This is a genomic window from Streptomyces sp. NPDC001568, from assembly GCF_042893755.1.
Taxonomy (GTDB): Bacteria; Actinomycetota; Actinomycetes; order Streptomycetales; family Streptomycetaceae; genus Streptomyces.
This window is the reverse complement of record NZ_JBIAVF010000022.1, coordinates 1-55924: the sequence shown is the minus strand read 5'-3', so window position 1 is coordinate 55924 and position 55924 is coordinate 1. Positions and strand designations below refer to the sequence as shown.

52 protein-coding genes are annotated in these 55924 nt (G+C 71.3%); 29 read left to right on the top strand and 23 right to left on the bottom strand.

Annotation, left to right across the window (positions count from 1 at the left end; genetic code table 11):
* Nucleotides 1-31: 31 nt before the first annotated feature.
* Together ACFY0I_RS33100 and ACFY0I_RS33095 are read right to left on the bottom strand one after the other, a co-directional pair.
* Nucleotides 32-724 carry an ABC transporter ATP-binding protein gene (locus tag ACFY0I_RS33100; protein WP_388902660.1) on the bottom strand — a complete coding sequence of 231 codons (693 nt, stop codon included), beginning with the start codon at nt 722-724 and terminating at the stop codon, nt 32-34.
* Nucleotides 721-1809 (bottom strand): ABC transporter permease, encoded by a 1089-nt coding sequence (locus ACFY0I_RS33095; protein ID WP_388902657.1) that lies wholly within the window; start codon nt 1807-1809, stop codon nt 721-723. Before ACFY0I_RS33095 ends, ACFY0I_RS33100 begins: the two co-directional genes overlap by 4 nt.
* 133 nt (nt 1810-1942) lie before the next feature.
* Between ACFY0I_RS33095 and ACFY0I_RS33090 the strand changes: the two genes are divergently transcribed.
* From ACFY0I_RS33090 to ACFY0I_RS33080, 3 genes are all read left to right on the top strand, one after another.
* The gene (locus ACFY0I_RS33090; RefSeq protein WP_388902654.1) at nt 1943-3136 is read left to right on the top strand and encodes a sensor histidine kinase; all 1194 of its coding nucleotides are present in this window, start codon (nt 1943-1945) and stop codon (nt 3134-3136) included.
* Nucleotides 3136-3768, top strand: coding sequence for a response regulator (locus tag ACFY0I_RS33085; RefSeq protein WP_388902652.1), 633 nt, complete (start codon nt 3136-3138; stop codon nt 3766-3768). Before ACFY0I_RS33090 ends, ACFY0I_RS33085 begins: the two co-directional genes overlap by 1 nt.
* 117 nt (nt 3769-3885) lie before the next feature.
* Complete coding sequence (locus ACFY0I_RS33080) at nt 3886-4386, top strand: hypothetical protein (RefSeq protein WP_388902649.1); 501 nt, start codon at nt 3886-3888, stop codon at nt 4384-4386.
* A gap of 9 nt (nt 4387-4395) precedes the next feature.
* Here the strand turns inward: ACFY0I_RS33080 and ACFY0I_RS33075 are convergent, their stop codons facing one another.
* A complete protein-coding gene (locus tag ACFY0I_RS33075) occupies nt 4396-5886 on the bottom strand; it encodes a PLP-dependent aminotransferase family protein (protein ID WP_388902647.1) in 1491 nt (496 codons plus the stop codon).
* Nucleotides 5887-6135: 249 nt separating this feature from the next.
* Here ACFY0I_RS33075 and ACFY0I_RS33070 point away from each other — a divergent pair, with 249 nt between their 5' ends.
* The 3 genes from ACFY0I_RS33070 to ACFY0I_RS33060 all read left to right on the top strand — a co-directional run bounded on the left by ACFY0I_RS33070 (nt 6136) and on the right by ACFY0I_RS33060 (nt 10238).
* Nucleotides 6136-6858 (top strand): NTP transferase domain-containing protein, encoded by a 723-nt coding sequence (locus ACFY0I_RS33070; RefSeq protein WP_388902646.1) that lies wholly within the window; start codon nt 6136-6138, stop codon nt 6856-6858.
* Between the two features lie 241 nt (nt 6859-7099).
* On the top strand, nt 7100-8719 hold the full coding sequence (aceB, locus tag ACFY0I_RS33065) for a malate synthase A (RefSeq protein WP_388902645.1): 1620 nt from the start codon (nt 7100-7102) through the stop codon (nt 8717-8719).
* A 316-nt stretch (nt 8720-9035) separates the two neighbouring features.
* Nucleotides 9036-10238, top strand: coding sequence for a GDSL-type esterase/lipase family protein (locus ACFY0I_RS33060; RefSeq protein ID WP_388902643.1), 1203 nt, complete (start codon nt 9036-9038; stop codon nt 10236-10238).
* Between the two features lie 112 nt (nt 10239-10350).
* Here ACFY0I_RS33060 and ACFY0I_RS33055 read toward each other — a convergent pair whose 3' ends face one another.
* The 9 genes from ACFY0I_RS33055 to ACFY0I_RS33015 all read right to left on the bottom strand — a co-directional run bounded on the left by ACFY0I_RS33055 (nt 10351) and on the right by ACFY0I_RS33015 (nt 18463).
* Nucleotides 10351-10839: a CAP domain-containing protein gene (locus ACFY0I_RS33055; RefSeq protein WP_388902640.1), complete on the bottom strand. Its 489-nt coding sequence runs from the start codon at nt 10837-10839 to the stop codon at nt 10351-10353.
* A gap of 249 nt (nt 10840-11088) precedes the next feature.
* Complete coding sequence (locus ACFY0I_RS33050; RefSeq protein ID WP_388902638.1) at nt 11089-12183, bottom strand: saccharopine dehydrogenase; 1095 nt, start codon at nt 12181-12183, stop codon at nt 11089-11091.
* Between the two features lie 319 nt (nt 12184-12502).
* Complete coding sequence (locus ACFY0I_RS33045) at nt 12503-13894, bottom strand: nucleobase:cation symporter-2 family protein (protein WP_388902636.1); 1392 nt, start codon at nt 13892-13894, stop codon at nt 12503-12505.
* A 351-nt stretch (nt 13895-14245) separates the two neighbouring features.
* Nucleotides 14246-15649, bottom strand: a complete 1404-nt coding sequence (locus tag ACFY0I_RS33040; protein ID WP_388902634.1) for an 8-oxoguanine deaminase — start codon at nt 15647-15649, stop codon at nt 14246-14248.
* 192 nt (nt 15650-15841) lie between these two features.
* Nucleotides 15842-16765 carry a factor-independent urate hydroxylase gene (gene pucL, locus ACFY0I_RS33035; RefSeq protein ID WP_388902632.1) on the bottom strand — a complete coding sequence of 308 codons (924 nt, stop codon included), beginning with the start codon at nt 16763-16765 and terminating at the stop codon, nt 15842-15844.
* A gap of 1 nt (nt 16766) precedes the next feature.
* On the bottom strand, nt 16767-17156 hold the full coding sequence (gene uraH, locus ACFY0I_RS33030) for a hydroxyisourate hydrolase (protein ID WP_281204049.1): 390 nt from the start codon (nt 17154-17156) through the stop codon (nt 16767-16769).
* Between the two features lie 2 nt (nt 17157-17158).
* Entirely contained in the window at nt 17159-17665 is a 507-nt protein-coding gene (uraD, locus tag ACFY0I_RS33025) for a 2-oxo-4-hydroxy-4-carboxy-5-ureidoimidazoline decarboxylase (protein ID WP_385582062.1), read from the bottom strand.
* 154 nt (nt 17666-17819) lie between these two features.
* Nucleotides 17820-18215: a helix-turn-helix domain-containing protein gene (locus ACFY0I_RS33020; protein ID WP_388902630.1), complete on the bottom strand. Its 396-nt coding sequence runs from the start codon at nt 18213-18215 to the stop codon at nt 17820-17822.
* Entirely contained in the window at nt 18212-18463 is a 252-nt protein-coding gene (locus ACFY0I_RS33015; protein ID WP_388902628.1) for a thiamine-binding protein, read from the bottom strand. The genes ACFY0I_RS33020 and ACFY0I_RS33015 overlap by 4 nt, the downstream gene beginning before the upstream one ends.
* 126 nt (nt 18464-18589) lie before the next feature.
* Between ACFY0I_RS33015 and ACFY0I_RS33010 the strand changes: the two genes are divergently transcribed.
* From ACFY0I_RS33010 to ACFY0I_RS33000, 3 genes are all read left to right on the top strand, one after another.
* On the top strand, nt 18590-19423 hold the full coding sequence (locus tag ACFY0I_RS33010; protein WP_362876380.1) for a TIM barrel protein: 834 nt from the start codon (nt 18590-18592) through the stop codon (nt 19421-19423).
* A 75-nt stretch (nt 19424-19498) separates the two neighbouring features.
* Complete coding sequence (locus ACFY0I_RS33005; protein WP_388902625.1) at nt 19499-20389, top strand: 2-hydroxy-3-oxopropionate reductase; 891 nt, start codon at nt 19499-19501, stop codon at nt 20387-20389.
* 232 nt (nt 20390-20621) lie between these two features.
* Nucleotides 20622-22079 (top strand): catalase, encoded by a 1458-nt coding sequence (locus ACFY0I_RS33000; protein ID WP_388902776.1) that lies wholly within the window; start codon nt 20622-20624, stop codon nt 22077-22079.
* Nucleotides 22080-22565: 486 nt separating this feature from the next.
* Here ACFY0I_RS33000 and ACFY0I_RS32995 read toward each other — a convergent pair whose 3' ends face one another.
* Nucleotides 22566-24065, bottom strand: coding sequence for an APC family permease (locus ACFY0I_RS32995; protein ID WP_388902623.1), 1500 nt, complete (start codon nt 24063-24065; stop codon nt 22566-22568).
* Nucleotides 24066-24345: 280 nt separating this feature from the next.
* On the bottom strand, nt 24346-26133 hold the full coding sequence (gene gcl, locus ACFY0I_RS32990; protein WP_388902620.1) for a glyoxylate carboligase: 1788 nt from the start codon (nt 26131-26133) through the stop codon (nt 24346-24348).
* A 266-nt stretch (nt 26134-26399) separates the two neighbouring features.
* Between gcl and ACFY0I_RS32985 the strand changes: the two genes are divergently transcribed.
* Both ACFY0I_RS32985 and ACFY0I_RS32980 read left to right on the top strand, forming a co-directional pair.
* A complete protein-coding gene (locus ACFY0I_RS32985; protein WP_388902618.1) occupies nt 26400-27206 on the top strand; it encodes a hypothetical protein in 807 nt (268 codons plus the stop codon).
* Nucleotides 27207-27253: 47 nt separating this feature from the next.
* On the top strand, nt 27254-27742 hold the full coding sequence (locus tag ACFY0I_RS32980; protein WP_388902615.1) for a glutathione peroxidase: 489 nt from the start codon (nt 27254-27256) through the stop codon (nt 27740-27742).
* A 67-nt stretch (nt 27743-27809) separates the two neighbouring features.
* On the opposite strand, the gene ACFY0I_RS32975 is transcribed toward ACFY0I_RS32980, so the two are convergent.
* Both ACFY0I_RS32975 and ACFY0I_RS32970 read right to left on the bottom strand, forming a co-directional pair.
* Nucleotides 27810-29489 carry an AMP-binding protein gene (locus ACFY0I_RS32975; RefSeq protein WP_388902613.1) on the bottom strand — a complete coding sequence of 560 codons (1680 nt, stop codon included), beginning with the start codon at nt 29487-29489 and terminating at the stop codon, nt 27810-27812.
* A gap of 45 nt (nt 29490-29534) precedes the next feature.
* The gene (locus ACFY0I_RS32970) at nt 29535-30743 is read right to left on the bottom strand and encodes a winged helix DNA-binding domain-containing protein (protein ID WP_388902611.1); all 1209 of its coding nucleotides are present in this window, start codon (nt 30741-30743) and stop codon (nt 29535-29537) included.
* Between the two features lie 137 nt (nt 30744-30880).
* Here ACFY0I_RS32970 and ACFY0I_RS32965 point away from each other — a divergent pair, with 137 nt between their 5' ends.
* The 8 genes from ACFY0I_RS32965 (at nt 30881) to ACFY0I_RS32930 (ending at nt 39373) form a co-directional block, all read left to right on the top strand.
* Complete coding sequence (locus tag ACFY0I_RS32965) at nt 30881-32050, top strand: magnesium and cobalt transport protein CorA (RefSeq protein ID WP_388902608.1); 1170 nt, start codon at nt 30881-30883, stop codon at nt 32048-32050.
* 760 nt (nt 32051-32810) lie between these two features.
* A complete protein-coding gene (locus tag ACFY0I_RS32960) occupies nt 32811-33998 on the top strand; it encodes an ATP-binding protein (protein ID WP_388902774.1) in 1188 nt (395 codons plus the stop codon).
* Complete coding sequence (locus ACFY0I_RS32955) at nt 33995-34837, top strand: roadblock/LC7 domain-containing protein (RefSeq protein ID WP_388902607.1); 843 nt, start codon at nt 33995-33997, stop codon at nt 34835-34837. The genes ACFY0I_RS32960 and ACFY0I_RS32955 overlap by 4 nt, the downstream gene beginning before the upstream one ends.
* Nucleotides 34830-35225, top strand: a complete 396-nt coding sequence (locus ACFY0I_RS32950) for a DUF742 domain-containing protein (protein WP_388902605.1) — start codon at nt 34830-34832, stop codon at nt 35223-35225. Before ACFY0I_RS32955 ends, ACFY0I_RS32950 begins: the two co-directional genes overlap by 8 nt.
* A 3-nt stretch (nt 35226-35228) precedes the next feature.
* Nucleotides 35229-35789, top strand: coding sequence for an ATP/GTP-binding protein (locus ACFY0I_RS32945; protein ID WP_388902603.1), 561 nt, complete (start codon nt 35229-35231; stop codon nt 35787-35789).
* A 10-nt stretch (nt 35790-35799) separates the two neighbouring features.
* A complete protein-coding gene (locus ACFY0I_RS32940) occupies nt 35800-37188 on the top strand; it encodes a cytochrome P450 (protein ID WP_388902601.1) in 1389 nt (462 codons plus the stop codon).
* Between the two features lie 149 nt (nt 37189-37337).
* Nucleotides 37338-38585, top strand: coding sequence for a cytochrome P450 (locus ACFY0I_RS32935; RefSeq protein WP_388902600.1), 1248 nt, complete (start codon nt 37338-37340; stop codon nt 38583-38585).
* Nucleotides 38582-39373, top strand: a complete 792-nt coding sequence (locus tag ACFY0I_RS32930; protein ID WP_388902598.1) for an enoyl-CoA hydratase/isomerase family protein — start codon at nt 38582-38584, stop codon at nt 39371-39373. Before ACFY0I_RS32935 ends, ACFY0I_RS32930 begins: the two co-directional genes overlap by 4 nt.
* 66 nt (nt 39374-39439) lie before the next feature.
* Here the strand turns inward: ACFY0I_RS32930 and ACFY0I_RS32925 are convergent, their stop codons facing one another.
* Nucleotides 39440-39727, bottom strand: a complete 288-nt coding sequence (locus ACFY0I_RS32925) for a metal-sensitive transcriptional regulator (protein WP_388902772.1) — start codon at nt 39725-39727, stop codon at nt 39440-39442.
* A 65-nt stretch (nt 39728-39792) separates the two neighbouring features.
* On the bottom strand, nt 39793-40773 hold the full coding sequence (locus ACFY0I_RS32920) for a hypothetical protein (protein WP_388902595.1): 981 nt from the start codon (nt 40771-40773) through the stop codon (nt 39793-39795).
* A 187-nt stretch (nt 40774-40960) separates the two neighbouring features.
* Here ACFY0I_RS32920 and ACFY0I_RS32915 point away from each other — a divergent pair, with 187 nt between their 5' ends.
* The 3 genes from ACFY0I_RS32915 to ACFY0I_RS32905 all read left to right on the top strand — a co-directional run bounded on the left by ACFY0I_RS32915 (nt 40961) and on the right by ACFY0I_RS32905 (nt 43907).
* Entirely contained in the window at nt 40961-41251 is a 291-nt protein-coding gene (locus ACFY0I_RS32915; protein WP_388902592.1) for a heavy-metal-associated domain-containing protein, read from the top strand.
* 94 nt (nt 41252-41345) lie between these two features.
* Nucleotides 41346-43616, top strand: coding sequence for a heavy metal translocating P-type ATPase (locus tag ACFY0I_RS32910; protein WP_388902589.1), 2271 nt, complete (start codon nt 41346-41348; stop codon nt 43614-43616).
* Between the two features lie 9 nt (nt 43617-43625).
* Nucleotides 43626-43907, top strand: a complete 282-nt coding sequence (locus ACFY0I_RS32905; protein WP_388902588.1) for a metal-sensitive transcriptional regulator — start codon at nt 43626-43628, stop codon at nt 43905-43907.
* Between the two features lie 136 nt (nt 43908-44043).
* Here ACFY0I_RS32905 and ACFY0I_RS32900 read toward each other — a convergent pair whose 3' ends face one another.
* Nucleotides 44044-45159: an NADAR family protein gene (locus ACFY0I_RS32900; protein ID WP_388902585.1), complete on the bottom strand. Its 1116-nt coding sequence runs from the start codon at nt 45157-45159 to the stop codon at nt 44044-44046.
* A gap of 171 nt (nt 45160-45330) precedes the next feature.
* On the opposite strand from ACFY0I_RS32900, the gene ACFY0I_RS32895 reads away from it, so the two are divergent.
* The 6 genes from ACFY0I_RS32895 (at nt 45331) to ACFY0I_RS32870 (ending at nt 50207) form a co-directional block, all read left to right on the top strand.
* Nucleotides 45331-45726 (top strand): BlaI/MecI/CopY family transcriptional regulator, encoded by a 396-nt coding sequence (locus tag ACFY0I_RS32895; RefSeq protein ID WP_362876433.1) that lies wholly within the window; start codon nt 45331-45333, stop codon nt 45724-45726.
* Nucleotides 45723-46631 (top strand): M56 family metallopeptidase, encoded by a 909-nt coding sequence (locus ACFY0I_RS32890; RefSeq protein ID WP_388902582.1) that lies wholly within the window; start codon nt 45723-45725, stop codon nt 46629-46631. Before ACFY0I_RS32895 ends, ACFY0I_RS32890 begins: the two co-directional genes overlap by 4 nt.
* A gap of 155 nt (nt 46632-46786) precedes the next feature.
* A complete protein-coding gene (locus ACFY0I_RS32885; RefSeq protein WP_388902579.1) occupies nt 46787-47266 on the top strand; it encodes a GNAT family N-acetyltransferase in 480 nt (159 codons plus the stop codon).
* A gap of 194 nt (nt 47267-47460) precedes the next feature.
* Entirely contained in the window at nt 47461-48390 is a 930-nt protein-coding gene (locus ACFY0I_RS32880; protein WP_388902577.1) for a class I SAM-dependent methyltransferase, read from the top strand.
* A gap of 70 nt (nt 48391-48460) precedes the next feature.
* Nucleotides 48461-48919: a Fur family transcriptional regulator gene (locus ACFY0I_RS32875; protein WP_388902770.1), complete on the top strand. Its 459-nt coding sequence runs from the start codon at nt 48461-48463 to the stop codon at nt 48917-48919.
* 235 nt (nt 48920-49154) lie between these two features.
* Nucleotides 49155-50207: a LuxR C-terminal-related transcriptional regulator gene (locus tag ACFY0I_RS32870; protein ID WP_388902575.1), complete on the top strand. Its 1053-nt coding sequence runs from the start codon at nt 49155-49157 to the stop codon at nt 50205-50207.
* 506 nt (nt 50208-50713) lie between these two features.
* On the opposite strand, the gene mshA is transcribed toward ACFY0I_RS32870, so the two are convergent.
* Entirely contained in the window at nt 50714-52030 is a 1317-nt protein-coding gene (gene mshA / locus ACFY0I_RS32865) for a D-inositol-3-phosphate glycosyltransferase (protein ID WP_388902768.1), read from the bottom strand.
* A 205-nt stretch (nt 52031-52235) separates the two neighbouring features.
* Nucleotides 52236-53810 carry a class I tRNA ligase family protein gene (locus ACFY0I_RS32860; RefSeq protein WP_388902573.1) on the bottom strand — a complete coding sequence of 525 codons (1575 nt, stop codon included), beginning with the start codon at nt 53808-53810 and terminating at the stop codon, nt 52236-52238.
* Nucleotides 53811-54137: 327 nt separating this feature from the next.
* Here ACFY0I_RS32860 and ACFY0I_RS32855 point away from each other — a divergent pair, with 327 nt between their 5' ends.
* Complete coding sequence (locus ACFY0I_RS32855) at nt 54138-54884, top strand: PIG-L deacetylase family protein (RefSeq protein ID WP_388902571.1); 747 nt, start codon at nt 54138-54140, stop codon at nt 54882-54884.
* A 115-nt stretch (nt 54885-54999) separates the two neighbouring features.
* Here the strand turns inward: ACFY0I_RS32855 and ACFY0I_RS32850 are convergent, their stop codons facing one another.
* Nucleotides 55000-55674, bottom strand: coding sequence for a maleylpyruvate isomerase family mycothiol-dependent enzyme (locus ACFY0I_RS32850; protein WP_388902570.1), 675 nt, complete (start codon nt 55672-55674; stop codon nt 55000-55002).
* 5 nt (nt 55675-55679) lie between these two features.
* Nucleotides 55680-55924: adenosylhomocysteinase (locus tag ACFY0I_RS32845; protein ID WP_388902568.1), on the bottom strand; the 245-nt coding region annotated here is incomplete at its 5' end.

Genomic DNA, 55924 nt, shown 5'->3' with positions numbered 1-55924 from the left:
CTTCGTGCGTCGGCGGGACGGGCGACGGCGCTCAGGCCGCCGGGAGGGACGGCGCCGTCGCGGTGAGGCGACCGTCGGCCATCGTCGCCGTGCGGTCGGTGCGCTCGAGGTGGGCGTGGTCGTGGGTGACCAGCACCGTGGCCGTGGAGCGCTCGCGCGTGAGGGCGACCAGCAGGTCGAGCACGGCCGCGCCCCGCTCGTGGTCCAGGGCGCTGGTGGGTTCGTCGACGAGCAGCACGGACGGCTCGTTCATCAGGGCGCGGGCGATGTTCACGCGCTGGCGCTGACCGCCGGACAGCTCGTGCGGACGCTTGTCCGCCTTGTCGGCCAGGCCCACCGCCTCCAGCAGTTCCACCGCGCGCCGACGCAGCAGCCGCGCGGGCCGGCCCGAGATGTGGCTCATGACCTGGAGCTGCTCCAGCGCGGTCAGCGAAGCCAGCAGGTTCGGCTGCTGGAAGACGATGCCGATCTCCTGCCTGCGCAGGGCCGACTTCTCGGCGGCGCCGAGCGTCGCGGTGTCGCGGCCCGCGACGACGACCCGACCGGAGTCGGGGGTGACCAGGGTGGCGGCGACGGCCAGCAGGCTGGACTTGCCCGAGCCGGACGGCCCGATGACCGCGGTCATGGTGCCCGCCGGCACCTCCAGGGACACCGCGTCCAGGGCGGTGAGCCGGCCGTCCCCGTCGGGGTAGGTGAGCGTGACGTCGTGGACGAGCAGGGTCATCGGGCGCTCCCGAGGGCGGTCAGCGGGTCGACGGCGGTGATCCGCCGGATGGACAGGGCGGCGCCCAGCACGCCCAGCGCGATCATGATCGCCGCCGGGACCAGCACGGTGGCCGCGTCGAGGACGAAGGGCACGTCACCCCCGCCGATCAGCGCGCCGGCGCCGACGGCCAGGGCCGTCCCCGCCCCGGTGCCGATCGCGAGCATCACCACGGCCTGGCCGAGGGCGTCCTTCAGCAGGTACGGGGTGGAGGCGCCGAGCGCCTTCAGCACGGCGATGTCGCCGCTGCGCTGGATCGTCCACACCGTGAAGAAGGCCCCTATGACCAGGGCCGAGATGGCGAAGAGGAAGCCGCGCATCAGCTGGAGCGAGCCGTTCTCCGCCTGGTAGGACCCTATGGCTTCGAGGGCGTCCTCCACGGTGAGGGCGCTGGTCGAGGCGGCCTCGTCGCCCGCGGCCCAGTCCACCGACGCGCCGCCCTCGACGGCCAGCACGGTGGCGAGGGACTCCAGGGAGGTCCCGGGGTTCCCGATGCGCTGCCAGTCGTTGATGTCCATCCACACCACCGGGGTGTGGCTGTAGGAGGCCGCGCCGGCGACGGCGGCCACCGTCAGCTCCAGCGGGCCCGCCTTCAGCCTGCCGCCCGCCGTGAGCCCCCCGAGCTCCGCAGCGGCCTTCCGGCTGAGGACCACCTGCCCCTGCGTGAGGCCGGCCCCGGCCGGGGCCAAGCGGCCCGCCGACTCGACGCCGAAGAGGGTCACGGCCGCGGTGCGCTCACCGGAGACGGCGTTGGTGGTGCGGATCCCGAGCGGCTCCGCCGACTTCACCCCCGGCCGCTCGCGCCAGGCCCGCCACGCCGCCTCGGGCACCTGCGAGCTGGTGAAGGACACCTTCTGGTCCCCGGCGGGCGCGGCGAACGCCAGCCGGGTCGCGGGCAGCCCCGTGATGGCCGAGATGTTCTCCCGGGCCAGTCCCGAGGTGAGTCCCGACAGCAGGCCGACCAGCAGTGTGATCAGTAGGACCACCGAGCCCATGAGGGCGAACCGGCCCTTGGCGAACCGTAGATCTCTCCATGCGACGAACATGCCCCCACCTTGGTCTTCCGTGTGGGCACGGGACATCGCGCCACAGTAGGGATCCTCGTATCGAAGGAGGGCTCCTGACATCGAACTTTTGGTTGACCGGTGCCCGCGGCCGGCGACTTACGCTGGTCGGGTCATGCCCGATTCCCCGCGCCCGCGCCCCCTCACCCCCGTCTCCCGCGTCCTGCGGCTGTGCCTGCACGCCCTGCTCTTCGGGCTGCTCGCGCTGGCCGCCGGCCGGGCCGTCGCCGGATCCGCCCCGCACGCCGGGGCGGCGGTCGCGGCGTGCGCGCTGCTGGCCGCCGTCTACGTGGCCGGCGCACTGGCCCCCGTCGTGCGGAGCTCCGCACGCGCCGCGGCCGGTTGGCTGGCCTGCGTCGGAGCGGCCTGGGCCGCGCTGCTGGTGGTCTCCCCCGACGGGCTGTGGATCGCCTTCCCCCTGTACTTCCTGGAACTGCACCTGCTGCGGCTGCGCTGGGGCGTCGCCGCCGTCGCCGTCACCGCGTGCGCGGCGATCGGCGGGTTCCTCGCCCACAGCGGCGCGGTGACCCCCGGGGCCTTCCTCGGCCCGGTGTTGGGCGGGGCCGTCGCCGTCGCCACGGTCCTCGGCTACCAGGCCCTCTACCGGGAGAGCGAACGGCGGCGCGAACTCATCGAGGAGCTGATGGCCACCCGGGCCGAGCTGGCCGCCGCCGAGCGGAGCGCGGGCATCCTCGCCGAACGCGAACGCCTGGCCCGGGAGATCCACGACACCCTGGCCCAGGGCCTGTCGTCGATCCAACTGCTGCTGCGCGCGGCCGAACGCGCCCTGCCGCCGGCCACGCCGGCCGCCGAGCACATCGCCCGGGCCAGGGAAGCCGCGCAGGAGAACCTCGCCGAGGCACGACGGTTCGTACGGGCCCTGACCCCGCCGGACCTGGAACACGGCTCGCTCGCCGGGGCCCTGGAGCGGCTCTGCTCGGGCGTCCCCGGTCCGCGCGTGCGGTTCTCCGTGAGCGGCGACCCGCGCGTCCTGCCCACCCCGTACGAGGTGGCGCTGCTGCGGATCGCCCAGTCGGCGCTGGCCAACGTCGTGCGGCACGCGCGGGCCGGGCGCGCCGAGATCACCCTGACCTTCATGGACACCTCGGTGACCCTGGACGTCGTCGACGACGGCCGGGGATTCGACCCCGCTGCCGCTCCGTCGACCCCCGCGGGCGGGGGCGGCTTCGGCCTGCCGGCGATGCGCGCGCGGGCCGAGACCCTCGGCGGGCTGTTCACCGTCGAGTCCGACCCGGGCCAGGGCACCGCCGTGGCCGTCACCCTGCCCCTGCCCCTGGAGGCGACCTGATGACGATCCGGCTGCTGCTCGCCGACGACCACCCCGTGGTCCGGGCCGGGCTGCGCGCGGTCCTGGACACCGAACCGGACTTCGAGGTCGTCGCGGAGGCGGCGACGGCGGAGCGGGCGGTGGAACTGGCGGCGGCGGAGCCGGTGGACGTGGTCCTGATGGACCTCCAGTTCGGGGCCGGGATGCACGGCTCGGCGGCCACGGCGGCGATCACCGCCCGGGCCGGTGGCCCCCGGGTGCTGGTGCTGACCACCTACGACACCGACGCGGACATCCTGGCGGCGGTGGAGGCGGGCGCAGCGGGCTACCTGCTCAAGGACGCCCCGCCGGAGGAGTTGGCGGCGGCGGTGCGCACGGCGGCCGCGGGCCAGTCGGCGCTGGCCCCGGCGGTGGCGCTGCGGCTGATGGACCGGATGCGGACGCCGGCGGAAGCGTTGACGAAGCGGGAGCTGGAGGTGCTCCAGTTGGTCGCCGACGGCCTGTCGAACCAGCAGATCTCCAAGCGGCTCTTCCTCAGCCAGGCCACCGTCAAGTCCCACCTGGTGCACGTCTACGCGAAGCTCGGCGTCGACTCCCGCACGGCGGCGGTCGCGGTGGCCGGCTCCCGCAGACTGATCCGCCGCGCCCCGTAGCCGGGGGTCGGGGTGGGGCCCGCCCCCCTGTCGGGACACCGGCAGGCAGGCGGGCGCGCGGGCGGCCGGCGGCGGGAGCATCGGGGTGTCGAGTCCCCGGCCCGAGAGCGAGCGCCCGTGTCCGCCACATCCCGCCCCTCCGCTTCCAGCACCGCCGTCCCCGGCTCACGCACCCCGGCTGCGGGCGCCCCGGGCTCCGCCGGTCCGCCCGTGGTCGTCCGTACCGCCTGGGCCCTGTGGCTCACGGCCGTGGGGGCCGGGGTGTTCGAGACCGCGCTCATGGTCGGCCGGACGCCGGGCGACGCCGGAGCGGGCCTGGTGTTCCGCTTCGCCGTGTTCACCGTCGCCGTCCTGGTCGCCTTCCGGATGCGCTCGGGCGCCGGCTGGGCCCGGATCGCGCTGGCCGTCGGGCTCGGCGTGCTCGGGACCGCCTCGTTGGTGGTCGAGCCGCTCGGATACCTGCTCGACGGCGGCTCCCCCGGCGACGCGCTCGGCCGGGCGGACTTCCTGGACCTGGTCTTCGGCGCGAGCCGGACCGTTCACCTCGCGGCCGTCCTGACCGCCGTGGCCCTGATGTTCCGACCCGCGGCGAACGCCTGGTTCCGGGCGCGCCGGTGACCGCCGGTCCTACGCCACCCAGTACGGCCGCTCCACCGCCGGAGCCAGTGGCACGCCTTCGTGGAAGGCCTTCGCGAGGAGCCGTACGCCCTCGTCCAGCCGGTCCGCGGGCAGGGTGTACGGGATCCGCAGCCGGTGTTCGAAGGTGCCCGGGTCCACTCCGAAGCGGGCCCCGCGCCCGATGTGCACGCCGACGGACGCCGCCCGCTCCGCGAGCGCGGAACTGACTGGTTCACCGAGGTCCACCCAGAGCGAGAGGCCGCCCGGGGGCAGCTGCCAGGACCACTCGGGGGTGTGCCGCTGGAGCGAGGCGACGAGGGCCCCGCGCCGGCTCCGCAACTGGTCCAGGCGTTCGGGCAGGGTCCGGTCGAGGGCGTCCATCAGCGGGAGCGCGACGACCTGGTCGAGTACGGAGCCGGTCATGTCGGCGGAGACCCGTACGGCCGTCAGCTCGGTGATCATCTTGGCGGTGGCCCGGATCCAGCCGACGCGCAGGCCGCCCCAGTGCGTCTTGCTGAGCGAGCCGATGGTGATCACGTGGTCGGCGCCGCCGCGCGGGGCCAGCGAGGCGAGCGGCGCGGGCGCCGGTACGTCCAGGGCGATGTCGGCGATGGTCTCGTCGACCACCAGCCAGGTGCCGGTGGCCCGGGTCGTGGCGAGCAGGCGCAGCCGCTGCTCCGGCGGCATCAGCGCGCCCGTGGGGTTGTGGAAGTCGGGGATCACGTACGCCAGCCGCGGGACGGTCTGGCGCAGCGTGGACTCGGCGATGTCCAGGTCCCAGCCGGCGTCGGAGACGGCGATGGAGCCGGTGCGCAGCCGGGCGTGGCGCAGGGCGTCGAGGGCGTTGGCGTAGGTGGGGTTCTCGGTGACGACCCGGTCCCCGGGCCGGCAGAGCAGGCTGACGACCAGGGCGAAGGCCTGCTGGGCGCCGGCGGTGACGAGGATCTGCTCGGGGCGGGTGGGCAGCCCGCGCCGGGTGAACCGTTCGGCGACGGCGGTGCGCAGGTCGGGCAGCCCGAAGGGGTGGTAGCCGGGGGTGCGGGCGAGTTCGGGGAGCCGGGGCGCGGCCCAGGCCAACGCCTCCGTGAGGCTGCCTTCGGGGGCTCCCATGGCGGCGATGGCGAGGTCGATGCCCGGTTCGTCGTCGGCCCGGCCGCCGATCCCGCCGCCGACGAGGGTGTGGGCGCCGACGGGGCGGTGGCCTTCGGGCAGTTCGGTCCAGGTGCCGGAGCCGCGCCGGCTGCGCACGTAGCCGCTCTCGCGGAGCAGGTCGTAGGCGCCGGTGACGGTGGCCCGGGCGGCGCCGACGGCCTCGGCGAGTTCGCGTTCGGCGGGAAGGCGCACGTGCAGGGCGATCCGGCCGTCGAGGATCAGCGTGCGGACGGCGTCGGCGAGGGCCCGGTAGCCGGGGCGGGCCGTGACCTCCGCGGGCAGCAGGGCGGCGAGTTGCCGACTGCCGATGGTCCTGTCCGCCGTCTGGACCACTCGACCGTTTGCCATGCCAACCTCCCCCGATTGGCTCTGCCGGCCAGGCCAATCCGGGTCCAGACTCGCCTCATTGGACCCCGATTGGCAAGGAGCATCCGCCATGTACACCTCCACCCTCACCGACCGTGACGAGCGGGCCCTCGCGGCCGCCGCCGAGAACCGGATCGCCGCGCCGCTGCGGATCGGCGCCGCGCTCGCGGCCGTACGCCGCGCCCTGGCGGGGCGTTCGCTCCGTGCGGGGAAGGGGCGAGAATCGGTCCCATGTCAGCAGCCGAACACCTCACCGAAGACCCCACCGGGGATCTCACCCGGCACCACGCCGAGCCGTCCGTTGCCGCAGTAGCCGCCCCGCCGACCGAAGGGGCTGCCGCGGTCGCGGGCCTGCTCCTGGCCGCGGGCGGCGGACGCCGGCTCGGCGGACGGCCCAAGGCCCTGCTGCCCTTCCGGGACCGCCCGCTCGTCGAGAACGCGGTGCGCGTGCTGCGCGAGGCCGGCTGCGACCCGATCCACGTGGTGCTCGGGGCCTCGGCGGCCGAGGTCCGCGAGCGCGCCGACCTGACGGGCTGCGTCGTGGTGGACAACCCGGACTGGGAGGAGGGCATGGGCTCCTCCCTGCGGGTCGGCCTCGGCTCCCTGGCCGGTGCGGGAGCCGGCGCGGCCCTGGTCTCCCTCGTGGACCAGCCCGGGATCGGGGCGGCGGCGGTGGCCCGGGTCCGGGAGGCGTACCGCTCCCCGACCAGCCTGGCGGCGGCGGCGTACGACGGGGAGCGCGGGCATCCGGTGCTGTTCGGGGCGGACCGTTGGGCGGACATCGTGAGGACGGCGACGGGCGACCGGGGTGCGCGCGTCCATCTGAGGGAACACGCGAAGGAGGTCATGCTGGTGGAATGCGGGGACATCGCGGAGGACTACGACATCGACACGCCGCCCGACCTGGCGCGTCTGACCCGGACCGGGCCGCAGGACGGCCTGCGCGGGGCGTGACCGTGATGGCACCGAGGGCCACCAGGATGCGGAATCTGTCGACTCGGAGAATCTCGACATCAACAAACCATTGAACTTCCACCATGAGGAAATTACTATCCACTGGTCAGAAGCGCCCTGAACCCCCAGACGGCGCCCGCGACCGTACTCCGGAACTCTCCACACCCGACGGCACTGCGTGCCGTCTCGCGCGAGCATTCCCCCGCGGCCGCCAGGCACCGCCGCTGAAGGAGTGACAGATATGTCCGCACCAGCGCCGTCCCCGCTGGCCATCGTCGACGCCGAGCCCCTGCCCCGGCAGGACGAAGTCCTCACCGAAGCGGCCCTCGCCTTCGTGGCCGAGCTCCACCGGCGGTTCGCACCCCGCCGCGCCGAGCTCCTCGCCCGACGCGGCGAGCGGCGCGCCGAGATCGCCCGGACCTCCACCCTCGACTTCCTCCCGGACACCGCACAGGTCCGCGAGGGAGACTGGAAGGTCGCGCCGGCTCCGGCCGCGCTGAACGACCGCCGCGTGGAGATCACCGGTCCGACGGACCGCAAGATGACCATCAACGCCCTGAACTCGGGCGCCAAGGTCTGGCTCGCCGACTTCGAGGACGCCTCGGCTCCCACCTGGGAGAACGTCGTCCTCGGCCAGCTGAATCTCATCGACGCCTACGAGCGCCGCATCGACTTCACCGACCCGCGCACCGGCAAGGCGTACGCGCTGAAGCCCGCCGACCAGCTCGCCACCGTCGTCATGCGGCCGCGCGGCTGGCACCTGGAGGAGCGCCACCTGCGCTTCGAGGGCGGCCCGGCCTCCGGTTCGCTCGTCGACTTCGGCCTGTACTTCTTCCACAACGCCCAGCGCCTGATCGACCTCGGCAAGGGCCCGTACTTCTACCTGCCGAAGACCGAGTCCCACCTGGAGGCGCGCCTCTGGAACGACATCTTCGTCTTCGCCCAGGACTACGTCGGCATCCCGCAGGGCACGGTCCGCGCGACCGTCCTCATCGAGACCATCACCGCGGCCTACGAGATGGAAGAGATCCTCTTCGAGCTCAAGGACCACGCGGCCGGCCTGAACGCGGGCCGCTGGGACTACCTGTTCTCCATCGTGAAGAACTTCCGCGACGGCGGGGCGAAGTTCGTCCTGCCGGACCGCAACGCGGTGACGATGACCGCCCCCTTCATGCGCGCGTACACCGAACTGCTGGTGCGCACCTGCCACAAGCGCGGAGCGCACGCGATCGGCGGCATGGCGGCCTTCATCCCGTCCCGCAAGGACGCCGAGGTGAACAAGGTGGCCTTCGAGAAGGTCAAGGCCGACAAGGACCGCGAGGCCGGCGACGGTTTCGACGGCTCCTGGGTCGCCCACCCCGACCTGGTCCCGATCGCGATGGCCTCCTTCGACGCCGTCCTCGGCGACAAGCCGAACCAGAAGGACCGCCTGCGCGAGGACGTCTCGGTCGCCCCCGGCGAACTGATCGCGATCGACTCCCTGGACGCGAAGCCGACCTACGACGGCCTGCGCAACGCGGTCCAGGTCGGCACCCGCTACATCGAGGCGTGGCTGCGCGGCCTCGGCGCCGTCGGCATCTTCGGCCTCATGGAGGACGCGGCCACCGCCGAGATCTCCCGCTCGCAGATCTGGCAGTGGATCAACGCCGGAGTGGTCTTCGAGAACGGCAAGACGGCGACGGCCGAGCTGACCCGTGAGATCGCCGCCGAGGAACTGGCCGCCATCCGCGCCGAGGTCGGCGAGGAGGCCTTCGCGGCCGGCAAGTGGCAGCAGGCCCACGACCTGCTCCTGCAGGTCTCCCTGGACGCCGACTACGCGGACTTCCTCACCCTTCCCGCGTACGACCAGCTCATCGGCTGACCATCGCTTCGGCTGTCACGCACAGCAGTCGAATCACCGGCTCCGCCCCCGTCACCCCCGAGGTGACGGGGGCGGAGCCGTTTCCGGGTCCGGATCGAACCCCACCTCCGGGCCCCCTCGTTCGGCCGAACAAGCGGAATTCCCGTGTCCCGAACGACCGGTCGGTCGTTACCCCATCGTGATCTGCGGCTACCTAGCGGTAACAACCGTCGGCATGTCACCTTTCCGAAGCCACCGGCCGGCGGTACCCCCACTTCCCCAGCCACACACCGGAGTTCTTGCCGTCTCCGGCGTGGCCTACCGCAGGAGTTCCGCAGTGATCGGATTCCGCAACGCCAGCAGGAGCAGGGACCGAGGCCGGGTGCGACGGGCCGCCAGGGCGGCGGTGGCCCTCTCGGTCGCCGCCGGGGCACTGGTGACCGTCGGCGCCGGCGCCTCCACGGCCGGACCGCGACCGGCACCGGGCACCGGACCCACCGCCGTGGTGTCCATGGGCGACAGCTACATCTCCGGCGAGGCCGGACGCTGGAAGGGCAACAGCCTGACCAACAGCGGCAGCAGGAACGGCACCGACCGGGCGTGGATCAGCGGCAGTTCCTACGATCCCGCCAAGGTGTACGGGGCGACCGCCGGCGGCTGTCACCGTTCGGACTCGGCCGAGGTGTTCAGTGCCGGCCCCATCGCCGAGACGGCCGTGAACCTGGCCTGCTCCGGCGCCGTTTCGGCGAACGTCTTCCGGGCCTCGAACGGCGGCGTCGCCTTCAAGGGCGAGGCCCCGCAGGCCGATCAGCTCGCGGCGGTGGCCGCGAGCCGCGACGTGAAGGTCATCGTCCTCTCCGTCGGCGGCAACGACCTGGGCTTCGCCGACATCATCAAGAACTGCGCGCTCGACTTCGTCATCTGGAACTCGTACTGCTACGACGACCAACAGGCGGGCGTCGACCGGAAGATCGACGGAGTCATGGCGAACGTCGGCAAGTCCGTCGACGAGATCCGGGCCGTCATGCGCACCGCCGGGTACGCGGACTCCTCGTACCGGGTCGTGCTCCAGTCGTACCCGTCGCCGATCCCGCGCGGCGCGGAGAACCGGTACACCCAGAGCGACTGGAGCCGCCTCAACACCGGCGGCTGCCCCTTCTGGAACAGGGACTCCGACTGGGCGCGGGACTCCCTCGTGCCGCAGATCGCGGGCCGCCTCAAGGCCGTGGCCGCCGCGAAGGGCGCGCAGTTCCTGGACCTGCGGGACATGATGCAGGGCCGCGAGGTGTGTGCGAAGGCCAGCAAGCAGGTCAGTTCCTCGGCGCCGGCCTCGGCGAAGGCGAGCGAGTGGGCGCGCTGGATCGACAACAGCGAGTCGCAGGGCCTGATCCAGGAGTCCATGCACCCGAACCACTTCGGACAGCTGGCCGCCGGACGCTGCCTGGCCCTGGCCGTCGCCCAGCCGGCGGGCTCCGGCGTCAGCTGCAAGAACACGGCCGGCGGTGACCACACGGGGATGTACCTGACGCCCGCGCCGTAGCCGGGACCGTACGCACGACGACGGGGCGGGCCGCCACGACCATGCGTGGCAGCCCGTCCCGGACGTTGCGGTCGGCCCCTCTCCGCGCCCGATGCGCGAGGTGTCGTGCCCGTCAGTTGGTGAAGACCTGGACGATCCTGTCGCCCGAAACTCCGACGCCGGTCTTCGTGTAGTTGCAGTTCTTGATGTTGCCCGAGTGGACGGCACTGTTGAGCCAGCCGTCCACGTGCTTCTGCTCGTCCGCGCTGCCCCAGGCGATGTTCTCCGCGGAGGCGGTGTACGTCGCTCCGGCCTTCTTCAGCCGGTCCTGAACGCTGGAACCGTCCGAGCCCGTGTGGCTGGTGGTCGTGTCGTTCGCGTATTCCTGGGCCGCGGCGGTGACGGCCGGGTCGACCGTCAGGGCCGGACAACCGGCAGCCGTACGGGCCTGGTTCACCAAGTCGAGGATCTTGTTCGGGTCCGCCGCGGACGGGGCGGCGGCCCGGGTGTTCGTGGGCGGCGCCGCTACGGCCGCCGAGGCGGTGCCTACGGCTCCTGCGAACAGGAGGAGCGAGGACGCGCACGCGATGGTGCACCTGCGCCGTATGGATCCGGATGCCATGGGGATACCTTCCTTCTTCCGACAAAGGAGCGGCGTACGTGGTCGCGTCGCCGCTCGACCCCCATCACCGATGATTCTCCGCCGGGCCCCGCCGGCCCGCATCTCCCCACGGCAAAGCCGCAGGTCAACCGGCATATTGCGGCACGGATACGGGCCTACGCCGCCCCTGCGGGCGGGGCTGATCCGACGGGCGGCGCGCCCGGGGCCGGACCGATGCACACTTCGCCGCCGGGCGCACGACGAACGGTCCTACGTCGGGACCCCCTCGAACCGCCCCTGCGTCGCGCCCGGTTGGCGCGGCAGGCGGGCCAGGGCCGTGGTGAAGGCGGCGCGGCAGCGGAGCCAGTCCGGGTCGGCCGTGGTGGTGTGCAGGTCGGCGAGCTTGGGCAGCAGGTCCGCCGAGAAGGCGTGGGCGGCCTCGGCCGGCAGCAGGGAGGGCAGGTTGTCGATGGCGATGACGTCCAGCGGCCGGTCCCCGCCCCGCAGGCGGCGGGCCGGGACCTCCCAGTCGGTGAGCCGGTCGTAGACGGGCAACAGGTGCAGCTCGGATCCGGTGTCACAGGTGATGTCGGCGATGACCGAGAGCCTGCGGGCGCCGCTCTCCAGATCGGCCGGGGTCAGGAACGGCGGCACGGCCCGGGTCGTGAGCACCGCGTTGACCAGGATGTCGTGCTCCAGCAGCGCGGCCCGGTCCAGCCGGGTGGTCGCGGCGCGGCCCCAGCGGGTGACCGCCATCCCGGCCGTGGTGAGGGCGTCGCAGGCGCCGCGGCCGCTGCGGCCGCCCGCGCCGATCACCAGGGCGCGTAAGCCGTCGGGCGAGGGGGCCCGCAGGCGGGCGTCCAGTTCCGCGCGGGCCAGTGGGACGAGGGGGGTCGCGAGCCGGCCCCGGGCGTGCAGCGCGGCGAGGGCGGCCCCCGCGTAGCCCGCCCAGTACCCGAAGGCGGCCAGCCTGCGGCCCTGCGCGTCGGCGAGGTACTCCAGGTCGAGCAGGGTTCCGCCGCCCGCCGCGAAGCGCCTGAGCAGTTCGGGGGCCTGGGCCTGCCCCTTGTAGGCGTGCCCGAAGTACACGTGGCGGTGGCGCAGGAGCTCGGGCGTGGGCGGGAGTTCCTTCAACCCGAGGACGTACGCGGCCCCCGGCGCGGCCTCGGCCCAGGCCCCGGACGGGGCCGCGCGGCAGCCGGCCGCGAGGTAGTCGTCGAGGGGGAAGACCCGGTGCGCCGAGTCCTCCACGGTGATCCGTACGCCCTGCCGGACGAGCCGTCCGGCGTCCTCGGGGGTCAGCGGCGCGCGTCGTTCGGTGGTGCGGGTCTCGTCGCGCATCCAGAGCTGCGGAAGATCTGCCATCGCTGTGCCACCTGTCTGCTCAGAGGGGTGGGGACGAGCGGGCGGCGCGCGGCCCGGTGCGGGTACCGCGTGCTCATGCGATGTCTTTCCGCGCCGTATACGGCGCACGCGGGATCGGGCCCGGAACTCCGGGCCCGGGGGCACCGCGAGCACCTCCCGACCTCACGGGCCCCGGGACCCGCGCGGGTGCGTCCTGGCGCCGGGGGCGTGCGGATGCGAGCGAAGGCGTGCGGACGCGCGAAAAGGCGTGCGGCGGTGCGTACGCCACACCCGCAGTGGGTGACGTACGCACCGCCGCACGCCGGTCGGTGACCGGGCGTCAGTGCACGAAGGCCGGTTCCGCGGCCGGTTCGGCGGCTGCGTCCTTCCTGGTTCCGAGGTGGTTGAAGGCAAGGTTGAGGAGGATCGCCACCACGCAGCCGGTGCTGATGCCGGAGTCGAGGACCACCAGGAGGTCCTTCGGGAAGTCGTGGTAGAACCCGGGGGCGGCGATCGGGATCAGGCCGATGCCGATGGAGGCGGCGACGATGAGGGCGTTCTCCCCCTTCTCCATGGCCGCGCCGGCCAGGGTCTGGATGCCGCTGGCAGCGACCGAACCGAAGAGGACGATGCCGGCGCCGCCGAGGACGGGCAGCGGGACGACTCCGATGACGGAGGCGGCCATCGGGCACAGGCCCAGCAGGATCAGGATGCCGCCACCGGCGGCTACCACGAACCGGCTGCGGACCTTGGTCATCGCGACGAGGCCGATGTTCTGCGCGAAGGCGCTGCACATGAAGCCGTTGAACAGCGGGCTGATCGCGCTGCCGAGGGTGTCGGCGCGCAGGCCGCCCTCGATGGTCTTCGCGTCCGCCGGCCGGCCGACGATCTTGCCGAGGGCGAGGATGTCGGCGGTGGACTCGGTCATGCAGACCAGCATGACGATGCACATCGAGATGATGGCGGCCACCTGGAACTGCGGGGCGCCGAAGTGGAAGGGGGTCGGGAAGCCGACGATGTCCGCGTTGCGGATGGCGTCGAAGTTGGTCATGTTCAGCGGTATCGCGATGAGCGTGCCCACGATCAGACCGAGCAGGATGGAGATCTGCTGGAGGAAGCCCCGCAGGAACTTCCGCATCACCAGGACGATCGCCAGGGTGAGGGCTGCCATGCCTATGTTCTGCATCGAGCCGTAGTCGGGGGCGGTGCTGTTCCCGCCCTGCGACCAGTTGAAGGCCACCGGGAGCAGCGAGACGCCGATCAGGGTGATGACGGTGCCGGTGACGACGGGCGGGAAGAAGCGTACGAGCTTCCCGAAGTAGGGGGCGGCGAGGAATCCGACGAGTCCGGCGACGATGATCGCGCCGAAGATGATGGGGATGGCGTTGTCCCCCTCCCCCTTGCCGATGGCGATCATCGGGGTCACGCCGGCGAAGGAGACGCCGTTGACGAAGGGGAGTTTGGCGCCGATCTTCCAGAATCCGAGGGTCTGGAGGAGGGTGGCGAGGCCGGCGGTGAAGAGCGAGGCGCCCATCAGGAAGGCGGTCTCGGTGGCGGAGAGGCCGACGGCAGGACCGACGATCATGGGCGGGGCGACGACACCCGCGTACATGGCGGCCACGTGCTGGAGGCCGCTGGTGAACATCTTCAGCGGAGGCAAGGTCTCGTCGACCGGGTGCTTCTCCTCCGGTACTACGACTGCATCTTTGCGAAACCTGGGCGTTGCGGCCACGGCTTCCTCCGGTCGGTTAGACACGTCGGCAGGGACGTGGGTGTCATGGAGGTGGTGCGAAAGCGTGCTGGTCGTGCCTGTCTTCAGTTGTGGGTGACGCTGCGATTGCTTGTCCCAAGGGGTGCGGAAACGATTCGCCCAAATCGGTTCCACGCATGCCCCGCGCTGGGGTCGGCGGTGCCATGGCAGTGGCACGGGACCTGTGCCGCAGTGCGGGTTGTCACGAGTCACCGCCCCCGGGGGCGCCCTCGGATCTCTCCTCGGGCGCTTCCCGGGAACGGCTGCCGCGGACCCCGCTCGGGTCCGCCGCCGCCGGTCGAGGGCCGTCCCCCCCGACCGGACTCCGGGGGATCAGGCCTGCGCGGAGATCCGCGCGAGGCGCTGGGCCTCTTCCCGCGTGGACACCGCGATGGCGTCCTCGTCGGCGAAGAGCAGTCGGTTGTTCTCGACGATCTGCTTGCCGTTGACGAACGAAGCCGTCACCGGGGCCGCCGCACCGAAGACCAGCGCGGTGACCGGGTCGGCGATCGAGGAGTGCAGGAGGGTGTTCAGGTTCCACAGGACCAGGTCGGCGCACTTGCCGACCTCCAGCGAACCGATGTTGTCGGCGCGGCCGAGGACCTGGGCGCCACCGTAGGTACCCAGGCGCAGGGCCTGACGGGCGTTGAGGGCCCGCTCGCGGTGGACCGGGTTCAGGCGGTTGATCAGCAGCGCGTTGCGCAGCTCGGTGTGGAGCTCACCTGACTCGTTGGAGGCGGTGCCGTCCACGCCGAGGCCGACCGGTACACCGGCGGCCAGCATGTCCGGGACGCGGGCGATGCCGGCGGCCAGACGGGCGTTGGAGGACGGGCAGTGCGCGACACCGGTCTTGGTCCGGGCGAACGCGGCGATGTCGGAGTCGTTCATGTGGACGCTGTGCGCCATCCACACGTCCTCGCCGAGCCAGCCGGTCGACTCGAAGTAGTCGGTCGGGCCCATGCCGAACAGTTCCTTGCAGAACTGCTCTTCCTCGACGGTCTCGGAGCCGTGCGTGTGCAGGCGCACACCCAGCCGGCGGGCCAGCTCGGCGCCCTGCTTCAGCAGCTCGGTGGAGACCGAGAAGGGCGAGCAGGGGGCGACGGCGACCTGGGTCATCGCGTCGAAGGAGGCGTCGTGGTAGCGCTTGACGGTCGCCTCGGTGTCGGCCAGCGCGCCTTCGAGGGTCTCGACGGCGTGGTCCGGCGGCAGGCCGCCGTCCTTCTCGCTGCGGTCCATCGAGCCGCGGGCGAGGGTGAAGCGGACACCCATCTCGGACGCGGCGCGGATGATCGAACCGGACAGGTCGCCGGAGTTCGCGGGGAAGACGTAGTGGTGGTCCATCGCGGTGGTCACACCACCCTTGGCCATCGCGGCGAGGGAGCCCTGCGCGGCCGTGTACGTCATCTGCTCGTCGATGCGCGCCCACGTCGGGTACAGCGCGACGAGCCAGTTGAAGAGGTTGTGGTCGGTGGCCAGACCACGCGTGATCCACTGGTAGAAGTGGTGGTGCGTGTTGACCAGACCGGGAGTCACGAGGTGCCCGGTGCCGTCGATGCGGCGGACTACGTTTTCGAGGTTCGCGGGGGCTTTGCCCGCGCCGACGAACTCGATCCTGTTGCCGGCGAGGACGACGTGGCCCGAGGCGTACTCGGTGTCGTTCGCGTCGACCGTCGCGATCGCACAGTTCTCGATGACGATGCGCTCGACGGCGCTGTCAGGGGCTGCCGATGCTGCCATGGGACTTCCTCGTGCTTTCAGTGGCGGTGCGGGCACGGCAAAACCCAGGGGATTTGAGTGCCGGAGCCGGGGGCCTTGGCAGCTGACAGTACTGCCGCCCCATATGTTGCGTCCGGGTGCCGATTCAGGAAGTTGTGGGGGTGTCGCGCACCCCGGGGCCACTGCGGAGCCCCGGGGCACGCGTGCCGCGCCCTAGAGGTTGGTCATGTCCACGGGGATACGGGCGTCAACGCCGTCGCGGAGGACCGTCGCCTCGATCAGCCCGTACGGGCGGTCGGCGGCGAAGTACACCTCGTTGTCGTTCTTGAGGCCGAAGGGCTCCAGGTCGACGAGGAAGTGGTGCTTGTTCGGGAGCGAGAAGCGAACCTCGTCGATCTCCGAACGGTGGTTGATGATGCGCGAACCCATCTGGTACAGGGTCTGCTGGAGCGACAGGGAGTAGGTCTCCGCGAAGGCCTGCAGCATGTGCTTGCGGGTCTCGGCGTAGGACTTCTCCCAGTTGGGCATCCGCTGGTCGTCGTCCGACCAGGCGAAGCGCCAGCGAGCCGACACCTGGGTGGCCAGGATCCGGTCGTAGGCCTCCTTCAGCGTCGTGTACTTGTCCTTCACGTAACCCCAGAACTCGGAGTTCGTGGAGTTCATGACGACGAGGTCCTTGAGGCCGGAGATGACCTCCCAGTTCTTGCCGTCGTACGTGATCTGGGTGACCCGGGTCTCGCCGCCGTTGCGGACGAAGGAGTGGTTCACCTCGTCGGAGCCGATGAACTTGGAGTTGGCGTCCGAGGTGGCGATCCGGGACCAGGAGTACTCCTCGATCCGGATGCGCGCCTTCTGGATCGGCTCCTGGCTGTTGACGAACCAGCGCGCCAGGTGGATGCCGAACTGCTCGGCGGACTCGATGCCGTACTCCTTGGCGAACGCGTACACCGTGTTCTTGGTGGTGTCCGTCGGCAGGACGTTGGCGTTCGAGCCGGAGTAGTGGACGTCGTCCATGTCGCCGGAGAGGGCGACCGAGACGTTCAGGTCCTTGATGTGGTGGGTGTCGCCGTCCCGCGTGATCTTGACGACGCGGTTCTCTGCTTTGCCGTACTGGTTCTGGCCCAGAATCGTGGCCATGCTAGCTCCCTCGGTAAACGGAGTAGCCGAACGGGTTGAGCAGCAGCGGTACGTGGTAATGCTCGCCCGGGTTCACCGCGAAGGTGATGGTGACCTCGGGGAAGAACGCACCGCTGTCCCTTACGCGGGGGGCGTCCTGCTGCGCCTCGGCTTGCTTCTTGGAGAAGTACGTCTCGGTCTCGAAGTCGAGACGCACGTGGGTGGTGCCCTCCGGCAGCGCCGGCAGGTCCTTGCAGCGCCCGTCCGCATCGGTGGCGGATCCGCCCAGGGCCGCCCACTCGCCGTCGAGACCCGTACGGGCCGACAGGGAGATGGCGACGCCCTCGGCGGGCTTGCCGATGCTGGTGTCCAGGATGTGAGTGGACACCGAGGCGGTGGTTGCCGTGCTCATGGTCACTCTCCTTCTACGAGTCGGGTCAGGCGGATCTTGTTGATCTTGACGAGCTCGCCGCGGGCGGTTTCCCGCTCCTGCTCCGGCGAGTTGTCGATCCGGACCTTGACCGCGTCCCGCATGAACGCACCGGTCGCACCGGTGGCGCAGATGAGGAAGACGTGGCCGAACTTCTCCTGGTAGGCCAGGTTCAGTTCGAGGAGTTCGTTCTTGAGCTCCTCCGAGGCGCCGGCCATGCCACGCTGCTCGCGGGCGGAGGTCGGGTCCCCCGGCTTCGGCCGGCCGATCGGCGCGTGGCCTCCCATCGCCTCGCCCAGGTCCTCCGCGGTGAGCTCCGCCATGGCGGATTCGTTCGCGGCGAACAAGGAGTCGGCGGTGGCGAAGGGGCGCTGGGCGAGGAGCTTGGCGCCCCATGCCGAGCTGGCGCACACCTCGTGCAGTTCGGCCGTGGCCTCGCTGTCATCCAAGGCGTTGAACCGGGTGAGACCCGGGGTCGGACTCGAAGTCACGGTAGGCCTCCGTGGCCTGTTGTTGCTTAGACGGGCTGCGCATAGCTAACGCTCTCGACAACACGGCGTCAACACTTTGTTGAAACTTCCCGTACACAAAAGCCGCCGCCCGGGTGAATTGGGCGGCGGCTCCTCACGTGTGGTGACACGGTGCTCACTCTTGGCTGTGCTTGGCCCCTTTGGGAGTGGCCGAATCCCTGTTCAAGTAGTTGTAGACGGTGAAGCGGCTTACCCCCAGGGCTCCCGCGACCGTTTCCACACCGTGTCGGACCGAGAAGGCGCCCCGCGCCTCCAGTATCCGCACCACGTCCTGCTTCGACTTGCGGTCCAGCTGCGCCAACGGTACGCCGTGCCGGCGCTCCAGGGCGGCCAGGATGTGGTCCAGCGAGTCGGACAGCTGGGGCAGTCGCACCGCCAGCAGCTCCTGACCCTCCCAGCTGAGGACCACGTCGTCCGGCTGCGCCTGGGCCGGATCCATCAGCTCGCCGCCCATCGCGTCGACCAGGGGCTTGACCGCGGCGACGAAGGGGTGGTCACGGGGCTCGGTCACGAGGTCTCCTCCCTGATCACGTTCACCTGGAGCGAGACGCGCGTCGCGCCGGCGCCCAGGGAGTCGCGCAGCAGCGCGGCCACGGCGGTCAGCACCTGATCGGCCTCACCCTCGGCGGTGTTGCCGAAGGGACCGACGTCCACCGCGTCCAGCTGGGCCTTCTGGATGACCTCGCGAGCGGCCACGGCATGGGCGGGGGCCTCTTCGAGATCGAAGGGCTCGGTCGTGAACTCCACTCTCAATCGCACGCAGGTCAACCTACTGCGCAGTCACGATTTTTCGGCAGTCCGCACTTGACATCGGCGCGGAATCCCATGCAGTCTTCCATCAAGCAGAAAATAACTTCCGCAATACGGAAGGAGCGCACACCCCTCATGGGATACACGGACCAGCGCTTCGATGTAAACCTGTCGATCCTCTTCACGGAACTCCCGCTCCTGGAGCGTCCCGCGGCTGCCGCCGCGGCGGGCTTCACGGCGGTCGAGCTGTGGTGGCCCTGGATCGAGACCCCCACCCCCGCACAGGCTGAGCTGGACGCCCTCAAGAAGGCTCTTGAGGACGCCGGCACCCAGCTGGTGGGCCTGAACTTCTATGCCGGCCAACTGCCGGGCCCGGACCGCGGTGCGGTTTCGGTACCCGGTGACGAGTCGGACCGCTTCAACGCCAACATCAACGTCGCGGCGGACTTCGCCGCCTCGGTGGGTTGCAAGGCGCTGAACGCCCTGTACGGCAACCGCGTCGAAGGCGTGGACCCGGCCGTCCAGGACGAGCTCGCGCTGAAGAACCTGGTGGTGGCCGCTCGGGCCGCCGACCGCGTCGGCGCGATCCTCCTGATCGAGACCCTCAACAAGCCCGAGTCGCCGCTCTACCCCCTGGTGAGCGCGCCGGCCGGCATCGAGGTCGTGGACAAGGTCAACGAGGCCACCGGCCTCGGGAACGCCAAGTTCCTGCTCGACCTGTACCACCTGGCGATGAACGATGAGGACCTCTCCGAGGTCATCGAAAAGTACGCCGCCAAGACCGGTCACGTCCAGATCGCGGACAAGCCCGGACGCGGTGCCCCCGGCACCGGCGAGCTGCCTCTCGAGGCGCTCCTGGACCAGCTGAAGAAGGCTGGATACGAGGGCTGGGTCGGCCTCGAGTACAAGGCGGCCGACGCCGCCGCGTCCTTCGAGTGGCTGCCCGCCGAGGCCCGCGCCGCCCGATAGGCGGACAAAGTCCAGGCGATCAGCCAGGCACCCCCCGCACTTTTCGTACAAAGCATTAAGAGAAGGACCCTCATCATGAGCAACCTCCCCAAGATCGCCTGGATCGGCCTCGGAATCATGGGCTCCCCCATGGCCGAGAACCTCCTGAAGGCCGGTTACCAGGTCACCGGCTTCACCCTGGAGCAGGACAAGCTGGACCGCCTGGCCGCCGCCGGCGGCAGCGCGGCCGGCTCGATCGCCGAGGCCGTCAAGGACGCCGACGTCATCATCACGATGGTGCCCGCCTCCCCGCAGGTCGAGGCCATCTCCTACGGTGAGAACGGCATCCTGGAGAACGCGAAGTCCGGCGCGCTGATCGTCGACATGTCGTCGATCACCCCGCAGACCTCGATCGACCTCGCGAAGAACGCCGCCGAGAAGGGCATCCGCGTCATCGACGCCCCGGTGTCCGGTGGCGAGGCCGGTGCCATCGAGGCCGTCCTGTCGATCATGGTGGGTGGCGAGCAGGCCGACTTCGACGAGGCCCTGCCGGTCCTGGAGACCCTCGGCAAGACCATCGTCCTGTGCGGTCCGCACGGCTCCGGCCAGACGGTGAAGGCTGCCAACCAGCTCATCGTCGCGGTGAACATCCAGGCGTGCGCCGAGGCCGTCGTCTTCCTCGAGAAGTCGGGCGTGAACCTCCAGGCCGCCCTGGACGTCCTCAACGGTGGTCTGGCCGGCTCCACGGTCCTGACCCGCAAGAAGGACAACTTCCTGAACCGCGACTTCAAGCCCGGTTTCCGGATCGACCTGCACCACAAGGACATGGGCATCGTCACCGACGCCGCCCGCAACGTCGGTGCGGCCCTTCCGGTCGGCGCGGTCGTCGCCCAGCTGGTCGCCTCGCTGCGCGCCCAGGGTGACGGCGGCCTGGACCACTCCGCGCTGCTGCGCGCGGTCGAGCGCCTCTCCGGCGACCAGGTCTGATCCCGCCGCGGCCCGCTCGCCGGGCCGCGCTCCCCCCTCACGGGGGCCCCGAGTGTCCGGATGGTGCCGGTGCTGACACCTGTCCTGTCGCGCCCAAGCGCCGGCACCGTCCGGATTTCCTCTCCTCAATCTTTGTTCAACAAACTGTTGACGCCACGTTCCAGCCGAATTTAGGCTGTTCCGCATGACGGAAGACGGATTCCGTCAGCAGTTATCCGTACGGAAGGTCACCATGTCGAAGCGCACGCTGACGACCGAGTCCGGCGCCCCGGTCGCCGACAATCAGAACTCCGCCACCGCCGGCGTCGGTGGCCCGCTCCTGGTCCAGGACCAGCAGCTCCTCGAGAAGCTTGCCCGCTTCAACCGTGAGCGCATCCCGGAGCGCGTGGTACACGCCCGCGGTTCCGCCGCGTACGGCCACTTCGAGGTGACCGACGACGTCACCGCGTACACGAGCGCCGCGTTCCTGAACACGGTCGGCAAGAAGACCGAGACCTTCCTGCGGTTCTCCACCGTGGCGGACTCCCTCGGCGGCGCGGACGCGGTCCGCGACCCCCGCGGTTTCGCGCTGAAGTTCTACACCGAAGAGGGCAACTACGACCTCGTCGGCAACAACACCCCGGTGTTCTTCATCAAGGACCCGATCAAGTTCCCCGACTTCATCCACTCCCAGAAGCGCGACCCCTTCACGGGCAAGCAGGAGCCGGACAACGTCTGGGACTTCTGGGCGCACGCCCCCGAGGCGACGCACCAGATCACCTGGCTGATGGGTGACCGCGGCATCCCCGCGTCCTACCGCCACATGAACGGCTACGGCTCCCACACCTACCAGTGGACCAACGCCCAGGGTGAGGCCTTCTTCGTCAAGTACCACTTCAAGACGAACCAGGGCGTCCGCAGCCTCTCCAGCGACCAGGCCGCCGAGCTCGTCGGCAAGGACGCGAACTCGCACCAGACCGACCTGCTCCAGGCGATCGAGCGCGGCGTGAACCCGAGCTGGACCCTCTACGTCCAGATCATGCCCGCCGCCGAGGCCGCGGACTACCGCTTCAACCCGTTCGACCTCACCAAGGTGTGGCCGCACAGCGACTACCCGCTGCAGCGCGTGGGCCGTCTGGTCCTCGACCGCAACCCGGACAACGTCTTCGCCGAGGTCGAGCAGTCCGCGTTCTCCCCGAACAACTTCGTCCCGGGCATCACCGCCTCGCCGGACAAGATGCTCCAGGGCCGTCTCTTCGCGTACGCCGACGCCCAGCGCTACCGCCTCGGTGTGAACCACACCGTGCTGCCGGTCAACGCACCGAAGGCGGCGAAGGCCGACAACTACGGCCGCGACGGCGTCATGGCGCTGCGCAACGGCTCGCGCCAGGACAAGAACTACGAGCCCAACTCGTACCAGGGTCCGGCCGAGACCGGTCTCGCGCTGGGCGCCCCGCAGGCCGTATCCGGCTGGACGGGCACCCACGAGGCCCCGGCGCACACCAAGGACGACAACTTCTTCCAGGCCGGCGAGCTGTTCCGGCTGATGTCGGAGGCCGAGAAGGGCCGTCTGGTGGCGAACATCGCCGGCGGTCTCTCCCAGGTCACCCTGGAGGACGTCATCGAGAAGAACCTGGCTCACTTCCACGCCGCCGACGCCGACTACGGCAAGCGCGTCGAGGAGGCCGTCCGCGCCCTGCGCGACGCCTGAGCCCGAAAGCTGTACCCGAGGCCTGACGGGAGGTCAGGCCCCGGGTGCTAGCCCGACCCGTGGACCCGGATGAGGGGTGGTACGCGGTGAGGGCAGGACGAGGACCGTGGCGAGCGTGCGAGCCAGTGCGGTGGTAATGGGTTCCGAGGCCCGTCTCTTGACCTGAGGGAGACGAAGCCGGAGTTCTCGTCGCCCGCCCGCCACGGTCCCAGCCACCTCCTCCTTGTACGAGGGGCTACGCACAGAGCCCCCTCCTACAAGAAGAGGACAACCTCCCCCCGACACTCCGCCCGGCGGTGCGAACGTCCTGTCGCGCCAGCCTCGCTCCGTCGGGCGGTACCAAACCAGAGCGCCGAGTCACGGACGGTCCCGTGACTCGGCGCTTTGTCGTGTGCGGTGCGGTGCCTGCTCGGTGCCGCGGCCTGCTCGGTGCCGCGGCCTCGTCGGGCGCGGCCTCGTCCAGCGCCGCCTCGTCGGGCGGGCCCGTCAGGCGCGGTCGCCGGGTGCGTGTTCGTCCGCGTCGTCGCCGGGCGGCCTCCGCAGCGACTCGCGGTCGAAGAGCAGCATCCCGGCGAAGAACAGCCCTCCCAGGACGAGCAGGCCGGCCACGATCACCACGGAGACCAGCGCCTCGGCCGGCGCCACCAGGACGAACAGCGCCACGAGCGTCCACACCAGCGCGCAGAGCGCGACGGGCAGCTCGAAGCGTCCGAGGCCGAACGCGCCTTCCTTGCGGGCCAGCCGGCCCCGTACGGCCAGGTAGAGGACGATCGTCGCGCCGTAGATCAGGGCCGGGAGGATGGTCGACGCGGTGATCAGTTCCAGCAGCGCGGCCCCCGGCAGCCCGACCATCAGGACGACGCCGAGCGCGAGGATCAGGAGGGTCGCCGGGATGGGCGTCCGGGTGCGGGGGTTGACCCGACGCATCGTGCGGTACGCGGGGAAGCGCCCGTCGCGCGACATCGCGTAGACGAGCCGCGAGCAGGCGACCATCACCACGACCCCGGCGCCGAAGAACGCGAACGAGATCGCGACCAGCAGCCCGCTCTCCGCCGCCGGACCGAAGCGCTCGCGCAGGATCGCCGCGACGGGCGAGGGGTCGGCGCTGATCCGCGGGAGGTCCTCGATCGCGAAGGTGAGCGCGATCAGGAACAGCATGCCGAGGATCCCGGCCGCCACGACCGATCCCACGATGGCGCGCGGGACGCTGCGGTAGGGGTCCTTGGCCTCCTCCGCCAGGTTGGCCGCGGAGTCGAACCCGACGAGGGTGGCGAGTCCCATGATCATCGCGAGCATCAGCCCGCCGCCGACCCCGAAGTAGTCGCCCGCGTGCACGGCGACGCCCCGTGAGGTGAGGTTGGCGGCCGAACCGCCGCCCGTGACCAGCACGGCGACGACGAGGGCGACGGCCACCAGCACCACGAGGACCACTTCGAGCCCCACCGCGACCGAGTTGATCCAGCTGACCAGGCGCGTCGAGGCGATGGCGACCAGGGCCTGGACGAACAGGGCCACCACCGTGATCAGGCGCGCGGTGCCCTCGTCCGCCGCGATGCCGGCCAGCGGCATGAACGCCTGGGAGGCGAGCGCGCTGTCCATCGCCACCACGGCGATCGCCAGATAGCAGAAGGTCAACCAGCCGAACCACCACCCCGTGCGCGGGCTCGCCAGCCGCGAGGCCCATTGGTACGAGGAGCCGCTGAGCGGGATGCGGGCCGCGAACTGCGCGACCACGAGCGCCACCAGGGTCTGCCCCACGGCCGCGATCAACCACAGCCAGATCCCGACCGGCCCGGAGGTCAGCAGTACCTGGTCGTAGGTGGCGAAGATCCCGACCGCGACCGAGATGAACGCGAACGAGATCGCGAACACCTGGAACGAGCCGAGAGTACGTTTCAGCTCCTGCCGGTAGCCGCCGGGCTCGGCGGGCCCACCGCCGTCCCGTCCACCCGTAGGAGCCTGCGACGCCTCGACCACCTCGGCCACCTGCCCTTCCCCGTGCCCCTGGCGCCGTCTCTCCGCGGCAGCGGCGGCGTGGGGGCCGGAGGGGGCGGGGGCAGCCCGGCCAGTGTGCCCCCGCGACCGCCCGGGCCCCGTACGCGGGGCTCGACGCGCGCGGCCGGGCCCCCGAACGGACCCCCGGCACCACCGGCCGCGATTCGGCGACCGCCGGCCGGCGACCCGCCACCGGCGATCGGCTCCGAGACGCGGACGGCCCCCGCCCCTCCGGGTGGAGGGGCGGGGGCCGTCGGGTGGTGCGGGGTGATCAGACCTTGAGGGCCTTGATCGCGGTCGGGGCGTGGCCCGGCTCGGTCGCCAGCTCTTCGAACTCGGTGACGTCGCTCATGTCGACCGTCTTGCTCATCGCGATGTTGGTGATGCGCTCCAGGATGGCCTCGACGACGACCGGGACCTGGAACTCCTGGGCCAGCTTCTTGGCCTCCTCGAAGGCCTCGCCCAGCTTGTCCGGGTCGGTGACGCGGATGGCCTTGACGCCCAGGCCCTCGGCGACCTTGACGTGGTCGACACCGTAGACACCCAGCTCGGGGGTGTTGATGTTCTCGAACTCGAGGTTGACCTCGAAGTTGATGCCCAGACCACCCTGCGCCTGACGGATCAGACCCAGGTAGGCGTTGTTCACGAGGACGTGGACGTAGGGGACCTTGTGCTGGGCGGCGACCGCCAGCTCCTCGATCATGAACTGGAAGTCGTAGTCGCCCGAGAGCGCGACGATCGGGGTCTCCGGCTCGGCGGTGGCGGCACCGATCGCGGCCGGGATGGTCCAGCCGAGCGGGCCGGCCTGGCCGCAGTTGATCCAGTTGCGCGGGCGGTAGACGTGCAGGAACTGCGCGGCGGCGATCTGCGAGAGCCCGATGGTGGTGACGTAGCGGGTCTCGGGACCGAACGCCTTGTTCATCTCCTCGTAGACGCGCTGCGGCTTCAGGGGGATGTTGTCGAAGTGCGTGCGGCGCTGCAGGGTCGCCTTGCGGTCCTGCGCCGAGGCGGTCCAGGCGGAGAAGTCCGGCAGCTTGCCCTCGGCCTTGAGCTCCTTGGCGATCTCGATGAAGAGCTCCAGCGCGGCCTTGGCGTCGGAGGCGATGCCGAAGTCCGGGGCGAAGATCTTGCCGAGCTGGGTGGGCTCGATGTCGACGTGGACGAACTTGCGGCCCTTGGTGTAGGCGTCCAGGTTGTAACCGGTGTGACGGTTGGCCCAGCGGTTGCCGATGCCGAAGACGAAGTCCGACTCCAGGAACGTGGCGTTGCCGTAGCGGTGCGCGGTCTGCACGCCGACCATGCCGGCGGCCAGCTCGTGGTCGTCCGGGATGGTGCCCCAGCCCATCAGGGTGGAGATGACCGGGACGTTGACCAGCTCGGCGAACTCGACCAGCAGGTCGGAGGCGTCGGCGTTGATGATGCCGCCACCGGCGACGATCAGCGGACGCTCCGACTCCAGCAGGAACTGCAGGGCCTTGGCGGCCTGGGCGCGGGTGGCCTGCGGCTTGTAGACCGGCAGCGGCGCGTAGGTCTCCGGGTCGAACTCGATCTCGGTCAGCTGGACGTCGATGGGGAGGTCGATCAGGACCGGGCCCGGACGGCCGGAACGCATCAGGTGGAAGGCCTCCTGGAACACGCCCGGGACCTGCGCGGCCTCCAGGACGGTCGTGGCCTTCTTGGTGACGGGCTTGGCGATCGAGGCGATGTCGACGGCCTGGAAGTCCTCCTTGTGGAGCTTCGAGACCGGAGCCTGACCGGTGATGCACAGGATCGGGATGGAGTCCGCGATCGCCGAGTACAGGCCGGTGATCATGTCGGTGCCGGCGGGGCCGGACGTACCGATGCAGACACCGATGTTGCCCGCCTTGGCACGCGTGTATCCCTCGGCCATGTGCGAGGCGCCCTCGACGTGGCGGGCCAGCGTGTGGCTGATGCCGCCCACGTTCTTGAGCTCGCGGTAGAACGGGTTGATCGCTGCGCCGGGCACGCCGAAGGCTTGCGAAACGCCCTCAAGCTTGAGGATCTCCACTGCAGCGGCGGCGGCTGTCATACGGGGCATCGAGTTCTCCTGCGGGTCCGACGGTCAGGCTTTTCCGTAATCCGGAAGTTTTGTTCTGCTATACGGAACAAGCTAAGCGGCGGCTCCCCGGACGTCAAGGCGGGATGACACCCCGGAACGCACCAAAAGCCGCATCTCTTTCGGTGAGTTGTACAAATGACCGAGGCGTCGACGCGTTTCGGCGGGAATCCGCGGGCTGGGACGCCCCCTCGGTCGCGGGTGGTGGAGCATGGACCCACGCACAGCGACGAGGGGGTCCTTTTCACATGGCGGAAGCGGTACCGGTGCGCTGCCCGGAGTGCATGCGCGAGAACGGCTACACCTCCCCGGTCTTCCCCTGCGCCTGCGGGAGCCCGGTCACGCCGACGCTGGACCTGACCTCACCGCCGGTCCCGCTCACGCACCGCACCTGGTCGCAGAGCTGGGTCACGGTGCGCTGCGGGGCCTGCGGGCGGGACAGCGAGTGGCCGCACCCGGAGGTGGGGTGCGGAGCGTGCGGGACCGTGGTGCTGCTTCCGGTCGATCCGCCCGGGCAGCGGCGGTCGGAGAACCCGGACGGGTCCGGGCCTCGGGACCTCGGGGCGGGCGACGGAGCCGAGCCGGGCGGCGCTCCGGCTTCCGGGCGCCCCGGCCCGACCGCGGGTGCGGGTACGGGTGCGGGTGCGGCGGGGAGGACCCCGGTGCCGCGGCCCGCGTTCCGGCCGGTGACCATCCGTACGGCCCGGGACGCGGTGGCGACGGCCGCGCTGTACCTGCGGTGGCTCGGCTTCCAGGACGTCCGCCGGCCGGACGGGCTGCCCATCCCCTCGGCGGCGGTGGACCTGCGCGCCCCCGGCGTGGTCGCGCAGGTGGACCCGTCGACGACCCCGGCCGGACTGCGGGCGGTGGAGTGCGTGTGGCTGAACGGCCTGACGGCCTCCGCGACCAGCGTCTACTTCTCGCTCGCGGGCTATACGGAGGAGGCCCGCGGCCGGGCGGACGACCTGGGCATACCGCTGTTCGTCATGGACCTCACCGGCATGCCGCAGCCGGTCAACGACCCGGCGGACGCACTCGTCGCGACGGGGGCCTAGGCTCGGAGGCTGTTGTTCTTGTTCCTGTTGTTGCCGAGGAGAGCCCGATGAGCCTGTACGACATCCCGCTGACCACCCTGGCCGACGAGCCGACCAGCCTCGCGGCCCACAAGGGCAAGGCGATCCTGCTGGTGAACACCGCCTCGCAGTGCGGGCTCACCCCCCAGTACTCGGGGCTGGCCCGCCTGCAGTTCAAGTACGAGGAGAAGGGCTTCACCGTCATCGGCGTGCCCTGCAACCAGTTCGGCGGCCAGGAGCCCGGCAACGCGGAGGACATCCAGACCTTCTGCGCCGCCGGCTTCGGCGTGACCTTCCCGATGCTGGAGAAGTCCGAGGTCAACGGCGAGAACCGGCACCCGCTCTACCAGGAGCTGGTACGGACCCCGGACGCCGACGGCGAGGCGGGGGACATCCAGTGGAACTTCGAGAAGTTCCTGATCTCCCCCGCCGGCGAGGTCGTGGCGCGCTTCCGCCCGCGCACCGAGCCCGAGGCCCCCGAGGTCATCGCCGCGATCGAGGCGCAGCTGCCCGCCTGAGTCCTGTCCGCCCCGGGCCGGCCCGCGGACGCCTCCCGGGGCCGCAGGGCCCGCCCCGTACGTCCGCTCAGCGCAGGTCGGCCTCGTCGTACTCCCCCGCGGAGCCGGCCGCGGTGAGCTCCCGCAGTTCCACCCGGCGGATCTTGCCGGACACCGTCTTGGGCAGCTCGGCGAACTCGATGCGGCGGATCCGCTTGTACGGGGAGAGGACCGCCCGGGAGTGCTCGAAGAGCACCCGGGCGGTCTCCTTGTCCGGCTCCCAGCCCGCGGCGAGGGTGATGTACGCCTTCGGGACGGAGAGCCGCAGTGCGTCCGGGGCCGGGACGACGGCCGCCTCGACGACGGCCTCGTGTTCCAGCAGGGCGCTCTCCAGCTCGAACGGGCTGATCTTGTAGTCGGAGGCCTTGAACACGTCGTCGGCGCGCCCGACGTAGGTCAGGTAGCCGTCCGCGTCGCGCGCGGCGATGTCCCCGGTGCGGTAGAGCCCGTCCGCCATGGCCTCGGCGGTGCGCCTCGGGTCGTCGCGGTAGCCGGTCATCACCCCGGCGGGGCGGGTGCGCAGGTCGACGCAGAGCTCGCCCTCGTCGGCCGACGGCTCACCGGTGGCGGGGTCCAGGAGCACGATCGTGTAGCCGGGAGCCGGCCGGCCCATGGAGCCGGGCTTGACGGGGGCGCCGGGGAAGTTGCCCACCTGGAGGGTGGTCTCCGTCTGACCGAACCCGTCGCGGATGGTCACGCCCCAGGCCTCCCGGACCCGCTCGATCACCTCCGGGTTGAGCGGTTCGCCCGCCGCGACGACCTCACGCGGGGGCTTGCGCAGGCGGGTGAGGTCGGACTGGATCAGCATCCGCCAGACGGTGGGCGGGGCGCAGAAGGTGGTGACCCCGGCCCGGTCCATCTCCGCCATGAGCCGTTCCGCGTCGAAGCGGGCGTAGTTGTGGACGAAGACGGTGGCGCCGGCGTTCCAGGGCGCGAAGAGGTTGGACCAGGCGTGCTTGGCCCAGCCGGGCGAGGCGATGTTGAGGTGGACGTCGCCGGGGCGCAGCCCGAGCCAGTACATGGTCGACAGGTGCCCGACGGGGTACGAGGCGTGCGTGTGCTCGACCAGCTTGGGGCGGTCGGTGGTCCCCGAGGTGAAGTACAACATCAGCGGGTCGGTGGCGAGGGTCTCGCCGTCCGGACGGAACTCCCGGTCGGCCCGGCGCATGTCCTCCAGCCGCCGCCATCCGACGGGGACTTCCTCTCCCGCGGCGATCCGGGTGTAGGTGCCGGCCACTTCGTCGAACTTGGGGGTGTCCTCGGCGCGGGCGATGACGTGGCGGATCTCGCCGCGGTCCACCCGGTCGCGCAGGTCGGCCGGGCCGAGCAGGGGGGTCGCGGGGATGACGACGGCGCGGAGCTTCATCGCGGCGAGCATCACCTCCCACAGTTCGACCTGGTTGCCGAGCATGACCAGGATCCGGTCGCCGGCTTCCACGCCCTGGGCCCGGAGCCAGTTCGCGGCCGCCGCGGAGCGGCCGCTCAGGTCCTCGAAGGAGACGCTCAGGCCGGTGCCGTCCGCCTCCACGATGCGCAACGCGTCGGCGTCGTTGCCGACCGCGATGCGGTCGAACCAGTCGAGGGCCCAGTTGAACCGCTCCGGGCGGGGCCAGGTGAATCCGGTGTGGGCGGCGTCGTAGTCCCCGCGGTGGCTGAGCAGGAAGTCCCGTGCGGCGAGGAAGCTGTCGGTGGCGCTGTTCTCCGTCATGACAGGCATCGTGCCGCGCCGGGCGTCCCGTTCACCAGGGCGGCGTCAGCCGTGGATTGACCCGAAGCGCACGGAGCCGGGTCCGCCGGCCATCCCGGTGAGCAGCACCTGCCCCTCGGCCTCGATCTCCTCCTTCCGCGCGGGGGACTGCGTACCGAACAGCTCGACGGTGAGGACGGGGCCCCTCACGGAGCCGTCCGCTCCGGCGTCGTCGGTCCCGGAGCCGGTCGCCGGGGTGTCGTCCAGGCGCCACAGCCCGGCGAGGAAGCCGTCGACGAGGAGGGTGCGGTGGGCCTGGTTGCCCGTCCAGGTGCGGTTCCTGATCTCGGGGGCGACGACGCGGGAGCGGTCGGCGTGGGACAGCAGCAGGTTGTCGAACTCGGGCAGGAAACGCGGCGGGGCCGGTGTGTCGGGGTCGGGGCGGGGCGCGTCGGGCAGGTCGAACAGCTCGGTGCCGTTCTCGTCCCGGAAGGTGATCAGGCGCGGCCGCAGCCGTTCGAAGGCCTCCCGCAGTCGGGTGAGACCGGCCCAGGTCTGCATGTCCTTGACGGAGGCGGGGCCGAAGGCGCCGAGGTAGCGCAGCACCACGTCGTCGACGGGCTGCGCGGCGCGGGCGTCCGCCCTCGCGGCGGAAGCGTCCGCCCTCGCCGCGGCAGCGTCCGCCCCGAGCCACTGTTCGACGGTGGTCAGCCGGACCTGCCCGCTGCGGCCCCATACGCCGCGGGGCGTGACCTGGACCAGAGGCAGCAGACAGCGGGCCGCGACGGACAGGGACTGCGGGTCGGCGGCGGGCCACTGGAGGAGGAGCTCCTCACGGATCTCCGCCATGGTGCGGGGCTCCGCCTCGACGAAGGCGCGGGCCCGCTCGGCGAGCCGGTCCAGGTCCACGCCCGTGAGCCCCTTGCGGAAGTAGGCGACCTCGCGGTCCCGGGCGGCCTGGACGAGGGGCCGCAGCGTGAGGGCGTCGTGCGCGGTGTGGGTGTGGATGGTGGAGCGCATCGTGACCATCCTGACCACCTCGCGGGACTCCATGAGCCCGGCCAACTCGGCGGGCCGGAACCCGGCGAGCCGGGCGTGCAGCTGGAAGTAGGGGGGCTTGACGTTCTGCGCCTGGAGCCCGACGAGGTGCGCGACGGCGTCCCCCGCGCACATCTCGGCCCGGCTCAGCAGCAGCTGCCGGGCAAGCGTGGCGCGGTTCAGCGCACGGGTCCCGAGCTGGGGACTCTGGTCGGGGGTCTTCGTCCTGGAGGCCATGACAGCACGCTAGCGCCGCTTGCGGACACCTTCTGTCCGCAAGCCTCCCGCCTCCCACCTTGGCCGCTTCCTACCGATCCCTCCCTATATCCTGCCCTTGGCCCGTAAACGTACGTTCGACCGGGAGCTGACCTGCGATGCCGGAGCGACCAGACCGCCGCCCCTCCCCGCCCGCGAAGCGCCCGGGCCGGCTCCGCCCGTCCGGCCCCGGCACCACTCCCCCGCCCGGCGCACCCGGCACGGGCTCGGCGGGACCGGAGCCCGCAACACCGGTCCCGCCGAACCACCGCAGCGTGATCGACTCCGCGGTCTACCGGGACGGCCTCCGCGTCGCCTCCCCCGCCACCCTCGCCGACACCTTCCGGCAACTGCGCGACCAGCCCGACGGCATGGCCTGGATCGGACTCCACCGCCCGACGGAAACCGAACTACATTCCCTGGCGAGCGAGTTCAACCTCCACGAACTCGCCGTCGAGGACGCCTTGGAAGCCCACCAGCGCCCCAAATTGGAGCGCTACGGCGCCACCCTGTTCGTCGTCCTGCGCGCGGCCCGCTACCTGGACGCCCTGGAGGAGGTCGAGTTCGGCGAACTCCACGTCTTCGTCGGCCCGGACTTCCTGATCACCGTCCGCCACGGCGGCGCCCCCGACCTCTCCTCCGTCCGCCGCCGCATGGAGGAGAACCCCGCCCTCCTCTCCCTCGGCCCGGAAGCCGCCCTGTACGCGATCCTCGACGCGGTGGTCGACGGCTACGCGCCGGTCGTCGCGGGCGTCCAGACCGACATCGACGAAATCGAGACCGAGGTCTTCCGCGGCGACCCCGAGGTCTCCCGCCGCATCTACGAACTCTCCCGCGAAATGGTCGAGTTCCAACGCGCCACCCGCCCCCTGGTCGGCATGCTCCACGGCCTGATGGCCGGCTTCGCCAAGTACGGCACGGACGAGGAACTCCAGCGCTACCTCCGCGACGTCGCCGACCACGTGACCCACACCAGCGAACGCGTAGACGGCTTCCGCCAGGCCCTCACCGAAATCCTCACGGTCAACGCCACCCTGGTCTCCCAACAGCAAAACGCCGAAATGCGCGCCCTGGCCGAAGCCGGCTTCGAACAGAACGAGGAGATCAAGAAGATCTCCTCCTGGGCAGCCATCCTCTTCGCCCCCACCCTGGTCGGCACCATCTACGGCATGAACTTCGAGGACATGCCCGAGCTGAAGTGGGCGGGCGGCTACCCCTTCGCGATCCTGCTGATGGCGGTGGTCTGCGTAAGCCTGTACGTCATCTTCAAGAAGCGCGACTGGCTGTAGCCGGCGCATCGAGGTGGGTGGTGGAGGTCCGGGAGTTCCCCGGCTTCGGTGACGTCATCTCGGCGCTCTGCCGCTGATCCCGGATGTCGGCGGCAACGTGTCGACGGGATCTTCCGCTTCGAGGGGGAGCGGGTTACCTGGGAGGGGCGGAGCGCGGGGAGTTCGGCGTCGCCGGAGGGTGCGTCGGCGGAGGGGGTTGGCCGCGTCACCTACGGCTCGCGTCGTGGCGGTGGGCGGGCGTCGTGGCGCATTCGGGGTCGTGCTTCGTTTGCGCAGCGGTGGAATTGGGGTGCGACGTGTGTCGTCGCTCGTGGTGGGGGCCGTATCCCTCTGCTGCTCGGGACCGATGAAGTGGCGTGCGCCACACCGTCGATGGCGCATGAGAGCCGTCGGGAATTGAGTTGACGAGGCCTCAGGGTGATGTGAGGGATTGTCGTCCGTCTCGTGAAGAACTGCTTGCCGGAGCGATGACGTGTGGGGTGGCCGATGGTGGGCACAGGATGGAAAGGCCTCGTCAACCCGCTCTCGTAGCAGCCGGGTTGGGGGTTTGCGGTGCCATGACCGGCGTCGAGGGGACGAAGAACCGGGTGATAGCATCCCGGCATCTGTGATCTTGATCCATTTTGACGCAGATGCTGATTTCCGATCGGCGGCAGGTTCTCCGCGTCACGGCGGGTGAGCCGCGCCGATCAGCTGTGTTGCGGGGCCTCGCGAGGTGTATCTGCAGCCGTCCGCATGCCATGCGCCGGGAAAGGTTTCCATGAATCGAGACGCACTTGTGTGGTGCTTGGTTGCGGTGGCGGCGATAGCCGTTGTCGCGGTCGTTGCACTCGTCGCCCGCAACAGAGCACTGGGGGCGAAGAAGGAGCACACCGAGGCCGAACTCAGGCACCAGCTGCTCACGATGGACGGTCACCTGCACGCCTCGCACTCCGAGTTGCAGCGGTTCCGGAACGAGCAGGACGCCACGCTCCACGCGGCCAAGGAGGCGGCGGAGGAGAACACCAAGGCCGTCCTCAAGGGTGCGGCCAGTCTCCTGCAGAGCCTCGCGGCCGAGCAGACGACGCTTCTGGACGGAATCCAGCGCAAGTACGGCGGACACGGCGTGCTCAGCGACCTGTTGGACGTCAATCACGCCAACGCGCAGATGGCGCGCAAGGCTCAGGGCATCGCCGTCATGTGCGGTGCGCCGCTCGGTCGTCGCAACCGGCCTGCCAGTGTCTACGACGTGGTGCGCAGCGCCCAGGGGCAGATCCGCAACTTCCACCGGGTCGCCATCATGCAGCAGACCGGTCTCGCCCTGAAGGCGTCCGCGGTCGCGCCCGTCGCCCTCGCCGTGGCGGAGCTGCTCGACAACGCCGCAAGCTTCTCGCAGCACGACGCGCCGATTGAAGTAACGTTCCAGCGCGTCCAGAACAACCTGTGCATCGTCATCGACGACGCCGGTGTCAGCATGAACGACGAAGACCGGCAGCGGGCGACCGCGCTGCTCTCCGGAGAAATCGCCCCCCGTCTGTCGCAGCTCGGGACCCAGCCGAAGTTCGGCTTCCCGGTCGTCGGCCTGATCGCGCGTCAGCACGGTTTCAGGGTCGACGTCACCGGAGTCTCCCGGTACGGCGGCGTCAGGGCCGTCGTCCTCTTGCCCGAGGAGCTGTGGACCATGGAGGAGATACCGCCCGCCCAGGAGGCTCCGGTCAGCAACATCCGGCGCGCCCCCGAGAGCCGGCCGCAGAGCGCGCCGTCGCGCACGATGCACGGTCTGCCCAAGCGCGGCGCACGTCAGGCGCCCATCGCGAGCGTCCCGGATCCCGACAGCACCTCGCCCGCGCCCCGGACGCCGCAGGAGACGGGCCGTGCTTCCGGGCGCGGTCTGGGGGCCTTCCAGCGCGGCACGCTCTCCGGTCGCAACCTTGACGCCACCTCGTTCGAAGGGCCCGAAGACGCATGACCGCAGACCTGTCGTGGATGCTCGAGGACATCGTGCACAACGTGCCCCTGGCACGGCACGCCGTCCTGCTGTCCGCGGACGGCCTTCCTCGCGGCGCGACGGAGGGCCTGGCCGAGAAGGACGTACGTACCATCTCCGCCGCCATGGCCGGAATGCAGTCGCTCAGCCGGGCAACGGCCCACTTCGCCGGTCCGGAGGAGGACCGGCAGTGGAACCAGACCATCATCGAGTTCTCGCACGGGTGGAGCTTCCTGATCGGGGCGGGGCAGGGCTCTTACCTGGCCGCCGCGGCCGCGCCCGACGTGGACATGCAGCAGATCTCCTTCCGCATGCACCGGCTCGTCGCCAGGCTGGGCAACAACCTGACCTCGCCGCCGAGGGTGGGCGCCGAGGACGCCGGAGGTGCGCGGGGAAGCGTTCCCCGGCAGCAGGGCCCTCGTGACGCGGGATTCGCCCTGGCCGCGCTCGACCGGGTGGTGTCCGAGGTCGAGGGGGCCCGCCACGCGGTGCTGCTGGGATCGGACGGTCTTCCCCGCGGTGCCACCACCGGGATGAGTCGCGACCTCGCGGACACGATCTCCGCGGCCATGACGGGCATCCACGCCTACAGCCGGGTCACCTCCCAGTTCGCCGGGGCCGTCGAGGACGCGCAATGGCGTCAGACGGTCATCGAGTTCCAGCACGGCTGGATCTTCCTCATGGCGGCCGGTCCCGACGCGTTCCTGGCGGCTGCCGCCGAACACGACTGCGACATAGAGAAGTTCACCACGCGCCTGCACGAGGTGGTTCCCGGACTGACCGCGGCGGGGACACGGGGGAAGGGGACCGGCCATGCCTGACCTGCCCGAACAGGATGAAGAGCTGGAACTGACGTCACCGTTAGTCCCCCTCTTCGTGATCACGAACGGACGAGCCCTGCCCCCGGACCACGAGTACGAGCACACGACGCTCGTGACGGCGACGGCGGTGGAGAACGTCCAGGTGGCGGCGCGCACGCTGTCCCCGGAGGCGGGGCAGGTCATGGACCTGGTCGCGAACGGCTTCCTGTCCGTGGCCGAGGTGGCGGGGCACACCCACCTGCCGCTGGGCATCGTCCGCATCCTGCTGGCGCAGTTGGAGGAGGACAGTCTCATCCTCGCGAGGACCCCGATACCGCGCGCCGAACGTGTCGACAGAGAACTGGTCAGTGCCGTGCTAGAGGGCCTGAAGAATCGATTCGGAGCGTAGCGCGTGTACTTGGATCCAGACGTCTCCCACGCGGTGAAGATCCTCATAGTGGGGCACTTCGGGGTCGGCAAGACCACCTGTATCGGCAGTCTCTCCGAGATCGAGCCCCTGCGGACCGAGGAGGAGATCACCGAGGCCAGCGTGGGCCTCGATGACCTGTCGGGCACCCCCGACAAGACGACCACCACCGTCGCGATGGACTTCGGTCGGCTCACCCTCAGCGACACCCTGGTGCTCTACCTCTTCGGAACGCCCGGCCAGGAGCGGTTCAAGGAGATGTGGGAGGAGCTCTCGCGGGGCGCGCTGGGGGCGCTGGTCCTGGTCGATCCGGAGCGACTGCACGAGTCGTTCCCCGTCCTGGACCTCGTCGAGCGTTTCGGTCTGACGTACGCCATCGCCGTGAACCATTTCGAGGGCACCACGCACTACCCGCTCGACGAGGTGCGCGAGGCCCTGAACCTCACCGCCGAGACTCCCGTCGTGCAGTGCGACGTACGGGACGAGAACTCCTCGGCGCAGGCCCTCATCACCCTCGTGACCCACCTCATGTCCCAACTCGGCTAGGAGCGCAGGAATGCAACAGCCACTTGATTCGACGGAGATACCTCCCGGCTGCCCCGCGCACGGGAACGTCCAGCTCTACGGTCCCTCGTTCGGAGCCGACCCCGACAGCCACTACGCGCAGCTGCGCGCGTTCGGCCCCAGCGCGCCCGTGGACATCGCGCCCGACGTCCAGGCCGAGCTCGTCACCAGCTACGACGCCGCGCTGTACGTCCTGCAGAACCCGGCCTCCTTCGTGCGTGACTCCCGCCGCTGGAACGCCCTCAACGAGGGGCGCGTCCCGGCCAACAGTCCGGCGCTGCCCATGATGGGCTACCGGCCCAACGCGCTCTTCAGTGATGGCGCGTCACACGCGCGTCTGCGGCGCGCTGTTACCGACGCCCTGGCCACGGTCAACGAGCACCAGCTCATCCGGCAGACGCAGCAGTCCGCCAACTACCTGATCAGTCAGTTCAGTACCGACATCCGCGGCCATGCCGAGCTGATGGCCGAGTACGCCCAGCCGTTGCCCCTGCTGGTCTTCAGCGACCTGTTCGGATGCCCGCCCGAGATCGGCGACCGCGTGATCGCCGGTATCAGCGGCATCTTCGAGGGGAAGCCCGGAGCCGACGAGGTGCTCGGCGGGGCGCTCAACGAGCTGATCGCCCTCAAGCGCCGCCGTCCGACGGCCGACCTGACGACGCGTCTGATGGAGCACCCGGCCCAGCTGACCGACGAGGAGGTGCTGCACCAGCTGGTCACCCTGCTCTCCGGTGGTACCGCGCCCCTGACCGCGGCCATCGGCACCAGTAGCGCCCTGTACCTCGGTGAGGACTGGCAGCTCGGCCTCCCGGTCGAGGACGCCGTCTCGCAGACCCTGTGGAACTACGCGCCGATCGCCAACTACGCCGCGCACTACCCGACTCATGACGTCGAGCTCGGCGACCGGTTGGTTCGGGCCAATGATCCGGTCCTGATCTCGTTCGCCGCGGCCAACACCGACCCGAAGCTGACCGCGCACCGTGAACACCTGAGCGCGAAGGCGCACTTGGCGTTCGGCGCGGGACCGCACGCCTGTCCCGCCAAGGACCCGGCGTTCATGATCACCGTGACGGCCGTGGAGACGCTGCTGAACCAGCTTCACGACGTCGAGATGCGGGTCCCGTTCAAGACGCTCACCTGGGCGCCGAGCCCGTGGAGCCGCTCGCTGGTCACCCTCCCGATCCGCTTCAGCCCAAGGCCCGTTGCCCAGCCGGCCGAGCCGGCCGGGGCATCGGGTGCGGGCCGACCGCTCCAGCAATCGACGCCCGTCTCCTCGCCCTCCGGCTCCGCGACCTCGCGCAGCGGCAGCGGCAGCGGTGGTGCGTCGCAGGGCAAGGGCGGCTTGTTCAGCCGCTTCCTGGCATGGACCAGGGGCGAATGAGTCACACGAGTTGAATGAATACCGCGAGTTGAATGGATCGAGTGAGTTGAGTGTGATTCAAGCAGCCTCCTGAGTACTCGGTGGTAAAGGGTGTTTCAACGATCATGTGGGTATGCATGGCGGCTGGTTCTCGGAAAGGAGCCGCCATCATGAGCGTTGCCACAGCCACTTCGTACGACCGTAGGGCGTCCGCCTCCCTCTTCTCCCGTCTACGGACGGCCGGAGGGCAGGCCGACCCCTTCCCCCTCTACGCCGAACTCCTCTCACGGGGCGAGGTGATACCCGCCCCCTGGGGCGGCACCGTCGTGACGGGCTTCGCCGCCTGCGACCAGGTGTTGCGCAGCCGCCAATGGCTGGAGCCCGACAGGCAATGGCGCGAGCGCCAGGGTGCGGGGACGCGCTGGAACGCGCCGTCCTCGCGCGAGATGAGCCACACGCTCGTCGCGCTCAACTCGCCGGACCACACCAGGGTGCGCCGGGCGGCGGGCACGTTCGACCGGGGCGCCCTGGAGCGCATCGGTCGCGGTGTGAGCCGGGCGACGGATCAGCTCCTCGACGCCTTCACGGAGCGAATACGGGACGGCGAGGCGGACTTCTCGGAGCTGGTCTGCGAGGAACTGCCGGTGGCCACCATAGGTGACTGGCTCGGACTGCCGAAGGCGGACTGGCCCAGGCTGCGCGAGTTGACCCATGACCAGGTGTTCGCCCAGGAGTTGTTGCCGTCGGCCAGCCAACTGGCGTTGTCCGACGCGGCGACGGCCGAACTCCGCACGTACTTCATGGAGCTGGTGCGCGATCGGCGCGCGCACCCCGGCGATGACCCCGTCACCCGGTGGATCCGGACGTGGGACGCGATCGAGTCCGACCGGGACAAGGCCGACGAGGCCGTCTACCACCTGGTGTTGTTCGTCCTGCTGGCCGCACTGGAGACCACGGCGACCCTCCTCTCGTCGATGACGCTCCGGCTCGTCGAGAGTCCCGAACGCTGGGACACGATCGCCGACAACCCGGACCTCGTACCCGGGTTCGTGGAGGAAACGCTCCGCTACGACGCTCCCACCCACGTGATCAGCAGGGTCGCCTCGCAGGACTCCGTGCTGGGGGGCATCGAGATCCGCCGCGACGAGATGGTCCACCTCTTGGTCGGAGCGGCGCACCGCGACCCGGCCAGGCACGGCGACCCGGACCGGTTCGACCCCGCACGCGCGCCCGGCCACCTCGCGTTCAGCGGCGGCATCCACTACTGCCTCGGCGCGCCGCTGGCCCGCCTCGAAGCGCAGACCCTGCTCCACCAGCTGATTCGGCGCCTTCCCCGCCTCACCCTCGTACGTACCCCGTCGATGGCGCCCCGCGTGGCGTTCCGGCGCCTGCTGAACCTGGACGTAGCCATCGCATGACCGACTCGACCCCCACCCCCACCCCCACGCACGTCCGGACCGCTCCCAAGGCGATACACGCCGAGCAGGACGGCCCCGTACTCCACGTCCGCCTCAATCCCTGGGGGCAGGACGACACGTTGGACACCGCGGTCATCGACGACCTCATCGGCCTGCTCGACGACCTGCACGAGAGACCCGACGTCCGGATCCTGACGCTGTCCTCGCTGGGTGCGGACTTCTGCCTCGGTGCCGACCGCGGCGAGTACCAGGAGGCGTTGGCCGCCGATCCGACGGGGGTGGGCCTGCGGCGCATCGCCGACAGGGCGCACCGCCTGTGCCAGGCGTTGGAGAACACGCACGCGGTCACCATCGCCCGGTTGCACGGACGGGTCATCGGCGCGGGTCTCGCCCTCGCCTCCTTCTGCGACCTGCGCGCCGGGGCGGACACCAGCCGCTTCCGGATGCCCGAGGTCGGCATCGGGCTGCCGCCGGCGTGGGGCGGGGCGATGGGACGCCTGGTCTCCGAGGTGGGGACGTCCAGGATTCGCGAGCTCATGCTCACCTGCGACGTCTTCGACGCCGAGACGGCCCACCGGATCGGTCTGCTCCACCGGAGCGTCCCGCTCGACCAGTTGGACAAGGTGATCGATTCCTGGACCGGGCCCCTCGTCCGACGCTCACCGGAAGCCCTCGTCCTGACCAAGAGGATGTTGGCCGGCTACGCACGGGCGGACAGGACGGCGGACGTCTCCCTGCTCGATTCCCACCTCCTGGCGGCCACGCTCAACCAGCACACGAGGGCCTGACCCGCCTCGGCCGGACGTACGGGTGGTGCGGCGCCCGGGGTCAACGGGATCCCGGGCGCTGCGCCGTCAGGAACGGGTCAGGCGGGCGATGGCGCGGGAGGCTTCCTCGATCTTGGCGCGGGCCTCCTCGCCGCCTTCGGTGACGGCGGTGGCGACGCAGGAGTGGAGGTGGTCCTCCAGCATGGTCAGCCCGAAGGCCTGGAGGGCCTTGGTGGCGGCGCCGACCTGGGTGAGCACGTCGATGCAGTAGGCGTCCTCCTCGACCATGCGCTGCAGGCCGCGCACCTGACCCTCGATGCGGCGCAGTCGCTTGAGGACGTCGTCCTTGTGTGCGGTGTAACCGTGCACGGCGATCCCTTCCCTGCGTCGAAGTCCCCCGCCGGCCCCGGCCCGTGCCCCGCCGGCGCGGTGCGGGTGGGTCAGTGGGCGTGCGCCTCGCCGGATTCCGGGGCGCCCGATTCGGGGGCGGGGGCGGGCGTGGCGGCCGGGCCGGCGGCGGCCTGACCCGTGCCCGCGTTCACCGTGAAGGCGGCGGTGCGGACCTTGCCCTCGTGCTGGAAGTCCAGGAAGAGCCGGTAGGCGCCGGTGCTCGGGGCCGTCGCCGTGAAGGAGACGTCGGGGCCGGGGCCGCCCTCGTTGGGGTGGACGTGCAGGTAGGCGAGGTCTCCGTCGCGCAGGGCGACGAGGTGGCCGTAGGCCCCGAGGTACGGTTCCAGGTTCGTGACGGGCTTGCCGTCCTTGGTGACCGTCAGCTTGAGCTCGCCCGCCCTGCCCGGGTCGAGGGTGCCGGCGAGCGCGACCTGGTAGCCGTCCACGTCGGCGGTGTTCGCCGCGGCCGGCAGCGGGTTCGGGGCGTAGGCACCGGGCACCGCCAGGTCGGCGCCGAGGGTGACGCCCTTCGCGCCCTCCCCGGCGGGGGTGAAGTCGGCGAAGGCCTTGTAGCCGCCGGCCGCCAGCAGGTCGACCGGCGTCGACCAGGTGCCGTCCGCCGCCCGTACCGGGTGGAGGTGGCGGTACACGGTGAGGTCGCGCGAGGCGACGATGAAGTGCAGTTCCTTGCCGTGTTCGGTCTTGTACGAGGTGACCTTGCGGCCCTCGGCGTCCTTCACCGAGAACCGGAGCTCGCCCCGACCCCCCTCGATCCGCGGGGTGTCCAGGCTGAGGGCGTAGCCGCCCTCGGACACCTGGAGGCCACCGGCCGCCGGGGCCTGGGCCGCGGCTTCCTCGTGGCCTCCGTGGCCGGCGTCCGCGCCGGTCGGCGCGGGGGCCTGCGCGTGGTTCGCGTGCTCCACCTCGACGGGTGAGCCCACGGGTCCCACGCCCGCCCCGATCCCGTACGCGGCGCCGAAGGCCGCTGCGAGCGCGGCGGCAAAGGCGGCGGTCTTCACTCCGGTGTTCATGGCTGCTCTCCCGTACGACGTAAGGCCGCGTCCAGCGGTTTCATGAGCTCACCATACCCCTGGGGGGTACCAAGTCAAGCCGCGGAATCCCTTGCGGACCCATACCACCGGGGGGTATACCTGGGAACAGACCAGATACCCCCAGTGGGTATCCGGTCGGGCAACTGAACCGATCAAGGAGAAATCCATGTCTTCCTGCTGCTCCCCCGACGGCAGCTGCGGCACGAACGCCGGAGCGACCACCACCGCCACGGCCCTCGCCGACCGCACCGCGACCGTCTACCGCGTGTCCGGCATGACCTGCGGGCACTGCCGGACCGCCATCACCACGTCGGTCGGCGCGCTCGACGGGGTCCTCTCCGTGGACGTGGACGTCGACGGCGGCCTGGTCACGGTGACGACGGCGGGCGACCCGGACGACACCGCCGTCGCCGCCGCGATCGACGACGCCGGCTACGAGCTGACCGGCCGCGCCTGACGCCCCGCCCCACCCCGAACCACTCGGCCGCCGGGATCCGGTCCGTCCACCGGGCCCCGGCCCCCACCCCGCGCTCGAACGAGGAGCAGCCCTCATGACCACCATCACTCCCGGCGCCGCCCAGGTCGAGCTCGCCATCGGCGGCATGACCTGCGCCTCGTGCGCGGCCCGCATCGAGAAGAAGCTCAACCGCATGGACGGCGTCGAGGCGACCGTCAACTACTCCACCGAGAAGGCCAAGGTCACCTTCGACGCCGACATCTCCGTCGCGGACCTGATCGCCACCGTCGAGGCCACCGGCTACACCGCGCAGGAGCCGACCCCTCCCCGTACGGACGCCGCCTCCGGCTCGGGTTCCGGTGACGGCGAGGACGACGACGGCGCCGAGGAGCTGCGCCCGCTGCGGCAGCGGCTGATCACCTCCGTCGTCCTCGCCGTCCCCGTCATCGCGATGGCCATGGTCCCCGCGCTCCAGATCGACTACTGGCAGTGGCTGTCCCTGACGCTGGCCGCGCCCGTCGTCACGTACGCCGCCTGGCCCTTCCACCGGGCCGCGTGGACCAACGCCAAGCACGGCGCGGCCACCATGGACACGCTGATCTCGGTGGGCACCACGGCCGCGTTCCTCTGGTCGCTGTGGGCCCTGTTCTTCGGTACGGCCGGCACCCCCGGCATGACCCACGCCTTCGAGTTCACCATCGCCCGCACCGACGGCGCCGGGAACATCTACCTGGAGGCGGCGGCCGGAGTCACCGCCTTCATCCTGGCCGGCCGCTACTTCGAGGCACGTTCCAAGCGCAAGGCCGGCGCCGCTCTGAAGGCGCTGCTGGAACTGGGCGCCAAGGAGGTCACCGTGTTGCGCGGGGGCCGTGAGGTCACCGTGCCCACCTCCGACCTCCAGGTCGGGGACCGCTTCCTGGTCCGGCCCGGCGAGAAGATCGCCACCGACGGCACCGTCGTCGAGGGCTCCTCCGCCGTGGACGCCTCCATGCTCACCGGCGAGTCCGTCCCGGTGGAGGTCTCCGTGGGGGATTCCGTCACCGGCGCCACCCTCAACGCGGGCGGCCGGCTGGTCGTCGAGGCCACCCGGATCGGCTCCGACACCCAACTGGCCCGGATGGCCCGACTGGTGGAGGACGCCCAGAACGGCAAGGCCGCCGCGCAGCGCCTCGCCGACAAGATCTCCGCCGTCTTCGTACCGATCGTCATCGGCCTCGCGCTCGCCACCCTCGGCTTCTGGCTGGGCACCGGCTCGGGCCTCGCCGCCGCCTTCACGGCCGCCGTCGCCGTACTGATCATCGCCTGCCCGTGCGCCCTGGGTCTGGCCACCCCGACCGCCCTGATGGTCGGCACCGGCCGCGGCGCGCAGCTCGGCATCCTGATCAAGGGCCCCGAGGTGCTGGAGACCACCCGCAAGGTCGACACCATCGTGCTGGACAAGACCGGCACCGTCACCACCGGTCGGATGACCCTGCTCAAGGTGCACACCGCGCAGGGCGTCGCCGAGAACGACGTCCTGCGTCTGGCGGGTGCGTTGGAGCACGCCTCCGAGCACCCGATCGCCCAGGCCGTGGCGGCCGGTGCGAGCGCCCGGGTCGGCGCGCTGCCCACCCCCGAGGACTTCGCCAACGTCCCCGGGCTCGGCGTACAGGGTGTCGTCGACGGGCACGCGGTGCTCGTCGGCCGCGAGAAGCTCCTCGCCGAGTGGGCGATGGCGCTGCCCGCGCACCTGGAACGGGCCAAGGCCGAGGCGGAGTCCGCCGGCCGTACCGCCATCGCCGTGGCCTGGGACGGCGAGGCGCGGGCCGTGCTGGAGGTCGCCGACGCCGTCAAGGACACCAGCGCCGAGGCGATCCGGCGGCTGCGCGCCCTGGGTCTCACCCCGATCCTGCTGACCGGCGACAACAAGGCCGTCGCGGAGTCCGTCGCGGCCGAGGTCGGCATCGACGAGGTCATCGCCGAGGTCATGCCGCAGGACAAGGTCGACGTCGTCAAGCGGCTTCAGGCCGAGGGGCGCAGCGTCGCCATGGTCGGCGACGGCGTCAACGACGCGGCCGCGCTCGCCCAGGCCGACCTGGGTCTGGCCATGGGCACCGGCACCGACGCCGCGATCGAGGCCGGTGACCTGACCCTCGTACGGGGCGACCTGCGGGCGGCGGCCGACGCCATCCGGCTCGCCCGCAAGACCCTCGGCACCATCCGCTCGAACCTGTTCTGGGCGTTCGCGTACAACGTGGGCGCGCTGCCGCTCGCCGCGGCGGGACTGCTCAACCCGATGATCGCCGGAGCGGCCATGGCCTTCTCCTCGGTCTTCGTCGTCGGCAACAGCCTGCGTCTGCGCGGCTTCCGGGCCGCCGCCAACTGAGGAGCGCCCGTGGCCGGTTACGGTGAACAGAAGGAAGACGTCATCAGACGTCTGCGGCGGATCGAGGGCCAGATCCGCGGCGTGCAGCGGATGGTCGGCGAGGACGCCTACTGCATCGACGTGCTGACCCAGGTGTCCGCGGTCAACGCGGCGCTGCGGGCCTGCGCCGTGACCCTGCTGGACGAGCACCTCGGCAACTGCGTCGTCGAGGCCGCCGCCCGGGGCGGGGACGGCGCGCGGGTGAAGGTGAGCGAGGCCACGGAGGCCATCGCCCGTCTCGTCCGCGCGTAGGGCCGGCCGACCGCGACGGCCCCGCCGCCCCTCGCCCCGCCCCCACGACCGAGCGGCCCGGTCGGCGACATCCGCCGACCGGGCCGCTCCGCTGCGCGCGCGGCCGGCCCCGGCCCCGGCAGGCGCCCCGGGTCGGTCAGTCGATGCCGGCCCGTCGGGCCAGCAGTTCGGACCGGACGAGTTCCAGGAGGCGCCCCGTCCAGTTGCGGCCCCGGCCGCCGTTCTCTCCCCAGAAACCCGAGTCCGCGTCGTCGTAGAGCACGGTCGCGTCCCCGGTGTCCAGCAGGATCGCGGCCAGGTCGGGGTGCTGCTCGTACTTGGCGCGCAGCGCCCGGGCCATGACCGCGGTGCGGGCCTGCTCCCAGCCCTCGCGCCGCGTCGCCGCGGCGGCCAGGGTACGGGCCTTGGCCCCCGTCTCCGCGGCCACGACCGCCGCGTGGACCTCCGGTTCGACGACGGACCGGGCCCAGTAGGCGTGCGCCACCGACGGATAGGTGACCTCGCCCAGGGTCACGGGCGCGGGGTAGTCGTTGCGCAGGGCCTTCTTGCCCGGGTCCTCCAGGGCGCGCTGCGGATACGAGTGGTAGACCTTGACCGCGGGGGCGAAGGACCGCGCCGCCCCGTCCGCCGGCACCCGGGACGGGGCCTCGGCGCGCCACCGGTCCCGTTCCTCGAAGTACGCGATGACCTCGTCGTACTCCTGCGGCGTCACCGCCTCCCCGGGTCGGCCCGGGGCGTACCCGCCCGGCCCGGCCACCAGGACGCGCAGGGGCTGGTCCTTGCGGTCCATGTCGCCGAGCGCGTAGTGGCGCATCGTCTCGGGTATGGCCAGGTAGGCGGCCCGGGCAGCGGCCCGGTTGTCCTCCGTCCGGTCCTTCAGGAACACGTCCACCACCGCGAGGCAGCGGCCGGTGGAGTCCGGTCGCCCATTCAACTCATCGACAGTGTCCCGGACTTCGGCGAGCAGCAGCTCCGGCGTCAGCCAGGTGTGCGGTTCGGCGAACTTCCACGCGGCCAGGGAGTGCGCGGACGCGCGGGCGCCTTCGGGGAGGTGGGTGGCCACCCATCCGCTGCGGAGCTTCTCCTCGAACTCGTCGAGCGTGACCAGCTCCCAGCAGTCGACGAGGCCGTCGGCGTAGATGAAGAGGTCCGTGAGGAAGTAGGAGCCGCCGTTGCAGATGAACGCGTGTCGCCAGGTGCCCGGTACGCGGACTCCGTCAGCGGTGCGATGCGTGGTCCGATTGCCGATCATCACGCGATGATGCCGGACGGACCGCCGCCGCCGCGCATCGTTTTCCCCTCGGTCGGGCCCCTGCCCCGCCCCGGCGGGGTCCGGTACCGGCGGTGCACCCGGCCGGGTACGGTCCCGCCGCCGGGGCGGGCCGTAGCATGAGCCGCTCGCGAGCGGGAGGGGCCGAGAGGGATGCGCGTACGCCGGCTGGGAGAGCTGGAGGCCGAGATCATGGACCGGGTGTGGCAGTGGGAACGCCCCGCCTCCGTCCGCGAGATCGTCGACGACATAAACCGGGGCCGCAAGGTCGCCTACACCACCGTCATGACGGTGGCCGACATCCTGTACCGCAAGGGTTGGTTGAGCCGTGAGAAGTCCGGCCGGGCCTGGATGTACGAGGCCGTGCGCAGCCGGGAGGAGTACACGGCGGCGCTCATGCAGGACGCCCTGGGCGACAGCCAGGACCGCAGGGCCACCCTGTTGCGGTTCGTGGAGCGGATGTCCCACGAGGACGTGGCGGCCCTGGACGAGGCCCTGCGCGCCGCCCACCCCGACCGCCCCGCCGGCCCGACCGGAGGCACCCGGTGAACCACCACGTCCTGCCGCCCCTCGGACTCGCCCTGATCACGGGCCTGGTGATCCCCTGGATGCTGCTGCGCGCCCGCTGGGCCCAGCAGGTGCCCCGGCTGGGCCTGGCCGTGTGGATCATGTGCGGCTCCGTCTTCGCGCTCGCCACGGCGATCCTGCCCGCCCAACTCGTGCTGCCCGCGGAGACCAGCCACCGCCTCATCGACGCCGCCCTGACCCTGAGCCCGCCCTCCGCCCGGCGGCTGGCGGACGCCACGGCGCGCGAGTTCCTCGCCGCCACCGCGGCGCTCGCGGTCCTGGCCCTGCCCGCCACCGGCTTCGTACGGGAGCTCGTGCGGGCCCGCCGGGCGCGCAGCAGGCACGCCGAACTGCTGCGGCTGGTCGGCCGGTACGACGCCGAGCTGGAGGTGACCGTACTGGACGACGCACGCCCCGCGGTGTACTGCCTGCCGGGGCGCTCGCGCCGGGTCGTGATCTCCTCGGGGGCGGTGGACGTCCTGACGGACCATGAGTTGGCCGCCGCGCTCGCCCACGAGCGGGCCCACATCGCGGGCCGGCACCACCTGTTGCTCGCGGCGGCGGGAGCGTATTCGACCGTCTTCCGCCGGCTGCCCCTGGCCCGGATCGGCGGGCAGGCGGTGCCCCTGCTGCTGGAAATGGCCGCCGACGACCGGGCGCTGCGCGGCTGTTCGCGTGACGCGCTGGCCACGGCGCTCTACGCGTTGGCGGCCGGTCACGCGCCCCGCCGGGCGTTCGCCGCGGGCGGTCCGTCGGCCGCGGTGCGCATGCGCCGCATCCTGACGCCGCACCGGGTGGGGCACGCGGTCCTGCGCGGTCTGCTGGCGGTGACGGCCGCGATGTCGGTCATCGTTCCCACGGTCGTCGCCTGTTGTTGGACCTCGTGAAAGCGGCCCCGTCCGTCGCTTCCACCAACGTTCCCGCCAACCCGGCTATTTACTAAGCCAATTCGTAGATTTCCCCTTGCCCCCGACCACTCGAATTGCCCGCTATTCTGGGCGCGTGCGGGCTCAGGACCGGTGCGGCGAGAGGGGCGGAACAAATGCTGCTGGCTGACGTGCGGACGGCAGCGCCCGGCGACGCGACGGCGATATCCCGGCTCCTCGCCGAGGCGATTCGCGAGGACTACGGCAGCATCCTCGGTGAAATCCGTGTGGGCCGCCTGGTGTCGGACCATTGCGCCCTGCCCCGCATAAGAGCGGAAATTGGAATTCCGGGCGGGGCGCCCGGCTGGCTCGGTTGGCTGGTCGCGGCCGGTCCGGACGGCGCAGTCGTGGGAGCCGTCTCGGGTGGCGTGCCCGTCGCTTCCGAGGGCGAGGTCTACGCCCTGTGCACGACCCCGACCCGGCGCCGGGAGGGCGTCGGCACGGCCCTGCTGGCGGCGGCCACCGACCGGATGCGGCTGCACGGGGCGATGTCCCAGCGGATCGGCCTCCCCGTCGAACAGGCCCCGGCCCTGCCGTTCTTCACCCATCACGGCTTCACCGCGCTCACCCCGCTCCGGCTCGGCCGCACGCTCTGACGATTGGCCTGAACCAACGCTTTTCCCCGCTCCCGGCGGACGTGGCAGATCCACGCCATCGCGTGTTCACGCAGCCCGCCGCTCTGGCCCAACCCCCGCGCCGCAGGACAGGATTTGACCAGCGGCGGAGCGTTCCCGACGGCACGGGATCACCGCCTTCGGACGGTCGGACCGAGCGAGCCCCTGGAGGAGCGATGCACACACCGAGCGGCACTTTCCCGTCCCTCACGCCGGTCGTGCCCACCGTGCCCGCGCCGGCCGTGGGAAGCGCGGGAACCGTACGGTTCGTGGCCCCCGCCCCCGCTCCGTCGGTCACGTACCCGGCCGCCGGCGCCGTACCGGCCGCCGCGGGCCTCCTGCCGGGCCTGGAATCGCTCTCCCCCGCCGACGAGGACGCCGTCTGGCTGCACGACGCGCTGCTGGGCCCGCACAGCGCGGACATCGTCCGCTACCTGAGCCTCGCCCGGCGCTGCGGCGGCCCGGTCCTGGACCTGGGCTGCGGCTCCGGCCGGCTGGCCGTCCCGTTCGCCCGCCAGGGCTTCTCCGTCGAGGCGATCGACCGGGACGCCGACTGCTTGGAGCGGCTGCGGGCCTGGGGCCGACGGATCGGGCCCCAGGTGGCGCGCCGCCTCGTCACGACCCGCGCCGATCTGGCCGAGCTGCGGCTGGGGCGCACGTACCGGCTGGCCCTGCTGGCCGGCGCGATGATCGCGGCGGTGCCGCCCCACGCCCGGCCCGGGTTGCTGCGCGAGATCGCGGCGCACCTGGAACCCGGCGGTGCTCTCGCCCTGGACTTCACGGCGCACCAGCCGCGGGGGCTGTCCGAGGAACCGGTGCGCACCATGGCGTTCCCGGTCCCCCGGTTCGACGGGGTCGAGGAGTGGGCCGTGGCCCGTCAGGCCTTCGACCTGGACGACATGAGCGAACACATCTCCTACCACTGCGTGCGCACCGGCAAGCTGAGCTCCGAGCGCGTGGTGCGGACCACGCGGAAGTGGATCGTCGACCCGCGGCGTCTCGAAGCGGACCTGCGCGCGGCGGGACTTCGGGTGGAACACCGCCGGCACCACCGGGTCGACGAGCGCACCGAGAGCGTCCTCCTCGTCTGCCGGGCGCGCGCCTGACGGCCGCCACCCACCCCCTCCACGAGGCCGGGCAAGAGGTACGATGCCCCCAAAGGTTTGAGTGGACCAGATGACGGAGGGTGGCGCGGCGATGGCTGTCGTGGAGGAGTCGACCGGTCGGGAGGCGGTGATCCAGCGCCTTCGCGACGTGGGTCTGCGCGTCACCGGCCCGCGCCTCGAAGTGCTCCAGGTGCTGGCGGCGGGCGGCCATCTGGACGTCGAGTCCATCACGGCCACCGCCCGCGAACGACTGGGCACCCTGACCAGCCAGGCCGTCTACGAGATGCTGCGGCACTTCCTGGAGACCGGTCTGGCGACGAAGTTCGACCGCCCGGGTCTGCCGGCCGTCTTCGAGGTCTCGGGCCCGGCGCACCAGCACGCGCTCTGCCTGCGGTGCGGGCGCGTGGAGAACGTCCGGGTCGAGGCCCCCAAGCCCGCGGGCGGGGAACTGCGGACGTGGCGGATGGACGACGCGGAGGTCATCTTCAAGGGGCTGTGCCCCGACTGCCTCAACGCGGCGCAGGACTGACACCGGCGACGGCCCACCGCTTCCCCTCCCAGCCTTTCCCGCAAGGGAGTTGGGCCTCCGGGCACGCCATCGGGCCACCCGGGATCGCCCCGTCCCGGCAGGTCCGGGGCGGCGCCGCACACCCCGATCACGACATGTGACGCCGGTCACATCCGTTTCCGGGGGGCGGGGACTCCCTCGCGGGCATGTGCCAAAGTGTGACTGTCGATTCGTAAGATGAGGGGGTCGCTTCGCAATGGCAACGGGCGATGGCAGGGACGGCATCCAGTCGGCCGACAGGGTGCTGGCTCTCTATCAGCAGCTGCGCCTGCGCGGGGTTTCCAACCTCAACGAAGTCTTCACGGAGCTCGGCCTGGCCCCCGAGGAGCGGGAACGGTGGCGTGCGGAGCTGATCACGCTCGGCCTCATCGTGCCGACGGGCACCACCCACGCCACCCGCGCCGACCTCCAGTCGGGGGCCTGGCGACCGGGCCCGGACGCGGTCGCCGTGGTCGACCCGGAGATCGCCCTGCTGCGGATGCTGCAACGCGAACGCGAGCGGCTGCGCGAACATCTGGACGAGTCCGACCGTACGTACAGCGCCCTGGAGACGTTGGTCGGGAAGTTCCTGCGCCCGGGCTCGTTGAGCGGCTCCGAGGTCGAGGTCGAGATCATCGACGACTACGGGCGGATCCAGCAGGTGCTGGAGGACATCACGGACGTCATCCGGCACGACCTGACGTCCATGCACGTGACGGCCCTGGTCCGGGAGGTCGCGGACCGGGTGCTCAGCCGTGACCGCAGACAGATCGACAACGGGGTGCGCATCCGCGCCATCTACCACCAGCGGATCACCACCTCGCCGGAGGCGGTGGAGATGCTGCGCCGCCGGGTCGAGGCGGGGGTGGAGATCCGGCTGTCGCCCGCGGCCCCGATGAACATGATCATCGCCGACCAGCAGTTCGCCGTACTGCCCGTGCACCCCGACGACCGGTCGGCCGGCGCGATCCTCGCCCGCGGCCCCGCCCTGGTCCGCTCCTACCTGGCGCTGTACGAGCACTGCTGGCACGCGGCCACGCCGTACGGGGACGACCTCGCGCCGGAGCTCGGCGGCGACGGGCTGTCCGAACAGCAGCGGGCCGCGCTCAAGATGCTCGCCTCGGGAATGAAGGACGAGAAGGTCGCCCGCAACCTGGGGGTTTCCTTGCGGACGGTGAGCCGCATGCTGTCCGAGTTGATGCAGGAAATGGGGGCGTCGAGCCGTTTCGAGGCCGGGGTACGGGCACAGCGGCTCGGATGGCTGGATTGATTCACCGCCCATCGACCACACGGGGCCCTTCCGGGATCTCCGCCTGAAATACCGGCGCAACACTCCGATCGGGCCCGAAGGAAAAGCCCCGCGGGCCGCCCGAGGGCGATTGCGGGGCTCGTCGCGGGACTCGTCCGGGTGGTTCAGTCCCAGCCGTTGCCGTTCGACCGGGCCGCCGGCCGGGCGGCGGCGGTACAGGCCGGGCGTGCGGGGGCGGCGTGGCGGGCGTTCGCGAGCGGTGCGGTGGTGTGCGCTGCCGACATGATTCCTCCAGGAATGCGAAAGGTCCATTGCGTCCTCGCGGTTCCGTGCCGTCGGAATTCCTTCGAAGACATCTCCATTGTCGTATGCCGCCCCCGGTCGGACCAGTTTTCTGTAGCGCACCTGAGGCGAATCTGGAGTCCTTGGACGAGAATCCCGCAAGGGCATGCGTCAGTGACGCCTCCGCACCAATTCCCGCCATTTCGACGGGGGTTAACGGAGACGTCATACGTGCGCACCCTTGGTCAACCCAAAAGAGCTGCTAGTGTGGAATTCCGGCCTTCTCGACCCTCCAGGAGAGAGGTGTCGGCGAGGCAGGGGCGTGCCGTCGCTCCTGCCTCATTCATTCCCGGCCCCGACCGTTCGGCGCGCAGTACGTCCCGGTACACGTCCAGGGTCCGGGCGGCGGCCGTCTGCCAGCTCATGGATCGGGCGTGTCTCGCCGCCGCTCTCCCCATGACGGCGCACGCCTGCGGGTGTTGCGCGAACCAGCGCAGCCACCGGGCGTACTCGACCGGGTCGTTGCCGTGGACCAGCATGCCCGTCACTCCGTCCCGTACGGCGGTCGGCAGTCCGCCGACCGCCGATGCCAGTACGGGAGTTCCGCACGCCTGCGCCTCCAGGGCGACCAGTCCGAAGGACTCACTGCGCGAGGGAACCATCAGGACGTCCGCGGCCCGGTACCACTGCGCCAATTCCGCCGGTGGCACGGGCGGGTGCTGCCGCAGCACGTCGGACACCCCCAACTCCCGAGCCAGTTGCCACGCGTCGCCGCGCGGCCCGGAACCCGAGTTCCCACCGATCACGGGGACGATGGTCCGCCGCCGCAGTTCCGGTGCCTGCTCCAGCAGTTCGGCGACGGCGCGCACCATCACGTCCGGTCCCTTGAGGGGTTGGATGCGGCCCGCGTACAGGGGAACGAACGCGTCGGCCGGCAGCCCGAGGGCGGCCCGGGCGGCAGCCCGCCCCTGCCCGGGGTCGAACGTGCGCAGGTCGACACCGGGTCGGACGATCTCCGTGCGACCCGCTTCCGCTCCGTACAGTTGGCGCAACGTCCGTGCCTCGTCCGCGCTGTTCGCGATGAGGCGGTCGGCGGAGCCGACCACCTGGTGTTCGCCGCGGATCCGCGACGCCGGCTCGGGGGTGTCGCCGTCCGCGAGGGCCGCGTTCTTCACACGGGCCAGGGTGTGGGCGGTGTGCACCAACGGCACCCGCCATCCGACGGCGGCGATCCGGCCGGCCTGGCCGGAGAGCCAGTAGTGGGAGTGGACCAGGTCGTAGCGCCGTTCCTCCTTGAGGAGCGCCAGCGAGAACGGCACCACCAGGGCGGGCATGTCCTCCTTGGGCAGAGCGGCCCGCGGCCCGGCTGCCAGGTGACGCAGCCGTACGCCGGGTCCGAGGTCGGCCCAGCGCGGCATGGCCTCGCCCCGACAGCGCGTGAACAGATCGACTTCGACGCCGAGTTCGGCGAGGGCTCGGGAGAGCTGGACCATGTAGACGTTCATGCCGCCCGCGTCCCCGGTGCCGGGCTGGTGCAGCGGCGAGGTGTGGACGCTGAGCATGGCGACGCGCAGGGACACGTGGAGCTCCTACGGGCAGGGGCCTCGTGCGCCCCTACCACCGTGTGACCGGCGCGGGTTCACGCGGCGAAGAAGGGATTTCTGTCGTGGTGCCGTGGTGCCAGGGTTGCCGTGGTGCCGTGGTGCCGTGTTGCCGTGTCGCCAGGGTTGCCGTGGTGCCGTTCGCGGCCGGGGAGGACCGGTCCGGTCAGAAGCCGAACACCGGGCCCGAGGGCGGGGCCAGCCTGGTGCCCGGTACCGGTGGGACGAGGACCGCGGCGGACACCGGGCCGCCCGCCTCGACCCCGAGCGCGGCGGCCAGCCGGTCCGCTCCCTCGGGCATGACCGGCCGCGCCCAGGCGCCGAGGGCGCGGGCCACCGCCAGTTGGGCCGCGAGCACGGGCAGGTGTCGACGTCCCGCGGTGGGACGCCGCGCCTCGTGCGCGTTGACGTGACCGAAGTCGGAGACCGACCGAACCATCTCGTCGAGCAGGGCCATCGCACGGCGGGGGTCGAAGGCGTCCGGCGAGTAGGCCTCGCGCAGGTCCTCCACCCCGCGCAGCAGCCGCCGTTCCAGAACCTCCCAGCCCGCGCCGCCGGGCAGTGCCGGCGGAACCAGACCGGCGGCCTCCTCCCGTACGGCGGCGAACAACCGCGACAGCCAGTTGTTCCAGCCCTCGTCCAGTTCCCGGCGGGCAGCGGCCAGTCGGTCGGTGTGGAAGGCGGTGCGGGCGGCCACGGGACGGGCCTGGAGGACGTGCCGCCGCAGGGTGTCCGAGCCGTACTCGGTGATCAGGTCCAGCGCCCAGGCCTTCTCCCCGGCGCCCCAGGACAGCGCCTGGTCGTCGATGACGTACGCCTCGTTGACGCAGAAGCTCTGCGGCAGTTCGACCCCCTGGGCGAACAACAGGACCGGCAGCAGCACGGCGTGGCAGAAGGCGTGGCCGAAGCCGCAGAAGTGGATGGCCCGTTCGGGCATCGGTCGGTCGCCGTGACCGAAGAGGTGCATCGCGGCGGCCTCGAAGCAGCCGTCGATGCGCTGCTCGGGAAAACCGTCGACCGGTACGGGAAGCCCCCACCCGGCCGGGTGGGACACGGCGACGTCGGGCAGGCCGTCCTCGGCGAGCGACTCGCACAGCGCGGCCAGGCGCGGCGGCAGGCCGGTGGCGGCCCAGTAGTCGGCGAGGGCCTCGCGGTGCGGCTCCAGCGGGATGTAGAGGCGGCGGCAGCGCCGTGGCGTGGCCGCGGACCCGCACTGGACGCACTGCGGATCCAGCAGGTCGCCGCCGTCGTTGGGGCGGGCGCACTCGTGGCACATGCCGCCGTCGCTGGGCGCCGAGCAGTGCGGGCATGAGCCGGTGACGTGCGCTCCGTGGAGCCAGCGCCCGCAGGGTTCGCAGTATGGCGTCAGACGGGTGCGGGCGGCGATGACTCCCTCCGCGTGGAGGCGCCGGAACAGGTCCGCGAGCCAGCGCCCGTAGCCCTTGTCCTGGCGCGGGCGCACGATGTGGTCGAACTCGACGCCCGAGCGCAGCCAGTCGGCCGTGATCGCCTCCCGGTAGCCCTCGGCCACCTCCTCGGGCTTGCGGCCGGCGCGCAGCGCGCGGACGTGGACGGAACTGGTGTGGTCGGCGGTACCGGTGGTGAACAGGACGGGTTCGCCCTCGGCCCGCAGGTACCGGGACAACACATCCGCAGCGACGTACGGTCCTGCGAGATGGCCGACGTGAAGTTCGCCGTGGGTGGCCGGCGGGGTCGCGGTGATCCATACGGGGGTGCTCATGGGACCTCCTTGACGCTGTGGTGCGAAGTACGCAGCGAGACTCGGAACGGAAGGGGCGGCGCCCGCCCCGCTCCGCACGCCGCGGGAGGACCCGGGGAGAGCGGGGTGCCCCGACAAAGCGTGACAGAGAAACGAACCAAGCGGTCTGGTTAGGCCTTGCGCGTTCACGCCATGCGTGGAAACGCCAGGCCGCCCGGGCCGGCGTACTCCGGCCCCACGACGGCCGGGCAGGGCGCCCGAGCTGCGCGGTGGCGTAGAGATGTCATGACGCGAGTACGCCAGAGGGGCCGCCTTGCGGCCCACGTCCACGCCCAACACGCTGAACTCATGGAAGACTTCGCGACCGATCGCACAGACCTCAGCGCACCGGAATCCCTGCTGGTCGTGGCCGCGCACCCGGACGACATCGAGTTCTGCGTCAGCGGGACGGTCATGCGGTGGATCGCACAGGGCACCACCCGGGTGACGTACTGCATCGTCACCGACGGCGGCGCCGGCGGATACGACGAGCGGCTGCCGCGCCAGGCCATGGGCGACCTCCGGCGCGCCGAGCAGGTCCACTCGGCCAAGCGCAGCGGCGTCGACGACGTCCGCTTCCTCGGCTACCCCGACAGTTACGTCGAATCGAACCTGGAGCTGCGCCGCGACCTGTGCCGGGTGATCCGCCAGGTCCGCCCGCAGCGCGCCGTCATACCCAGCCCCGAGATCAACTGGGGCCGCATCGCCGACCTGCACCCCGACCACCGCGCGGTCGGCGATGCCGCGCTGCGGGCGATCTACCCCGAGGCACGGAACCCGTTCGCGCACCCGTCCCTCCTGAAGGAGGAGGGCCTGGAACCCTGGATCGTGCCGGAGTTGTGGCTCATGACGGGTCCCACGCCGAACCGGTACGTCGACGTCACGCCCGTCTTCGACCGCAAGGTCGAGGCCCTGCGCATCCACACCTCGCAGACCGCGCACTTCGACGACCTGTCGGGCCTGTTGCGAAGCTGGCTCGGCGATCACGCGCGGGCGGCCGGACTGCCGGCGGGGCGGATGGCGGAGGCCTTCCAGGTCGTACGGATCGACTGCTGACCGGGATCGGCCGGCGCGCGGAGTCCGCCGGCGCGCGCATCGACCGACGGACGCATCGCCGACTGACGCATCGACCGACCCCGGAAACCGGCCGGTTTCCGGGGTCGGTCATCGGTCATCGGTAGATGAGCAGTTCCGCCTCGGCGGCGCCCTCCAGTTCGTAGCGCGTCCCGACCAGGGGGCGCCCGGAGTAGAGCCGGATCAGCGTCGCGGCGTCACCCCGGAAGCGGGCCGCAGGCCTGCCGGGCACGGCATTGCCGAGGTCCAGCGGTTCCGCGTGACCGTCGATGTCGGCGAGCAGCCGCGGGGTGTCCCGCTTGCGGCTGGTGGTGCGGAGCAGCGGCAGGGCGAGCGCGAGGCTCCCCCCGCCGTACGCCCCGGGCGCCCCGAACGCCTCGCGGACGTCGCCCGCGTGGATCCACTCCCCCAGTGCCACCGCGTCCAGCGTGCCGTCGCCCGCGGCGATGGCCGCCCCGGCCTCCGTGAGCCCGCGTTCCAATTCGTCGATGATCCGGGGCACGGGCCAGTCCGCCCGCTCGGCCACATCGGCCGCGTTCGCGGCGGGCAGGAAGACCCCCTCCTCCAGTCGGCCCTCCACGATCCGTACGAGGGCCGCGGCGCAGTGGGCGAGGACGTCCCGCGCCGTCCACCCGGGGCACGCCGTGCGCAGTCCGTACGAGGCTTCGGGCGTGCGGCGCAGCAGCGGTAGCAGCGCGTCCCGTTCGGTGCGCAGCAGCAGGTCCGGGAGCCAGGGGTCGCGTACTTCGGATGCTTCGCGAGCGGTCTCCACGGCGGTCAGTAGCGGTAGTGGTCGGGCTTGTACGGCCCTTCGACGGGGACGCCGATGTAGGCGGCCTGCTCGGGGCGCAGGGTGGTGAGGCGGACACCGAGGGCGTCCAGGTGGAGGCGGGCGACCTTCTCGTCGAGGTGCTTGGGCAGCACGTGGACGTCGGTCGGGTACTCGGACGGCTTGGTGAAGAGCTCGATCTGGGCCAGGGTCTGGTCCGCGAACGAGTTCGACATCACGAACGACGGGTGGC

Bases quoted from the DNA above. Each gene is read 5' to 3' on its own strand.
- ACFY0I_RS32875 (WP_388902770.1), top strand. From the start codon at position 48,461: ATGACGGAGGGTGGCGCGGCGATGGCTGTCGTGGAGGAGTCGACCGGT.
- ACFY0I_RS32870 (WP_388902575.1), top strand. From the start codon at position 49,155: ATGGCAACGGGCGATGGCAGGGACGGCATCCAGTCGGCCGACAGGGTG.
- ACFY0I_RS32855 (WP_388902571.1), top strand. From the start codon at position 54,138: ATGGAAGACTTCGCGACCGATCGCACAGACCTCAGCGCACCGGAATCC.
- ACFY0I_RS32920 (WP_388902595.1), bottom strand. From the start codon at position 40,773: ATGAACACCGGAGTGAAGACCGCCGCCTTTGCCGCCGCGCTCGCAGCG.
- ACFY0I_RS32975 (WP_388902613.1), bottom strand. From the start codon at position 29,489: ATGACGGAGAACAGCGCCACCGACAGCTTCCTCGCCGCACGGGACTTC.
- ACFY0I_RS32880 (WP_388902577.1), top strand. From the start codon at position 47,461: ATGCACACACCGAGCGGCACTTTCCCGTCCCTCACGCCGGTCGTGCCC.
- ACFY0I_RS32970 (WP_388902611.1), bottom strand. From the start codon at position 30,743: ATGGCCTCCAGGACGAAGACCCCCGACCAGAGTCCCCAGCTCGGGACC.
- uraH (WP_281204049.1), bottom strand. From the start codon at position 17,156: ATGAGCACGGCAACCACCGCCTCGGTGTCCACTCACATCCTGGACACC.
- gcl (WP_388902620.1), bottom strand. From the start codon at position 26,133: ATGCCCCGTATGACAGCCGCCGCCGCTGCAGTGGAGATCCTCAAGCTT.
- ACFY0I_RS32980 (WP_388902615.1), top strand. From the start codon at position 27,254: ATGAGCCTGTACGACATCCCGCTGACCACCCTGGCCGACGAGCCGACC.
- ACFY0I_RS32930 (WP_388902598.1), top strand. From the start codon at position 38,582: ATGACCGACTCGACCCCCACCCCCACCCCCACGCACGTCCGGACCGCT.
- ACFY0I_RS32935 (WP_388902600.1), top strand. From the start codon at position 37,338: ATGAGCGTTGCCACAGCCACTTCGTACGACCGTAGGGCGTCCGCCTCC.
- ACFY0I_RS32985 (WP_388902618.1), top strand. From the start codon at position 26,400: ATGGCGGAAGCGGTACCGGTGCGCTGCCCGGAGTGCATGCGCGAGAAC.
- mshA (WP_388902768.1), bottom strand. From the start codon at position 52,030: ATGCTCAGCGTCCACACCTCGCCGCTGCACCAGCCCGGCACCGGGGAC.
- ACFY0I_RS33000 (WP_388902776.1), top strand. From the start codon at position 20,622: ATGTCGAAGCGCACGCTGACGACCGAGTCCGGCGCCCCGGTCGCCGAC.
- ACFY0I_RS32950 (WP_388902605.1), top strand. From the start codon at position 34,830: ATGCCTGACCTGCCCGAACAGGATGAAGAGCTGGAACTGACGTCACCG.
- ACFY0I_RS33055 (WP_388902640.1), bottom strand. From the start codon at position 10,839: ATGGCATCCGGATCCATACGGCGCAGGTGCACCATCGCGTGCGCGTCC.
- ACFY0I_RS32960 (WP_388902774.1), top strand. From the start codon at position 32,811: ATGAATCGAGACGCACTTGTGTGGTGCTTGGTTGCGGTGGCGGCGATA.
- ACFY0I_RS32900 (WP_388902585.1), bottom strand. From the start codon at position 45,159: ATGATCGGCAATCGGACCACGCATCGCACCGCTGACGGAGTCCGCGTA.
- ACFY0I_RS32940 (WP_388902601.1), top strand. From the start codon at position 35,800: ATGCAACAGCCACTTGATTCGACGGAGATACCTCCCGGCTGCCCCGCG.
- ACFY0I_RS32885 (WP_388902579.1), top strand. From the start codon at position 46,787: ATGCTGCTGGCTGACGTGCGGACGGCAGCGCCCGGCGACGCGACGGCG.
- ACFY0I_RS32895 (WP_362876433.1), top strand. From the start codon at position 45,331: ATGCGCGTACGCCGGCTGGGAGAGCTGGAGGCCGAGATCATGGACCGG.
- ACFY0I_RS33050 (WP_388902638.1), bottom strand. From the start codon at position 12,183: ATGGCAGATCTTCCGCAGCTCTGGATGCGCGACGAGACCCGCACCACC.
- ACFY0I_RS33070 (WP_388902646.1), top strand. From the start codon at position 6,136: ATGTCAGCAGCCGAACACCTCACCGAAGACCCCACCGGGGATCTCACC.
- ACFY0I_RS32965 (WP_388902608.1), top strand. From the start codon at position 30,881: ATGCCGGAGCGACCAGACCGCCGCCCCTCCCCGCCCGCGAAGCGCCCG.
- ACFY0I_RS33010 (WP_362876380.1), top strand. From the start codon at position 18,590: ATGGGATACACGGACCAGCGCTTCGATGTAAACCTGTCGATCCTCTTC.
- ACFY0I_RS33100 (WP_388902660.1), bottom strand. From the start codon at position 724: ATGACCCTGCTCGTCCACGACGTCACGCTCACCTACCCCGACGGGGAC.
- ACFY0I_RS33090 (WP_388902654.1), top strand. From the start codon at position 1,943: ATGCCCGATTCCCCGCGCCCGCGCCCCCTCACCCCCGTCTCCCGCGTC.
- ACFY0I_RS32910 (WP_388902589.1), top strand. From the start codon at position 41,346: ATGACCACCATCACTCCCGGCGCCGCCCAGGTCGAGCTCGCCATCGGC.
- ACFY0I_RS32860 (WP_388902573.1), bottom strand. From the start codon at position 53,810: ATGAGCACCCCCGTATGGATCACCGCGACCCCGCCGGCCACCCACGGC.
- aceB (WP_388902645.1), top strand. From the start codon at position 7,100: ATGTCCGCACCAGCGCCGTCCCCGCTGGCCATCGTCGACGCCGAGCCC.
- ACFY0I_RS33075 (WP_388902647.1), bottom strand. From the start codon at position 5,886: ATGGCAAACGGTCGAGTGGTCCAGACGGCGGACAGGACCATCGGCAGT.
- ACFY0I_RS33085 (WP_388902652.1), top strand. From the start codon at position 3,136: ATGACGATCCGGCTGCTGCTCGCCGACGACCACCCCGTGGTCCGGGCC.
- ACFY0I_RS32915 (WP_388902592.1), top strand. From the start codon at position 40,961: ATGTCTTCCTGCTGCTCCCCCGACGGCAGCTGCGGCACGAACGCCGGA.
- pucL (WP_388902632.1), bottom strand. From the start codon at position 16,765: ATGGCCACGATTCTGGGCCAGAACCAGTACGGCAAAGCAGAGAACCGC.
- ACFY0I_RS32955 (WP_388902607.1), top strand. From the start codon at position 33,995: ATGACCGCAGACCTGTCGTGGATGCTCGAGGACATCGTGCACAACGTG.
- ACFY0I_RS33095 (WP_388902657.1), bottom strand. From the start codon at position 1,809: ATGTTCGTCGCATGGAGAGATCTACGGTTCGCCAAGGGCCGGTTCGCC.
- ACFY0I_RS33040 (WP_388902634.1), bottom strand. From the start codon at position 15,649: ATGGCAGCATCGGCAGCCCCTGACAGCGCCGTCGAGCGCATCGTCATC.
- ACFY0I_RS33005 (WP_388902625.1), top strand. From the start codon at position 19,499: ATGAGCAACCTCCCCAAGATCGCCTGGATCGGCCTCGGAATCATGGGC.